Origin of the sequence: Arthrobacter ulcerisalmonis, assembly GCF_900609065.1 — a bacterium.
GTDB classification, from domain to species: domain Bacteria; phylum Actinomycetota; class Actinomycetes; order Actinomycetales; family Micrococcaceae; genus Arthrobacter; species Arthrobacter ulcerisalmonis.
Genome location: NZ_UXAU01000032.1, coordinates 1 through 55,910 on the forward strand (window position 1 = coordinate 1; position 55,910 = coordinate 55,910).

The 55,910-nt window shown below is 64.6% G+C and carries 52 protein-coding genes, 6 tRNA genes, 1 pseudogene and 1 riboswitch; of the genes and pseudogenes, 28 read left to right on the forward strand and 31 right to left on the reverse strand.

What is annotated here, in order from left to right; genetic code table 11:
- The first annotated feature begins 115 nt into the window (after positions 1-115).
- Positions 116-1,474 carry a BCCT family transporter gene (locus PSET11_RS11200; protein ID WP_238989130.1) on the forward strand — a complete coding sequence of 453 codons (1,359 nt, stop codon included), beginning with the start codon at positions 116-118 and terminating at the stop codon, positions 1,472-1,474.
- Here the strand turns inward: PSET11_RS11200 and hisF are convergent.
- The 15 genes from hisF to PSET11_RS11275 form a co-directional block, all read right to left on the reverse strand.
- Entirely contained in the window at positions 1,471-2,247 is a 777-nt protein-coding gene (gene hisF / locus PSET11_RS11205) for an imidazole glycerol phosphate synthase subunit HisF (protein WP_124092328.1), read from the reverse strand. The two genes, PSET11_RS11200 and hisF, sit on opposite strands and share 4 nt — an antisense overlap.
- Before the next feature lie 47 nt (positions 2,248-2,294).
- Complete coding sequence (gene hisG, locus PSET11_RS11210; protein WP_124092330.1) at positions 2,295-3,155, reverse strand: ATP phosphoribosyltransferase; 861 nt, start codon at positions 3,153-3,155, stop codon at positions 2,295-2,297.
- A gap of 77 nt (positions 3,156-3,232) precedes the next feature.
- Positions 3,233-3,496: a phosphoribosyl-ATP diphosphatase gene (locus PSET11_RS11215; protein WP_124092332.1), complete on the reverse strand. Its 264-nt coding sequence runs from the start codon at positions 3,494-3,496 to the stop codon at positions 3,233-3,235.
- Positions 3,497-3,591: 95 nt separating this feature from the next.
- Complete coding sequence (gene ribH / locus PSET11_RS11220; RefSeq protein WP_124092333.1) at positions 3,592-4,071, reverse strand: 6,7-dimethyl-8-ribityllumazine synthase; 480 nt, start codon at positions 4,069-4,071, stop codon at positions 3,592-3,594.
- Positions 4,068-4,781 (reverse strand): GTP cyclohydrolase II, encoded by a 714-nt coding sequence (ribA, locus tag PSET11_RS11225; RefSeq protein WP_124092335.1) that lies wholly within the window; start codon positions 4,779-4,781, stop codon positions 4,068-4,070. Before ribA ends, ribH begins: the two co-directional genes overlap by 4 nt.
- Entirely contained in the window at positions 4,778-5,500 is a 723-nt protein-coding gene (gene ribB, locus PSET11_RS11230) for a 3,4-dihydroxy-2-butanone-4-phosphate synthase (RefSeq protein ID WP_124092337.1), read from the reverse strand. The genes ribA and ribB overlap by 4 nt, the downstream gene beginning before the upstream one ends.
- Entirely contained in the window at positions 5,497-6,141 is a 645-nt protein-coding gene (locus PSET11_RS11235) for a riboflavin synthase (protein ID WP_124092339.1), read from the reverse strand. The genes ribB and PSET11_RS11235 overlap by 4 nt, the downstream gene beginning before the upstream one ends.
- The gene (gene ribD, locus PSET11_RS11240) at positions 6,141-7,250 is read right to left on the reverse strand and encodes a bifunctional diaminohydroxyphosphoribosylaminopyrimidine deaminase/5-amino-6-(5-phosphoribosylamino)uracil reductase RibD (protein ID WP_124092341.1); all 1,110 of its coding nucleotides are present in this window, start codon (positions 7,248-7,250) and stop codon (positions 6,141-6,143) included. The genes PSET11_RS11235 and ribD overlap by 1 nt, the downstream gene beginning before the upstream one ends.
- The gene (pnuC, locus tag PSET11_RS11245) at positions 7,250-7,963 is read right to left on the reverse strand and encodes a nicotinamide riboside transporter PnuC (RefSeq protein ID WP_124092343.1); all 714 of its coding nucleotides are present in this window, start codon (positions 7,961-7,963) and stop codon (positions 7,250-7,252) included. The genes ribD and pnuC overlap by 1 nt, the downstream gene beginning before the upstream one ends.
- A 96-nt stretch (positions 7,964-8,059) precedes the next feature.
- Positions 8,060-8,208: riboswitch (FMN riboswitch) on the reverse strand.
- Between the two features lie 34 nt (positions 8,209-8,242).
- Positions 8,243-8,926 (reverse strand): ribulose-phosphate 3-epimerase, encoded by a 684-nt coding sequence (gene rpe, locus PSET11_RS11250; protein ID WP_124092345.1) that lies wholly within the window; start codon positions 8,924-8,926, stop codon positions 8,243-8,245.
- A gap of 56 nt (positions 8,927-8,982) precedes the next feature.
- The gene (locus PSET11_RS11255) at positions 8,983-10,587 is read right to left on the reverse strand and encodes an RsmB/NOP family class I SAM-dependent RNA methyltransferase (protein ID WP_124092347.1); all 1,605 of its coding nucleotides are present in this window, start codon (positions 10,585-10,587) and stop codon (positions 8,983-8,985) included.
- Positions 10,584-11,504, reverse strand: a complete 921-nt coding sequence (fmt, locus tag PSET11_RS11260) for a methionyl-tRNA formyltransferase (protein ID WP_124092349.1) — start codon at positions 11,502-11,504, stop codon at positions 10,584-10,586. The genes PSET11_RS11255 and fmt overlap by 4 nt, the downstream gene beginning before the upstream one ends.
- On the reverse strand, positions 11,501-12,088 hold the full coding sequence (def, locus tag PSET11_RS11265; RefSeq protein ID WP_124092351.1) for a peptide deformylase: 588 nt from the start codon (positions 12,086-12,088) through the stop codon (positions 11,501-11,503). Before def ends, fmt begins: the two co-directional genes overlap by 4 nt.
- 63 nt (positions 12,089-12,151) lie before the next feature.
- Complete coding sequence (locus tag PSET11_RS11270) at positions 12,152-13,012, reverse strand: cytochrome (RefSeq protein ID WP_124092353.1); 861 nt, start codon at positions 13,010-13,012, stop codon at positions 12,152-12,154.
- Positions 13,013-13,109: 97 nt separating this feature from the next.
- A tRNA-Val gene (locus PSET11_RS11275) sits at positions 13,110-13,181 on the reverse strand.
- A gap of 251 nt (positions 13,182-13,432) precedes the next feature.
- On the opposite strand from PSET11_RS11275, the gene PSET11_RS11280 reads away from it, so the two are divergent.
- The 6 genes from PSET11_RS11280 (at position 13,433) to PSET11_RS11305 (ending at position 14,471) form a co-directional block, all read left to right on the forward strand.
- Positions 13,433-13,505, forward strand: a tRNA-Gly gene (locus PSET11_RS11280).
- A 47-nt stretch (positions 13,506-13,552) separates the two neighbouring features.
- Positions 13,553-13,623 (forward strand) — tRNA-Cys (locus PSET11_RS11285).
- Positions 13,624-13,665: 42 nt separating this feature from the next.
- Positions 13,666-13,737: transfer RNA gene (locus PSET11_RS11290), tRNA-Val, on the forward strand.
- A 59-nt stretch (positions 13,738-13,796) separates the two neighbouring features.
- Positions 13,797-13,869 (forward strand) — tRNA-Gly (locus PSET11_RS11295).
- A 32-nt stretch (positions 13,870-13,901) separates the two neighbouring features.
- Positions 13,902-13,973, forward strand: a tRNA-Val gene (locus PSET11_RS11300).
- A gap of 258 nt (positions 13,974-14,231) precedes the next feature.
- Positions 14,232-14,471, forward strand: coding sequence for an antitoxin (locus PSET11_RS11305; protein WP_124092355.1), 240 nt, complete (start codon positions 14,232-14,234; stop codon positions 14,469-14,471).
- A gap of 167 nt (positions 14,472-14,638) precedes the next feature.
- On the opposite strand, the gene PSET11_RS11310 is transcribed toward PSET11_RS11305, so the two are convergent.
- The gene (locus PSET11_RS11310; RefSeq protein WP_124092357.1) at positions 14,639-16,165 is read right to left on the reverse strand and encodes a GMC family oxidoreductase; all 1,527 of its coding nucleotides are present in this window, start codon (positions 16,163-16,165) and stop codon (positions 14,639-14,641) included.
- A 174-nt stretch (positions 16,166-16,339) separates the two neighbouring features.
- Between PSET11_RS11310 and PSET11_RS11315 the strand changes: the two genes are divergently transcribed.
- Entirely contained in the window at positions 16,340-17,401 is a 1,062-nt protein-coding gene (locus PSET11_RS11315) for an AraC-like ligand-binding domain-containing protein (protein ID WP_124092359.1), read from the forward strand.
- Here the strand turns inward: PSET11_RS11315 and PSET11_RS11320 are convergent.
- Together PSET11_RS11320 and PSET11_RS11325 are read right to left on the reverse strand one after the other, a co-directional pair.
- Positions 17,391-18,470 carry a TerC family protein gene (locus PSET11_RS11320; RefSeq protein WP_124092361.1) on the reverse strand — a complete coding sequence of 360 codons (1,080 nt, stop codon included), beginning with the start codon at positions 18,468-18,470 and terminating at the stop codon, positions 17,391-17,393. The two genes, PSET11_RS11315 and PSET11_RS11320, sit on opposite strands and share 11 nt — an antisense overlap.
- Positions 18,471-18,688: 218 nt before the next feature.
- Complete coding sequence (locus PSET11_RS11325) at positions 18,689-19,711, reverse strand: DUF808 domain-containing protein (RefSeq protein WP_124092363.1); 1,023 nt, start codon at positions 19,709-19,711, stop codon at positions 18,689-18,691.
- Between the two features lie 134 nt (positions 19,712-19,845).
- Between PSET11_RS11325 and PSET11_RS11330 the strand changes: the two genes are divergently transcribed.
- The gene (locus tag PSET11_RS11330; protein WP_124092364.1) at positions 19,846-21,057 is read left to right on the forward strand and encodes a benzoate/H(+) symporter BenE family transporter; all 1,212 of its coding nucleotides are present in this window, start codon (positions 19,846-19,848) and stop codon (positions 21,055-21,057) included.
- Here the strand turns inward: PSET11_RS11330 and zapE are convergent.
- The 3 genes from zapE to PSET11_RS11345 form a co-directional block, all read right to left on the reverse strand.
- The gene (gene zapE, locus PSET11_RS11335) at positions 21,054-22,097 is read right to left on the reverse strand and encodes a cell division protein ZapE (protein ID WP_124092367.1); all 1,044 of its coding nucleotides are present in this window, start codon (positions 22,095-22,097) and stop codon (positions 21,054-21,056) included. The genes PSET11_RS11330 and zapE overlap by 4 nt on opposite strands.
- A gap of 81 nt (positions 22,098-22,178) precedes the next feature.
- Positions 22,179-23,165 carry an aldo/keto reductase gene (locus tag PSET11_RS11340; protein ID WP_124092369.1) on the reverse strand — a complete coding sequence of 329 codons (987 nt, stop codon included), beginning with the start codon at positions 23,163-23,165 and terminating at the stop codon, positions 22,179-22,181.
- Positions 23,166-23,167: 2 nt separating this feature from the next.
- Entirely contained in the window at positions 23,168-24,052 is an 885-nt protein-coding gene (locus PSET11_RS11345) for a helix-turn-helix transcriptional regulator (protein ID WP_124092371.1), read from the reverse strand.
- 155 nt (positions 24,053-24,207) lie between these two features.
- Between PSET11_RS11345 and PSET11_RS11350 the strand changes: the two genes are divergently transcribed.
- From PSET11_RS11350 to ybaK, 4 genes are all read left to right on the forward strand, one after another.
- The gene (locus PSET11_RS11350) at positions 24,208-24,543 is read left to right on the forward strand and encodes a carboxymuconolactone decarboxylase family protein (protein ID WP_124092373.1); all 336 of its coding nucleotides are present in this window, start codon (positions 24,208-24,210) and stop codon (positions 24,541-24,543) included.
- 129 nt (positions 24,544-24,672) lie between these two features.
- Positions 24,673-25,584: a sulfurtransferase gene (locus PSET11_RS11355; protein ID WP_124092375.1), complete on the forward strand. Its 912-nt coding sequence runs from the start codon at positions 24,673-24,675 to the stop codon at positions 25,582-25,584.
- A gap of 48 nt (positions 25,585-25,632) precedes the next feature.
- Positions 25,633-26,091 (forward strand): SufE family protein, encoded by a 459-nt coding sequence (locus PSET11_RS11360; protein WP_203415961.1) that lies wholly within the window; start codon positions 25,633-25,635, stop codon positions 26,089-26,091.
- Between the two features lie 12 nt (positions 26,092-26,103).
- Positions 26,104-26,595, forward strand: coding sequence for a Cys-tRNA(Pro) deacylase (ybaK, locus tag PSET11_RS11365; RefSeq protein WP_124092377.1), 492 nt, complete (start codon positions 26,104-26,106; stop codon positions 26,593-26,595).
- Between the two features lie 112 nt (positions 26,596-26,707).
- Here ybaK and PSET11_RS11370 read toward each other — a convergent pair whose 3' ends face one another.
- Positions 26,708-27,067: a hypothetical protein gene (locus tag PSET11_RS11370; protein ID WP_124092379.1), complete on the reverse strand. Its 360-nt coding sequence runs from the start codon at positions 27,065-27,067 to the stop codon at positions 26,708-26,710.
- A gap of 162 nt (positions 27,068-27,229) precedes the next feature.
- On the opposite strand from PSET11_RS11370, the gene PSET11_RS11375 reads away from it, so the two are divergent.
- On the forward strand, positions 27,230-27,754 hold the full coding sequence (locus PSET11_RS11375) for a hypothetical protein (RefSeq protein WP_124092381.1): 525 nt from the start codon (positions 27,230-27,232) through the stop codon (positions 27,752-27,754).
- A gap of 34 nt (positions 27,755-27,788) precedes the next feature.
- On the opposite strand, the gene PSET11_RS11380 is transcribed toward PSET11_RS11375, so the two are convergent.
- Positions 27,789-29,072 (reverse strand): alpha/beta hydrolase family protein, encoded by a 1,284-nt coding sequence (locus tag PSET11_RS11380; protein ID WP_124092383.1) that lies wholly within the window; start codon positions 29,070-29,072, stop codon positions 27,789-27,791.
- 125 nt (positions 29,073-29,197) lie between these two features.
- Entirely contained in the window at positions 29,198-29,329 is a 132-nt protein-coding gene (locus PSET11_RS17005; RefSeq protein WP_282432694.1) for a hypothetical protein, read from the reverse strand.
- Positions 29,330-30,327: 998 nt separating this feature from the next.
- Between PSET11_RS17005 and PSET11_RS11385 the strand changes: the two genes are divergently transcribed.
- The 11 genes from PSET11_RS11385 to PSET11_RS11435 all read left to right on the forward strand — a co-directional run bounded on the left by PSET11_RS11385 (position 30,328) and on the right by PSET11_RS11435 (position 42,971).
- A complete protein-coding gene (locus PSET11_RS11385) occupies positions 30,328-31,227 on the forward strand; it encodes a MerR family transcriptional regulator (RefSeq protein ID WP_124092385.1) in 900 nt (299 codons plus the stop codon).
- A gap of 66 nt (positions 31,228-31,293) precedes the next feature.
- Positions 31,294-31,785 (forward strand): hypothetical protein, encoded by a 492-nt coding sequence (locus PSET11_RS11390; protein WP_124092387.1) that lies wholly within the window; start codon positions 31,294-31,296, stop codon positions 31,783-31,785.
- Between the two features lie 14 nt (positions 31,786-31,799).
- On the forward strand, positions 31,800-32,327 hold the full coding sequence (msrB, locus tag PSET11_RS11395; RefSeq protein ID WP_124092389.1) for a peptide-methionine (R)-S-oxide reductase MsrB: 528 nt from the start codon (positions 31,800-31,802) through the stop codon (positions 32,325-32,327).
- 158 nt (positions 32,328-32,485) lie between these two features.
- Positions 32,486-33,853, forward strand: a complete 1,368-nt coding sequence (locus PSET11_RS11400; RefSeq protein WP_124092391.1) for a DUF6421 family protein — start codon at positions 32,486-32,488, stop codon at positions 33,851-33,853.
- A gap of 32 nt (positions 33,854-33,885) precedes the next feature.
- Complete coding sequence (locus tag PSET11_RS11405) at positions 33,886-34,605, forward strand: SDR family NAD(P)-dependent oxidoreductase (RefSeq protein WP_124092393.1); 720 nt, start codon at positions 33,886-33,888, stop codon at positions 34,603-34,605.
- A gap of 47 nt (positions 34,606-34,652) precedes the next feature.
- The gene (locus PSET11_RS11410; protein ID WP_124092423.1) at positions 34,653-35,741 is read left to right on the forward strand and encodes a threonine aldolase family protein; all 1,089 of its coding nucleotides are present in this window, start codon (positions 34,653-34,655) and stop codon (positions 35,739-35,741) included.
- A 57-nt stretch (positions 35,742-35,798) separates the two neighbouring features.
- Positions 35,799-36,443 carry a DUF3000 domain-containing protein gene (locus PSET11_RS11415; RefSeq protein ID WP_124092396.1) on the forward strand — a complete coding sequence of 215 codons (645 nt, stop codon included), beginning with the start codon at positions 35,799-35,801 and terminating at the stop codon, positions 36,441-36,443.
- 65 nt (positions 36,444-36,508) lie between these two features.
- Positions 36,509-37,837 (forward strand): HRDC domain-containing protein, encoded by a 1,329-nt coding sequence (locus PSET11_RS11420; protein ID WP_124092397.1) that lies wholly within the window; start codon positions 36,509-36,511, stop codon positions 37,835-37,837.
- A 121-nt stretch (positions 37,838-37,958) separates the two neighbouring features.
- On the forward strand, positions 37,959-39,272 hold the full coding sequence (locus tag PSET11_RS11425) for a thiolase family protein (RefSeq protein ID WP_203415962.1): 1,314 nt from the start codon (positions 37,959-37,961) through the stop codon (positions 39,270-39,272).
- Entirely contained in the window at positions 39,269-41,431 is a 2,163-nt protein-coding gene (locus tag PSET11_RS11430) for a 3-hydroxyacyl-CoA dehydrogenase NAD-binding domain-containing protein (protein WP_124092401.1), read from the forward strand. Before PSET11_RS11425 ends, PSET11_RS11430 begins: the two co-directional genes overlap by 4 nt.
- 115 nt (positions 41,432-41,546) lie before the next feature.
- Positions 41,547-42,971 carry a mycothione reductase gene (locus PSET11_RS11435; protein WP_124092403.1) on the forward strand — a complete coding sequence of 475 codons (1,425 nt, stop codon included), beginning with the start codon at positions 41,547-41,549 and terminating at the stop codon, positions 42,969-42,971.
- Positions 42,972-42,987: 16 nt separating this feature from the next.
- Here the strand turns inward: PSET11_RS11435 and PSET11_RS11440 are convergent, their stop codons facing one another.
- The 7 genes from PSET11_RS11440 to PSET11_RS11470 all read right to left on the reverse strand — a co-directional run bounded on the left by PSET11_RS11440 (position 42,988) and on the right by PSET11_RS11470 (position 53,631).
- Positions 42,988-43,965 carry an aldo/keto reductase gene (locus PSET11_RS11440; protein WP_124092405.1) on the reverse strand — a complete coding sequence of 326 codons (978 nt, stop codon included), beginning with the start codon at positions 43,963-43,965 and terminating at the stop codon, positions 42,988-42,990.
- 9 nt (positions 43,966-43,974) lie between these two features.
- Positions 43,975-44,535: a hypothetical protein gene (locus tag PSET11_RS11445; protein WP_124092407.1), complete on the reverse strand. Its 561-nt coding sequence runs from the start codon at positions 44,533-44,535 to the stop codon at positions 43,975-43,977.
- Complete coding sequence (locus PSET11_RS11450; protein ID WP_124092425.1) at positions 44,532-45,116, reverse strand: DUF402 domain-containing protein; 585 nt, start codon at positions 45,114-45,116, stop codon at positions 44,532-44,534. Before PSET11_RS11450 ends, PSET11_RS11445 begins: the two co-directional genes overlap by 4 nt.
- 29 nt (positions 45,117-45,145) lie before the next feature.
- Positions 45,146-47,119, reverse strand: a complete 1,974-nt coding sequence (gene dxs / locus PSET11_RS11455; protein WP_124092409.1) for a 1-deoxy-D-xylulose-5-phosphate synthase — start codon at positions 47,117-47,119, stop codon at positions 45,146-45,148.
- A 187-nt stretch (positions 47,120-47,306) separates the two neighbouring features.
- Positions 47,307-50,117: an aconitate hydratase AcnA gene (gene acnA, locus PSET11_RS11460; RefSeq protein ID WP_124092411.1), complete on the reverse strand. Its 2,811-nt coding sequence runs from the start codon at positions 50,115-50,117 to the stop codon at positions 47,307-47,309.
- A 152-nt stretch (positions 50,118-50,269) separates the two neighbouring features.
- On the reverse strand, positions 50,270-51,658 hold the full coding sequence (locus PSET11_RS11465) for a class I SAM-dependent RNA methyltransferase (protein WP_124092413.1): 1,389 nt from the start codon (positions 51,656-51,658) through the stop codon (positions 50,270-50,272).
- Positions 51,655-53,631, reverse strand: coding sequence for an APC family permease (locus PSET11_RS11470; protein ID WP_124092415.1), 1,977 nt, complete (start codon positions 53,629-53,631; stop codon positions 51,655-51,657). Before PSET11_RS11470 ends, PSET11_RS11465 begins: the two co-directional genes overlap by 4 nt.
- 119 nt (positions 53,632-53,750) lie before the next feature.
- On the opposite strand from PSET11_RS11470, the gene PSET11_RS11475 reads away from it, so the two are divergent.
- The 3 genes and pseudogenes from PSET11_RS11475 to PSET11_RS11485 all read left to right on the forward strand — a co-directional run.
- Entirely contained in the window at positions 53,751-54,425 is a 675-nt protein-coding gene (locus PSET11_RS11475) for a potassium channel family protein (protein ID WP_124092417.1), read from the forward strand.
- Positions 54,422-55,156 (forward strand): potassium channel family protein, encoded by a 735-nt coding sequence (locus PSET11_RS11480; RefSeq protein WP_124092419.1) that lies wholly within the window; start codon positions 54,422-54,424, stop codon positions 55,154-55,156. The genes PSET11_RS11475 and PSET11_RS11480 overlap by 4 nt, the downstream gene beginning before the upstream one ends.
- A gap of 76 nt (positions 55,157-55,232) precedes the next feature.
- A pseudogene (locus PSET11_RS11485) lies at positions 55,233-55,910 on the forward strand (HNH endonuclease); the annotation flags it as partial.

A 55,910-nucleotide genomic window follows, 5' to 3' on the forward strand; every position in this document is an offset into this window, starting at 1 on the left:
TGAAGACCTCTTAGTCGTTCGGTGTGTGTGGTAACCACCAACCTAAGAGGTCTTCACCCTTTTACGATGTAACCAACGTCCTGGCCGAGTACACCTAGCCCTGCAGATCGCCTTGGTGATTGTCGCCGTCGTCCTTACCATTGCCGCGTGCACCTCCGGCGTGGACAAGGGCATCCGCTGGATCTCCGAGCTGAACATCTGGAGCGCGGCGGCCATGCTGCTCTACATCCTGGTGACGGGCCAGACCTCCTTCCTGCTGAATGCCATGGTGGAGAACATCGGCCGGTTCATCTTCACCCTCCCGGACCGCACCCTGCAGACCTTCGCCTACGAAAGCGGCGGTTCGGAATGGATGGCGAGCTGGACGCTCTTCTTCTGGGCATTCTGGTTGGCCTGGGGTCCGTTTGTAGGACTGTTCTTGGCCCGCATTTCCCGCGGCCGCACCCTGCGGGAATTCGTCATCGCAGCCATTACCGCCCCGGTGTTGTGCGACTTCCTGATTGTCAGCATCTTCGGTAACAGCGCCATGCATGAGGTCCTGAACGGCAACACAGCCTTTGCGGAGCTGGCCACCACCAGCCCGGAAGAAGGCTGGTACGCGCTCCTGAACATGTTCCCCGGCGCCACGTTCTTGATCGGCTTGGGCACGCTTTCCGGCATGCTGTTCTACCTCACCAGCGCCAACTCGGGCGCCATGGTGATGTCCAACTTCTCCTCCACCATCCCGGACCCCTCCCAGGACGGCGCCAAGTGGCTCCGCATTTTCTGGGCCATCCTCACCGCAGTGCTGACCATAGCCATGCTGATTGCGGGCGGCGTGACCACCATGGAATATGCCACCCTCATCTTCGCGCTGCCGGTCACCGTCATCGCGTGGCTGGTGATGGCCTCCTTCTCCAAGGCCCTGCGGATGGAACGCGCGGAACGTGAGGGCCACGTCATGCGGCGGCAGTCGACGGCGGCCCACGGCGGCATGGTGCCGGACCGGACCTGGCGGCAACGGCTAGCCGGCATGCGCTCCTACCCGTCGAAAAAGCAGGTGGCCCTCTTCATGGAGCGCACCGGCCAACCGGCCCTGGCCGACGTCGCCAAGGAGTTCACGGCCCAGAACTACGAGGCGACCCTTGACGTGAACACCAACGAGGAGGTGGGCATCTCCAGCCACAGCCTGGTGGTCACCATCCCCGAACACCGCGACTTCCACTACGAGATCCGTGCGGTGGAGGCACCTGTACCCATGTTTGGTGGCAGGATGTCCCGCCAGACAGACGTCTACTACCGGGTTGAGGTCTTTGCGCAGACCGGTTCGGAAGGCTACGACATCATGGGCCTGTCCCAGCAGCAGGTCATCGACGATGTCCTGGACCGCTACGAGGCACACCTGGGCTTCCTGACGTACTCCACCCTGCACGACTACAAGTCGGTACTGACTCCACCCACCGGGACTGTCCCCGTGGTGAAGGACGAGTCCTAGCGAACAGCGAAGCCCGCGGCCCGGATGGCGTCCTTGACCTGGGACATCATGTCATCCGGGCCCCAGTGGAAGATTGACGCGGCCAGCACTGCATCGGCTCCGGCGGCCACGGCCGGCGGGAAATGCGACGGCTCGCCGGCTCCGCCGGAGGCAATGATGGGCACGTTGACGGCCGCACGGACCAGCTTGATCAACTCAAGATCGAAGCCGTCCTTGGTGCCGTCGGCGTCAATGGAGTTGAGCAGGATCTCGCCCACGCCTCGGTCTGCCGCTTCGCGTGCCCACGCGATAGCGTCGATCCCGGTCCCTGTCCGGCCGCCGTGGGTGGTCACTTCAAAGCCCGACGCCGTTGGAACTGACCCGGGGCGTGTCCGGCGGGCGTCCACGGACAGGACCAAGACCTGGGAACCGAAGTGCCGGGTGATCTCGTCGATGACGTCCGGCCGCGCGACCGCTGCGGTGTTGATGGAGGCCTTGTCGGCGCCAAAGCGTAGCAACTTGTCCACCTCGGCTACGCCACGGACACCGCCGCCCACGCAGAGCGGGATGAAGACTTCCTCTGCGGTGCGGCGGACCACGTCGAACGTGGTTTCGCGGTTGCCGGAGGAGGCGGTGACGTCGAGGAAGGTCAGTTCGTCGGCGCCGGCATTGTCGTAGCGATGGGCCAACTCCACAGGATCTCCGGCGTCACGGAGGCCCTCAAAGTTGATCCCCTTCACCACCCGTCCGGCGTCAACGTCGAGGCAGGGAATGACACGTACGGCTACTGCCATGGGAGGCTCCTGGGGTTTAGCTGAGGCGAACGGCTACGCGGGACGGATCAGATCCGGCAGGCGTGGATGCTGCTGACCAGGATGGCGCGGGCGCCCAGGTCATAGAGCTCGTCCATGATCCGGTTGGTCTGCTTCTTGGGGACCATGGACCTGACGGCTACCCATTCCGAATCCCGCAGGGGTGAGACCGTGGGAGATTCCAGGCCGGGCGTCAGCGCAGCGGCGGCCTCCACCAGTTCCTTGCGGATGTCGTAATCCATCAGGACATACTGACGAGCCACCAGCACGCCCTGCAGGCGGCGAATGAGTACTTCGATTTCCTTGGTGGTGCCGTTCGCCGCACCACCGTCGCCGGTGCGGCGGATGAGCACGGCTTCGGACTTCAGGATCGGATCGCCGAAGATTTCCATCCCGGCGGCCTTGAGGGTGTTGCCTGTCTCCACCACATCGGCGATGGCGTCGGCCACGCCCAACCGGACGGAAGATTCCACCGCACCGTCAAGCCTGACCACTTTGGCGTTGATACCGCGTTCGGCGAGGTAGGTGCGCAGCAAGCCGTCGTAGCTGGTGGCAAGCCGCTTGTTTTCCAGTTGCTCAGCGGCGGCAAAGTGTCCCACGGGACCTGCGAACCGGAACGTCGACGCGGCGAAACCCAAGGCGAGCAGTTCTTCGGCTTCCACCTCGGCGTCCAGGAGCAGGTCGCGGCCGGTGATGCCGACGTCGAGCGTTCCGCGGCCCACATACACGGCGATGTCGCGGGGCCGGAGGAAGAAGAACTCAATGTCGTTGTCCGGGTCCATCATGACCAGTTCGCGGGTGTCGCGGCGCTGGCGGTAGCCGGCCTCGGACAGCATGGCCGAGGCCGCTTCGGACAGGGAACCTTTATTGGGGACAGCTACGCGCAGCATGGGAAACTTTCTGGATGGGGGTCTGGTGAACAGGCAAAGCAGGCCACGGAGTGGCGCCGAGGCGCCGGGTCCGGTGCCTACAGATGCTTGTAGACGTCTTCCAGGGTCAGTCCTTTGGCGAGCATCAGGACCTGCAGGTGATACAGCAGCTGGGAGATTTCCTCGGCTGCGGCCTCGTCGGATTCATACTCCGCAGCCATCCACACTTCGGCGGCTTCCTCGACAACCTTCTTGCCGATTCCGTGTACTCCGGAGTCCAATTCAACGACGGTACGGGAGCCTTCCGGGCGGGTGGCTGCCTTTTCGCTGAGCTCAGCAAACAGTGTCTCGAAATTCTTCACGCCACAAGCCTACTTGCTGCGACCCGAACGGCAGGTCTTGGCGTCAAGCATGACGGGCGCGATGTGATGGAACACACGTCGCGCCCGTCAGGGGCTCAGGCGTACGGCTTCAGGAGCGCAGCGGTGGCCAGGGCCGCCGTGACGGCCTCGTGGCCCTTGTCCTCCTTGGAGCCGGCGAGCCCTGCCCGGTCGAGGCCTTGCTGTTCGTCGTCGCACGTCAGCACGCCAAAGCCCACCGGCACACCGGTGGCGACGCTGACGTCGGTGAGTCCCGCCGTCGCGGCCTGGCAGACGTACTCAAAGTGCGGGGTGCCGCCCCTGATGACGACGCCCAAGGCCACCACGGCGTCAAAGTGTGGTGCCAGCCGGGCGGCGGCTACGGGCAGTTCAAAGGCGCCTGGGACGCGAAGCACCGTGGGATTGCTGATGCCGGCATCTGCAGCGCCGCGGAGGGCACCGTTGAGGAGGCCGTCCATGATTTCGGTGTGCCAGCTCGCGGCCACGATGGCCAGCCTGAGCTGCGAGGTGTCTGGGTTCTGGGTCAGGTCGATGACGGGCGCGCCGTGTCCGCTCATAGTGCTTTTCCGTTCAGCGAGGGGGTTTCAGTTGACGTGTCAGGGGTGGTCACCGGCAAGGGTGCGGCGGGATCGTCGAGCAGCAGGCGGTGCTCCATCCGATCCTTCTTGGTGCGCAGGTAGCGGATGTTTTCGACCCGGGAGGGGACCTCGGTGGGTACCATTTCCACCACGCTCACGCCGGCGTCCGCCAGCCTGTTCTGCTTGTCCGGGTTGTTGCTGAGCAGCCGGACCTTGACCAGTCCCATTTCGGCGAGGATCTGGGCGGCAGCGTTGTAGCAGCGGGCATCCACCGGCAAGCCCAATTGCTCATTGGCCTCCACGGTGTCGAAGCCGGCCTCCTGCAGCGCGTACGCCTTGATCTTGTTGGCCAGGCCGATGCCACGGCCTTCCTGGCCACGGAGGTAGAGCAGGGTGCCGCCCTCTTCATGGATCAGCTCCAACGCGTAGGCGAGCTGTTCGCCACAGTCGCAGCGGAAGGAGCCAAACACGTCGCCGGTGAGGCACTCGGAGTGCAGCCGGACCAGGGGGGCCTTGCCGTCGCGGGGTGGGTTGGGGGAACTGACAGCCAAATGCTCAATCCCGGTGTCCAAGTCGATCCACGCCTGCGCCACGAAATCTCCGTACGCTGTGGGCAATTGCACCACCGGCCCACCGCTGACCGGATGGGCCATGCCGCTGGTATCAGTACTCACTACCGAAGCCGTCATTGTGTCTCCTTTAGTCCGTCCGAGGTTTCCCGGACGCCGACGCCACCGCGCCTATCCTCTTCTTCAACATATGCCACCAGATCAGCAATGGAGACCAACAGGCACCCGTGCTCAGCAGCAAAAGTACGCAGCCCGTCCAGGCGCATCATTTCGCCGTCGTCATAAACAACCTCCGCAATCACGCCGACCTTTTCCAGGCCGGCAAGACGGCAGAACTCGACGGCGGCTTCGGTGTGGCCGGGGCGTTCGCGCACACCTCCATCAACGGCCCGGAGCGGAAATAAATGCCCGGGCCGGGTAACCGCCGTTGGTCCCGCTGCCGGATCGGCGAGCACGCGCGCGGTCAGTGCGCGATCGGTGGCAGAAATTCCGGTGCTGACCCCGATCGCAGCGTCGCACGACACCGTGTAGGCAGTCCCTTTAGCGTCCTGGTTCTCGCTCACCATGGGCGGCAACTCCAACGCGTCAGCCCGTTCGCCGGACAGCGGCGTGCAGATCACCCCGGAGCTGTAGCGGATGGTCCACCCCATCAGTGCTGGCGTGGCAAACTGGGCCGCGAAAATGATGTCACCCTCGTTTTCGCGGTCCTCATCGTCCACCACCAGGATGGCCTTGCCGGCTGCGAAGGCCCTGATGGCGTCGGCGATGCTATCCAGGGGTTGCGGGTGCGCATCGCGGGTGGGCGGTTCGGCCGGGTTGACGTGGACGACGGCGTTCACAGGGTTTCTCCCGCGGCGGCACCGGAGTCGGTGGTCCGGAAGGCGAGCAGACGCTCGGTGTACTTGGCCAGCACGTCAACCTCGAGGTTGACCGGGCTGCCCACCTGTTTGGCGCCCAAGCCAGTCTCGGCCAAGGTGGTGGGGATCAGGCCCACCTCAAACCACGGTTCCGGGTGGCCGGCATCGCTCACTGCTGTCACCGTGAGGGAGACTCCGTCGATGGCGATGGACCCTTTTTCGGCGATGTAGCGGGCCAGGTTGGCCGGCACGTCGAAACGGAGCCGTTCCCAGTTGCCCAGTGCCTCGCGTTCGCGGAGGCTGCCAACCCCGTCCACGTGGCCCTGGACCACATGGCCGTCAAGCCTGCCACCTGCGGGAACACAGCGTTCCAGGTTGACGGCGTCCCCTGCCACCAGCGCGCCAATGGTGCTGCGGATGAGGGTCTCCCCCATCACGTCGACGCTGAAGTCCTTGCCATCAATCTGGGTGGCCGTCAGGCACACCCCGTTGACGGCGATGGAACCACCGAGCGTGAGGCCTTCGGTGGTTCCGGGCGCATGGAGGCGCACCGTGGCGCTGACGTCGCCATCGCGCTCCACGGAGAGGACGTGGCCTTGTTCAGCAATAATTCCGGTAAACATCAGGAGCCTTTCTGGGCTGGTTCCGCGGCGTTGCGGGGATCGGAGGAAAGCGGGTGCTGGGGTTGCAGGTGGAGGCGCAGGTCTGCGCCCAGGCTGCGGACGGAGCCACCGTCCGCGGCATCCCATTCCCACCGTTGGGCGTCGGCGAGGGTACCGATACCCAGGCCGTTGAGCGCCGACGTTCCAGAGCCAAGCAGTGTCGGCGCCAGGTAGACGATCAGTTCGTCAACAAGGCCTGCCGTGAGGAAGGCGCTGAGGATCCGGGAGCCGCCTTCCACCATCACGTGCCGGGTGCCCGCTTCATACAGCGCGGCCAGCGCTTCTTTGGGCTCACGGGTGGGGAGGTGATGGGCCAGTCCGTCGTCACCGCGGATGGCAGCGTTAGCTGGAATGCCGCGCAGTCCCATAACGGCCCGGACCGGTTGCGCAGAACTGGGGGTGCCGTCAGGTTCGCGGGCGCTCAGCCGCGGGTTGTCCACCATGACGGTTTCCGTGCCCACCAGGATGGCGTCGATACGGCGTCGGATGGCGTGATTGTCTGCCAGGGATTCCGGGCTCGAAATCCATTGGCTGGTGCCGTCCTCGGCCGCGATACGGCTGTCGAGGGTCTGGGCAATGTGGAGGGTGACGAAGGGTCGGAGCGCTGCGACGGCGGCAAACCAGCGCCGGTTGAGCTCCAGTGCTTTTTCGGCGGCCAATCCACTTCGCACCTGGACTCCGGCCGCCCGCAGGGTGCGCGCACCGCCGGCAGCGGGATCGTGCGGGTCATCAACGGCGTACACCACGCTGGTGATGCCTGCGTCGATGATGGCTTCCGTGCACGGGCCGGTCCGGCCCACGTGGTTGCAGGGTTCCAGGGTGACCAGCATGGTGCAACCACTGAGGTCGGCACCGGCCTCCTGGGCTTGGGCGATCGCGTCCGCTTCGGCATGAGGCGTGCCTGCGCCGCGGTGATGGCCGGTGAAGAGCGATGTACCTTCTGGGCTGAGAATCGTGGCACCGACCAGGGGATTCGCGCCGCGTGGGCCTTGCAGGGCTGCTGCCAGTGCTACGTCCATGGCGGCAGCTTCGCCGTCGGTGAAGTCCGTGGCTGGCGTTGCGCTGGCCATCAGAGCTTCACCCTGGGGTCCGGGAAGGCTGTCTCTACGGCGCCAGCCGGTCCCGTGGAGTCAGTGCCCCTGGCGCGGCGGGACGCGTTCCACCAGACGAAGAAACCAATCAAGGTGAAGACGCCGTAGAAGAGGTACATGAAGGCGCTGGCGTAGTAGCCTGCGCTGAACAGGAGGGGTACCCCAACAATGTCCACCGCCACCCAGATGAGCCAGAATTCGGTCCAGCCGCGGGCCATGCCGTAGGTGGCCAGCAACGATCCCACGAAGGTCCAGGAATCAGCCCAGACGGGTGGGTAGGAGCCCAACGTATCGAAGAGGGGCGTGAGCGCCAGGGTTCCGGCCACCAGGGCGAGCACCAGGATCACGCGGGTGGGGTTGCTCGCCCATTGGGGCACGACGGCGGTGTTCCCGGCTTCGGCGCGGCTCTGCCGCCACCGATGCCAGCCGTAGGCGGCAACAATAATGAACATCACCTGGCGACCGGCCTGGCCCCACAAGGTGGCTGGCGAGGCCGAGCCGAAGACATTTCCCAGGAAGACCGTGAGGAGCAGCGCGTTGCCGATGATGCCTACCGGCCAGGCCCACACTTTGCGGCGCATGCCGCCAAAAGCGCTTGCCAAGCCGAAGATGTTACCTAGTACTTCTCTCAGTATCAGGACAGATCCGCCAATGGGGATCTGAGCTTCAAAGAGCCATCGCAGGAGGTCCATGTGTGTGTCGTTCCTTCCCTTTCAGAACCGCGATGGCTCCGGGGGTATACGACAGGCAGACCTCTGGCACCGCAAAGGGGCACCAAAGTACAGCTGTACGTGCTTCTCTCATCCAGACTTTAACTGTCGGTATCGGAATTTCACCGATTCAACCGGTCGTTGGCACCCTTCCGAAAAAGGGTTCCGACTTGCGGGTCGCGGACTATCACCGCCGGTTCGGACTTACACCGACCCCGGAGCACGTTGTGTTTTGCTATTGTGCCATAACCTGCACAGGCCTCAATTTATTCCGGTGGCACTGCGTAACATCCGGTTGCCCTCTTCGCGGAGCCTGGTGATGGCTGCCGCTGGATCGTCGGCACCGTAGACGGCAGAGCCCGCCACGAAGACGGTGGCCCCGGCCTCGGCTGCCCGGAGGATGGTTTCTTCCGTAATTCCGCCGTCGACCTGGATGGCCACTCCAACACCCGAACCGTCGATCGCTGCTTTGGCTCGGCGGATCTTCGGCAGTGTCAGGTCGAGGAACGCCTGGCCGCCGAACCCTGGCTCTACTGTCATGATCAGCAGCATGTCCAGTTCGGGCAACATGTCCAGGTAGGGCTCCACCGGCGTTGCCGGGCGCAGGGCCATCCCTGCCTTGGCCCCGCGCTGGCGGAGTTCCCGGGCGAGTTTCACCGGCGCGATGGACGCTTCGGCGTGGAAGGTGACAGATGCCAGGCCTGCGTCAGCGAACCCTGGTGCCCAACGGTCGGCGTCGGCGATCATCAGGTGCGCATCCAAGGGGATGGGGCTGACCGCCTGAATCCTCTGGACGACAGGCAATCCCAAGGTCAAATTGGGAACGAAGTGGTTGTCCATAACGTCCACGTGGACAGCGTCAGCAGTGCTGATGCGCTGCAACTCCGCCTCCAGGTTCACGAAATCTGCGGACAGGATACTGGGATTGATGCAGCACGACTTCACGAATGGCGCCTTTCAGGGGCTGGAGGAGATGGCGGCAACTGCCGGGCAGGGTATGACTAGGCCTTCTTGCGGATGAGGGCCAGGAACATGGCGTCGGTGCCGTGGATGTGCGGCCAGAGCTGGGCGGTGGACTCGTGGCCTGCCTCCAGATTTCCGGTGAGGCTTACGTCATCCAGGACGGAGCCGGCGTCAAGCAGTTCCAGGTCTTCGCGCTTACGCATGGCGTCAGCCACCACGGCGGTGGTCTCAGCGGGGTGGGGTGAGCAGGTCACATAGGCCACCACACCACCGGGGCGGGTGGCAGCAAGCGCAGACGCAAGCAGCTCGCGCTGCAGCGGGCCAAGATCCGCCAGGTCCTTGGGAGTGCGCCGCCAACGGGACTCGGGCCGCCGGCGCAGGGCGCCCAAACCACTGCACGGAACGTCCACCAGGACGCGATCAAAGGACTCCGGAGTTTCGGTTCCCACGTCGCGGCCATCGCCGGTCCGCACCTGCCACGTCTCCCCCGGTACTGCCGCCAAGGCCTGGCTGACCAGCTTGGCACGGTGTGGCAGTGGTTCGTTGGCCAGCAACGTTGCGCCTTGCTGCCGGGCGAGGGCTGCCAGCAGTGCTGCCTTGCCGCCGGGGCCGGCACAGAGGTCCAGCCACTCTTCTCCGCCAGCGGGCTGCTCGGACGTCGTGGACCCGGGCTTCGGGCCAAGATCGACGGCGGCCAAGGCACGCGCCACCAGCTGCGAACCCACGTCCTGGACCCGGGTGGTCCCTGCGCGGACCGAGGCGAGCCGGCCAAGGTCACCACCGCTGGACAGTGCCGAACCCTCCACCAATTCACCGGGCGCCGCACCGCCGTCGAGCGCCTCCGCCAGGCTGCCCAGGCCGGGGAGCGCCACCAGGTTCACCACGGGAGCGGCGTTGTCAGCGATCAGCAGGTCGGTGATCTCGCTTGCAGGCCTGCCGTGGGCCACCAGCGATTGCCGCATGGCCCGCACGATCCACTCCGGGTGGGCGTGCCGGAGCGAGGAGATCTTCGTTTCGTCCGTTTCGCCAGAGACCAGGAGATCCAGCCATTCGTCCAGGGTGTTTGCTGTGACTTTTCGGAGCACAGCGTTGATGAGGGCCGAGGGGCCTGCGCCGATCACGGCGCGGGCCAAGCCCACCGTCTGGTCGAGCGCCGCATGGGCGGGGACCCGCATGGCCAGGAGTTGGTGCACGCCGAGCCGGAGCGCATCCAGGATCGCAGGATCCAACTGGTCCAGCGGACGATCCACGCAGCGCGAAAGGATGGCGTCATAGGTGCCCCTGCTGCGGAGCGCGCCGTAGCTCAACTCGGTGGCGAAGCCGGCATCACGTTTGTCCAGTCCGTGGTGCCGGATGCGGGCCGGCAGGACCAGGTTGGCATAGGCATCTTCAGCGGCTACAGCGCGGAGCACCTCGAACGCCACCAGGCGGGCTGGGTCGGCGCGACGCGTCCGTTGCGCGGGCGCGCTGTCGGTGAAGTTGCGCTGCGGGCCCCTGTTGCGCTCGCGGCCTTGGGCGTTACGCCGGCTGTCATCACGGGGTCCACCGTTTCCGCGGCCGCCACGGTTCCCGCCCGGGCCCGCGTTGCGTCCGCCGTGGCCGGAGTTCCCGCCACCGCCTGCATTACCGCCGGAGCCGCTCATTCGAATACCACGCTTTCAAGGGAAGCCACACCGCGTGCCCAGTCGGCAGCGGCCATCATTTTCTTGCCCGCAGGCTGGATCTGGGTCAGCTCCACTGCATGGGACCCGGTGCCCACCAGGACGCTCTTGCCGTGCAGTTCCACGGTTCCGGGTCCCAGCCCGGTGACGTCGGGCCGCAGGGCAGGGGGTGCAAGCTTGATTCGCTGTCCGGCCAGGAGCGTCCAGGCGCCGGGTTCTGGGCTCACTCCCCTGGCTCGCCGGCCAATGGCCAAGGCCGGTTGACGCCAGTCCAGCTGCCCATCCTCGAGGGTCAGCTTGGGTGCCAGTGAGATCTCGCCAGACTGTGCCTGCGGCGCTGCGCGACCGGCGTCGATCGCGGACAGCGTCTGCGCCAGCAGCACCGCACCGCTGTGCGAAAGCCGGGCCAACAACTCACCGGACGTGTCTGCTGCGCCAACCGTTTCCGTGAGCGTGCCGAAGATGGGACCCGTATCCAGGCCAGCCTCCAACTGGAAGGTCACAGCACCGGTGATGTCATCGCCAGCGATGATCGAGCGCTGGACCGGAGCCGCCCCACGCCAAGCGGGCAGCAGCGAAAAGTGCAGGTTGACCCAGCCGAATCGGGGCACGGTGAGTGCTGACGGCGGGACAATGCCGCCGTACGCCACGATTCCTGCGATGTCCGGCTGGACTGCCTCGATGCTGGCGATCGCGGCGGCATCGAGTCGGGCGGCACGGATCACGGGCAACCCCAGCTCGGCGGCCCGAACGGCGACGGGCGACGGCGTCAGGACGCGCTTGCGGCCGAGGGGCGCGTCAGGGCGGGTGAGGACTGCGACGACGTCGAAGCCAGCTGCCACCAGCGCGTCAAGGGAGGGAACAGCAACGACGGGCGTCCCGGCAAACAGGACCCTCATCGGCTGGTGCCCGAGGCGCCGGCACCAAAACTGGCACCACCAAAACTTGAGCCCACCGTTTTGGCGCGCTTTGAGGTGGTCTGCGCGGCAACGGCGTCGTAATTTGCGTTGCGGATGGACCGCAGCGCCGCCTTTCGGTCATCCCCTTCCAACCGGTCCGTATAAAGGATGCCGTCCAGGTGGTCGTTTTCGTGCTGGAAGCAGCGGGCCACCATGTCTTCAGCCTCGATGGTGACCGGGTTGCCGTCCTGGTCCACGCCCGTGAGGCGGGTGGTCCTGAAACGGCGTACTGGGAAGCCCAGACCGGGGATGGATAGGCACCCTTCTACCTGGTCCTCTTGGAAGTCATCGCTGTTCTGCAGGACCGGGTTGATGATGTGACCGGCAACGCCGTGGACCCGGTAGGTGAAGACCCGCTTGCTGATACCCACCTGCGGGGCGGCCAGGCCAGCGCCCTCCACGTCTTCCATGGTTTCGGTCATGTCTGCGACCAGTTTGGCCAGCTCCGGCCCGAAATCCGTCACGGGATCTGCGACTGTGCGGAGCACAGGATCCCCGATGATCCGGATATTCAGAATTGCCATGAGCTGTTTTTCCTTACGTCGAGCTGCACTGGGACCAGTCCAGTTTAGGTGCTGTGGTGCGGTTCAGGCGGTGCGAGCCTGAACCAGGGGCGGCGGTGCAATGGGGAGCAACGCACTGCCGGCGCTCTCCGTGTCTGCATTGAGTTCCCACACGCGGCGCAGCGCGCAGAATTTCCACCAGTGGTGTTTCAGGACATCCGGGTTGGCGCGGACCGGGCGGACCTCTGTTTCGCCAATGGCAACGGCCAGCAGAATCGGATCCTTGCCGTGCTGCCAGGGTTCCCAGGTTCCGGCCTGGCCGTCCAGCAGGGACTCCTCCGCCTTCATTCCAGCTACCAACTGCATGACCACTTTGTCATCGAGTGGCTTCACCTGGCCGTCGCGGGTGGTGCCCTTGGTCTTGTAGTCGATCAAGCAGGTCCGGCCGTTGATCTTGGCTACCAGGTCCAGTGTGCCGGCGTACCCCACCGCGTGGTTCCAGACCGTGATCTCAGGGGCAATGGGCTCCACCTGGTACAGCTCCCACCACTCATCGAAGCGGACGGCAAAGGATTCTTCACCGTTGGCGGCCAGCGCCTCCCGTGTTTCTTTCATAGCGTGCGGGCGGCCCAGAGTCCTGAGGGCCACCTGCTCGCAGTAGTTGTGCACCCGATCGCCACGGCGTGCGGCGTCGTCCCGGTAGGTTTCGGCCGCCTTTGCTGCCCGATTGACGGCCTGCCGGATCTTTGCCGGGCTCCCCAAGCTGTCCGCCAGCAACGGGTCTTTGGCCAGGCTGCTCGCTCCCATGAAACCAAACCAGCCGTCCAGGCCGTGAGGCTGCTGGCCAATCACCGTGGTGATCGATGGAACGGAGAACTCCGCCGAGGTGGAGCGGGCGTACATCCGGCCATATTCAGTGGCGTGGGCGAGAAGCGGGGCTGTCATGGAAAAGACTCTTTCACAGGGGGACGACATTGGCTGCGGGCGCTAAACAAGAAAGGTCCGTTCCCCCTCAAGTGAGCGGGAACGGACCTCCATGCTGTGGGCGATACTGGGTTCGAACCAGTGACCTCTTCGGTGTGAACGAAGCGCGCTACCACTGCGCCAATCGCCCCGGTGCCCTTGAATGCTAGCCGACACCAGGGCCAATTCAAAAATCGAGCGGCAGGCCGGGCATGTGCCTGCCGCACCGGCGTCGCGAATTACATGGTTGTAAGTTCCAAAATCCGCGCCAATACTGGGAAGGAAGCGCGGCGGCGCGACGCAAATCGCTCCGATTTGGAGAATCCCAGAACCTCCGATATTGTTTTTACTCGTTGGAACGCGAGGAATTGCCCACTGCGGTCAAGGAATTACCACCAACATGCGGACGTAGCTCAGCTGGTAGAGCACCACCTTGCCAAGGTGGATGTCGCGAGTTCGAATCTCGTCGTCCGCTCGCAGGACACTGTCACAGTGGGTTTTCTTCGGAAGAACTGCTAACACGGTGGGTTGGCCGAGAGGCGAGGCAGCGGCCTGCAAAGCCGTATACACGGGTTCGAATCCCGTACCCACCTCGGTGAAAACCATGGTTTCCGGTCCACAAGACTGGTTGCAATGGGCGATTGGCGCAGCGGTAGCGCGCTTCCCTGACACGGAAGAGGTCACTGGTTCGATCCCAGTATCGCCCACTAGGCAAGGTAACTTGCCACCACGCAGTTGATACGGCCCACCAGCCGAAGACCTGCACGCGGACGTAGCTCAGCTGGTAGAGCACCACCTTGCCAAGGTGGATGTCGCGAGTTCGAATCTCGTCGTCCGCTCTCTACACCCCATTGGCCGGTCCCCCGGTTTCGGGCGATTGGCGCAGCGGTAGCGCGCTTCCCTGACACGGAAGAGGTCACTGGTTCGATCCCAGTATCGCCCACACACTAAGCAGTCCATTTATGGGCTGCTTTTTCTGTTTCCCCCACCAAACCTAAGCTTGTTCGCAGAACCTAAGCTTCAAGGCTCCGATCTGCGAACAAGCTTAGGAGTGGCCGTCCGGAAGCTTCAGCACGGCTCGTCTGGTGCATCCGCTGCCAGCGAACAGATTTTGGCTGTTGTTTCCTTGGCAGCCCCAGTTCGTCGGGTTAGGATCGAAAACGGAGGAGCGACCTGGCTCCGCGATTGAAGGGAGGTGCTCGTGGGACTGATTGACGATCTGAAGGGCAAGGCTCAGGGTCTCATCCATGGGAACGAGCAGGCCATCAAGGACGGCATCACCAAAGCCGGCGATTTTGTCGATTCCAAGACCGGCGGCAAGTACGCCGACAAGGTGGACAAGATCCAAGATGGCGCTACCAACCTCGTTGACAAGAGCGGAACGGATCAGGGTCCTGCTGGAGAGCAGACCCCGCCTGCGCCGGTTACGCCGGCTCCGTAAAAAGGATTTGGCCAGGGCCTTGCCCTAGCACGTCAAGGGGGCGCGAGTCCCGCCGAGAGGCGGCACTCGCGCCCTTTGTGTTTAAGCGCTGCGATGCTCAGCGCTCCAGTTTGATGCGTGTACTGCCGGAGTGACCGCTCCGCCGATCATCGCGTGGGGTGCTCCCCTCAGGCGCCGAGGATCAGGTCGGCTGCTTTCTCGCCGATCATGATGCTGGGTGCGTTGGTGTTGCCGCTGGGAACGGACGGCATGATGGAGGCATCCGCGATGCGCAGCCCTTCGAGACCGCGAACCCTCAGCTGGGGGTCCACCACCGACAGGTCATCGACACCCATGCGGCAGGTCCCCACCTGATGGTGGTATGTTCCTGCGACCTGGCGGACGAATTCCCGCAGTTCGTCCCTGGAGCTGAGGTCGTGCGGCGTGTGTTCACTCTTGCGGAATGGGGCGAACGCTTCCTGCTGGCCGATCTCGCGGCACATGATGACCGCATCGACCAGGGCTTCGACGTCGTATTCTGCGGCGAGGATGTTGGGGTCCACGAGAGGGGCCACGGACGGATCCGCTGATGCCAGCCGCAATGTGCCGCGGGACTGCGGACGCACCAGGCCGGCTGCGATGGTGTATCCATTTTCCGGCGCCGCGCCGCCGTCAGTGGGGTAGGGCAGATGCAGGAACAAGGGCTGCAGGTCCGGGGCTTCGTCCTGTGATTGCCCACTGTGGGCGAAGAGTTGACTCTCGAGAAGGTTGTGCCGCCCTGCAGTCAGCGGTTCCCTGGCCTCATAGATGTTGCCGGCGAGGAGGTGATCATGCAGGTTCTCCCCCACCCCGGGCAAGTCCACCACGGTGTCGATGCCAACGTCGCGGAGGTGTGCCGCCGGCCCAATTCCTGAGAGCAGCAGGAGTTTGGGTGAACCGATGGCACCAGCAGCAAGAATCACCTCCGCAGAAGCGGTTGCTTGATGCTGCTCGCCCTTGAGGGTATAAGCAACCCCGGTGACCCTCCCGCCGTCGACAGTCAGACGGGTGACTTCCGCACCGACAGTGACACGCAGCAGTGGGCTGTCCTGAACCGGGACCACAAAGCTCTGCCAGGCGCTGGCTCGTTTGCCGTTGCGGGTGGTGGTGTAGTTGAAGCCGACGCCCTCCATCAACTCACCGTTGAAGTCTTCTGTTTCCTTATGCCCTAGATGCTTGGCTGCATCGACAAAAGCCTGGGCGGTAGGGTGCCGGTGCTCGATTCTCTCGACAGACAAGGGTCCGCTGTCGCCGTGGAATTCATTGGCGCCATCGGCGTGGTGTTCGGAGCGCTTGAAGAGCGGCAGGACGTCATCCCATCCCCAGCCTTCGGCGCCGGCAGCCGCCCAGGAGTCGTAGTCGCTGCGGTGTCCACGGATGTAGATCATGCCGTTGAGGGAGCTGCTCCCGCCCAAGACCTTACCGCGGGGCCAGTAGAGGCTCCGGTTGTTGGCGTGGACTTGCGGGGTTGTCATCACGGCCCAGTCGTTGGGACCGGTTAACAACAAGGGCCAGCCCTGCGGACTGTGGATATTGGGGTCGGTATCGATGCTGCCCGCCTCGATGACGTGGACCGATCGGCCGGCATCCAGGAGTCGCCGGGTGACGACGCTGCCTGCCGATCCCGCACCAATGACGATGTAGTCGGGCTGCGTTTTTTCGGGCGTTCGAGTCATGGTTCCTCCTTGAAGCATGGGGCTGTATAGGTACAAATCTGCGCCATGCCCGCAGCGACGTCGTTGGCCTGGTCTGCACTAGCCTGTACGCCAGGCGCCAGGTCGTGAGCCACGTCACCACCGGATGCCGGGGTGTGCTTGAATGCATGAACCAGACTGTTGTGGAGGATAACGGTGTCCAATTCAGTAGTGGCCCATCATCCAAGGTTGGCCGACGGTGCTGTCCTTGCCCCGCGGGATAGGTTCGACGCCTGGCATCAGGCAGTGAGCAGCTCCTTCGTGCCCTTGGACGCCCGGCCCCCAGATATCGACACTTTTCACGGTGACCTGATCAGCCAGTCGCTCGGAGATGTCCTGGTCAGCGAGGTGTCCGGCACGGCTATGCAGGTGAGCCGTACCCGGAGCTCCATCAGGCAGAACGATCCGGGCGTGGTGAAGCTGGGGCTGCAGCTGCGCGGCTACTGCGTAGTAGCCCAGGACGGTCGTGAAGCAGCCCTGACGCCGGGCGATTTTGCCATCTACGACACCACCCGACCCTACGATCTATACTTCGACGACTCGTACCGCATGCTGGTGCTCATGCTGCCGCAGGAATCGTTGTCCCTGGGTCGCGGCCAGCTGGCGCGGATTACGGCCTCGCGCATCTCCGGCCGGCACGGAGTGGGTGCACTGACCTCATCACTGCTGACCACCCTGGACCATCAGCTGACGCAACAGGGAGCAGACCTGGGTTTCGAAGCGACAGACGCGATTGTCCAGTTGATCTCTGCCACCTTCCGCCAGGTGCTGGAAGGTGGCGCACCAGCTCCGTCTCCACGAGAGGTCATCCTGCTGCAGGTGAAGCAGTACATCCAGGATCGGCTGGGCGAATACACGCTGAGTGTGGCTGAGATCGCCGCGGCCAACCATGTGCCGGTCCGCTACCTGCAAAAGATCTTCGCCGACAGCGGTGAATCGGTCAGCCACTGGATTCGGCAGCAGCGGCTCAACCACTGCCGCCAGGAACTGGCAGATCCGTTGTTGGTGACCCGGCCCATTTCCACCGTGGGCCTTCGCTGGGGTTTCAGCGACGCAGCCAGCTTTGCCCGGACCTTCAAGAGTGTCTACGGCTACACCCCTGGTGAGTTCCGCTATTCCTATAATCCGCAGCTTTCGGGGAGCAAGGAAAGTCTTTCCCTGACAGCAGGGTTGCAACCCGTTTCCGAGTCGCAACCCTGCAGCGTGCCTACTTCCTAGCGTCCAGCTTCGAATCGATACCGTCGGCCTGCACAGGCGTCTGGTCCGCATTACTTTCGGCGGCAACCACGGGATCGCCGTGGACTGAGCCGCGGTCGTTCTTCTGCGTGTCACCGCGGGTCTTGAGCAGGCTGGCCACCGTGGCCACCGTGATCGTGGCACCGATGAACAGCAGCGAGAACCAGATGGGGATTTCCGGAACCCAGAGCAGCGGCTGGCCACCGTTGATGAAGCTCAGCTCGTTGACGTGCAGGGCGTGGAAGACGAGCTTGACGCCGATGAACGCGAGGATGACAGCCAGGCCCTGGGCCAGGTAAACCAGACGTTCCAGGAGTCCGCCGATGAGGAAGAACAGCTGACGGAGGCCCATCAGCGCAAAAGCGTTGGCCGTGAACACGATGTATGCCTCGTTGGTGAGACCGTAGATCGCGGGGATGGAGTCGACCGCAAAGATCAGGTCAACGAAGCCGATGGCGATGATGGTCAGCAGCATGGGCGTAACGAAGCGCGTGCCACCCTTCTTTACGGTGAGCTTGTCCTCGTGGTACTCGTCGGTGACGGGCAGGATCCGGCGGACCAGCTGCATGAACTTTCCATCAGCGGGGTTGGAATCGTGGCCACCGAACGCTTGCTTGTAGGCCAAGAACAGGAGCAGCGCGCCGAAGATGTAGAAGATCCAGGAGAAGTTCTCGATCAGTCCGGCGCCGATGGCGATGAAGCCGCCGCGGAGGATGAGGGCAATGATAATGCCCACCATCAAGACTTTCTGCTGGTACATCTTGGGTACCGCGAACCCGGTCATGACGATCAGGAAGACGAAGAGGTTGTCGATCGACAGTGCCTTCTCCGTCAGGTACCCGGCAAAGTATTCACTGCCGAAGTTCCAGCCGGACACCGTGCCGATGCCCACTCCGAACAGGAGCGCCAGGCCAATATAGAACGCTGACCAACGGGCCGATTCGGCGATGGTTGGTTCGTGCGGTTTGCGGACGTGCGCAAAGAATTCGTAGACGAAGAACAGGATGGTCACGGCAATCGTGATGATCCAGATCATGGGCGTGATCTGCATGATGGCTCCCAAAGGGTAGGCGTGTAGTAGGACGCCAAGGTCTCCTCCGCCCGGACAGAACCGGAACCGACGGGCCCGGGATGCGCCACTGCATCCGTACTGACGGGCCGATCACAGACGGGAGTACTCCCCTTGATGCTTCAATCATAACCCAGGTCAGGCGGCTGGCGCCACGCAGGCGCCAGCCAGCTGAACGCACCCAGGCCAGCTGAACGCACCTAGGCCGGCGGGTGCGCCTCATCCTTGGCTTGCCGGTAACCGCCGACGACGGCGCGCAGGTCGCCTTCCTCGTGGCCACCTTTGGCTTTGCCGAACGGCAGCGCCTTCAGCACCGGATGCAGGATCACCATGACGGCAAACCCCCAGACGGTTCCGATAATGGCGGAGCAGATGGTGTTGACCAGCCACCCCAGCGGCCCGCCCACCACTGACAGTTCGGCTACGGGAGCTTCAAGGGCGTGGATGATGTCGTAGGGGCCATGCCAGCCGAGATCGTGCGCACCCTGGACCATAATGTGGCCACCCACCCAGAGCATGGCGATGGTGCCCACCAGCGTGATGGTGCCCAGGACCGCCGGCATGCCACGGACCAGCAGTTCGCCAACCCGTTTGGCACCTGCGGAATCCTTGCCCGCAAGGTGCAGGCCGACGTCGTCCATCTTGACGATCAGCGCCACCACGCCGTAGACGCCGATGGTGATGATGATGGCCACCACGACCAAGATGCCGGCCCGGACCCAGATGGAGGCGTCGGCGACTTCGTTCATGGAGATGACCATGATTTCGCAGGACAGGATGAAGTCGGTGGTGATGGCGCCCTTGACCACTTTGCCTTCGGCATCGGGGCCGCGTTCAACTGCTGGCGCATGCGCAGTTGCGGAATGGCCGCGGAACTTGTGCCAGACCTTCTCCGCGCCCTCATAGCAGAGGTACGTGCCGCCGAGCATGAGGATGAAGGGGATGATCCAGGGGATGAAGGCGCTGATCAGCAGCAGTGCCGGCAGGATGATCAGCAGTTTGTTGCGGAGCGAACCCCAGAAGATCTTCTTGATCATGGGCAGTTCCCGCGACGGGTCAGCGCCGGACACATATTGGGGTGTCACGGCGGCGTCATCGATGACCACTCCAGCGGCCTTGGCACTGGCCTTGGCTGCTCCCGCGGCGATGTCATCGACAGACGCAGCGGCGATCCGGGCCAAGGCCGCAATGTCGTCCAGCAGCGCAACCAGGCCGCCGCTCATCGGGTACCCCTGACAGGGAACGGGCGGGGCTGGTGTCGATTCGGGCTGGCGGCCGGACGCAGTATGTGCATGTTGGGAGTATATGGCCAGCCGCGGATTCCCGGCGGACGGTTCCTGACCGGTAGCCTGCCACTATGGCACGAGCAACCGCAGCAGATCAGGATCACAGGCAGCCGGCCAGGAACCGGGATTCGCGCCCCATCGTGGCTGGCATTGTGACCGCCCTGGTCGGTTTCACCTCCTCCTTCGCCGTGGTGTTGGCTGGCCTGCGCGCGGTGGGCGCCAGTCCGGACCAAGCCGCCTCCGGCCTGCTTGCCGTGACGCTTTGCGTGGGGCTTGGGGTGCTGCTGCTGGCGTTCCGGTCCAAGGTCCCGGTCACGCTTGCGTGGTCAACTCCCGGCGCTGCCTTGCTGGCGACGTCCGGAGCGGTCGACGGCGGCTGGCCGGCCGCCGTCGGCGCCTTCCTGGTGGCAGGGGTGCTGATCGCCATGACCGGCCTGGTGCCGGCGCTGGGACGGTTGATGACGAGGATTCCGACGGCCTTGGCGCAGGCCATGCTGGCGGGGGTGCTGCTGCAGCTGTGCCTGGCACCCTTCCAGGCGTTGGGCAGCGTCCCGCTTTTTGTGGCGCCGGTGATCGTGTGTTGGCTGGTCATGACGAAGTTCGCCCCACGCTGGTCCGTGCCGGCCGCGTTGGTGGTGGCCCTGGCGGTCATCGGTTACTCCCTTGCATCGAGCGGGACCACCCTGGACGGCGCCCTGCTGCCCACCTTGGTCTGGACTCCCCCAACGTTTACCCTGCAGGCCTTGGCGGGCATCGCGCTGCCACTGTTCGTGGTGACCATGGCCTCCCAGAACGTCCCCGGCGTCGCGGTGCTGCGATCCTTCGGGTACGAGACACCGTGGCGGCCGTCCATGTTGGTGACCGGGGCCGGGACCATGCTGGGAGCACCGTTTGGCGGTCATGCCATCAACTTGGCTGCCCTCAGCGCCGCACTGGCCGCCGGCGAGGAGGCCGGCAGCAACCGTGACCGGCGCTGGGTGGCCGCGTTCACCTCAGGCTTTGCCTACCTGGTGCTGGCAGCCTTTTCCACAGCGCTGGTCACCCTGGTCAGTGCCGCGCCGGCCGGCATGCTCGAGGCAGTAGCGGGACTGGCCCTCCTGGGGACACTGGCATCAGCCATCTCGTCCGCGTTGGCAGACCCCAGCGACAGGATCGCACCAGCCATCACGTTCCTGCTCGCCGCGTCAGGCCTGGCGTTTGCCGGGATCGGCTCCGCGTTCTGGGCCTTGCTGGCGGGCCTGGCAGTGCGTGCCCTGCTGAGCCCGCGTAAAGTACGCGGCTAGGACTGGGTTTCGCGGTCCTGGCCTTCGCGTGCCAACGCCGTGAGCCGGGAAACGGCACGGAAGTACTTCTTCATGTAGCCGCCGGTCATCATCTCTTCGGTGAAGAGTTTGTCGAACGGCACGCCGCTGGCCAGGATGGGCACGTCCTTGTCATACAACCGGTCAGCCAGCACCACAAAGCGCAACGCCACCGATTGCTCGGTGATGGTCTCCACGTTGCGCCAGACCACCCCGTCGATTCCGTTGATCAGCTGCCGGTAGCGGCTAGGGTGGACGCCGGCTAAGTGCGCAACCAAGGCGCCAAAGTCGTCGTCTGCAACCGTTTTGCCATCGAAGTCGGTCTTGATCCTGGCGGACAGGTCGCTGTTACGCAGCGGGGCCGGCGCTGCAGGGAGCCCCCGGTGCCGGAAGTCCTCGCCGTCAATCCGCAGCACATCGAACTGGTCGGCAAGCACCTGGATCTCACGTTGGAAGTCGACGGCGGCAAACCGGCCATCACCCAGGGAACCAGGCAGGGTGTTGGACGTCGCTGCCAGCTTCACGCCGGCGTCGGCCAATTCACGCATCAGGCGTGACATCAGCACGGTGTCCCCTGGATCATCCAGTTCGAATTCATCGATGCAGACCAGCTGGTAGCTGCTCAGCGCTTCCACCGTCTTCCTGAAGGACAGTGCGCCCACCAAGTTGGTGTACTCGACGAACGTCCCGAAAGCCTTGGGGCCGGGGGCAAGGTGCCAGAGCGAGGCAAGCAAGTGGGTCTTGCCCACGCCGAAGCCACCGTCGAGGTAGATGCCGGCCCTGCCCTCCACCTTCTTCTTGCTGAAAAGCTTCGAGAGCAGGCCACCACCGGTGGCAGCCCCCACGCCCTGGCCGAATTCCTGGAGTGCCCGGACCGCGGCAGCCTGGCTGGGCTGGTTAGGGTCTGGACGGTAGCTCTCAAAGGACACCTGGCCGAACCGAGGCGACGGGTAGAAGCCCTTGAGGAGTTCTTCCACCGACACCGCCGGTGTGCGGGCGGCGAGCTGTTCGATCTGTACCAAGGTGGTCCGTTCTGCTGGTGGGGGTCCCCGAAAATGATACCGGCAAAACGGACCCACCTTGGTGTGCGGCCAGCGGGCCGGCTAGCCGTTGACCATCTTGAGGTTTGTCTCGTTGTAGCGCTCACCGTGCACGCCGATGCGGCTGGCTACGGTGTTGAGATCGGCGAGCTCGTCAGCTGACAGGCCAACACCCGCAACCCCAGCGTTTTCCTGGATCCGGGCGGTGCGTCGCGTCCCCGGTATGGGGACGATCCACGGCTGCTGAGCCAACAGCCAAGCCAATGCGACTTGGCCCGACGTGAAGCCCTTAGCTTCGGCGAGGGCGCCCACATGGTGCACTAAAGCTTGGTTGGCTGCCAGGTTGTCCTGTTCAAACCGCGGGACCCTGTTCCGAATATCGCCGTCGTCAAAGGTGGTGGCTGGGGTAACCGTACCTGTCAAGAAGCCCTTGCCGAGCGGGCTGAAGGGCACAAAACCGATGCCCAGTTCGGCGAGCGTGGGCAGCACCTCGGCTTCCGGGTCCCTGGTCCACAACGAGTATTCACTCTGCAGCGCTGTCACGGGTTGCACAGCGTGCGCGCGCCGAATGGTGCTGGCCGAAGCTTCGGAGAGTCCAAAGTGCCTGACTTTTCCGGCAGTGATCAATTCCCCCACGGTGCCTGCAACCTCTTCAATAGGTACGTTCGGGTCCACCCGGTGCTGATAGAACAGGTCGATCACGTCTGTGCCGAGCCGGGCCAGTGACTCGTTGGCCACTTTGCGGATTTGCTCGGGCCGACTGTTCAAGCCCACGCTCTTTCCGCCCTGGATGTCCCAGCCAAATTTCGTGGCGATGACAACCTGGCCGCGGATCGGGGCCAAGGCCTCGCCCACGAGTTCCTCGTTGACGTATGGACCGTAAACTTCTGCGGTGTCGAAGAAGTTCACGCCGTGCTCGAGCGCGGAGCGGAGCACGGTAATCATGTCTGCCCGTGGTCCAGGATTCGGACCGTAGCTCTGGGACATGCCCATGGCGCCGAGCCCGACAGCTGAAACTTCGAGGCCTTGGCCCAGTGTTCTCACATGCATTGTCAATCCTCCGAGATCGTTGTGGTTTCCGTGCGCGGGGTGGGGCTGGTCGCAGCCCAGCTGGCCAGCAGCTGAAGCCGCTCTTCACTGGCCGAGCCTGGCTCGGCCGTGTAGATCAGGAGCGAGAGGCCGGGTTCGGCAGTGAGTTCGAGCCCCTCGTAGGTCAGGGTGATGTCACCCACCACGTGGTGGGTGAAATGCTTGGTGCCGGATCCGTGCCGGCGGACATTGTGGGCACCCCACCTGGTCCGGAAGGCGTCACTGAGGGTGCTCAGCTCCCCCACCAGATCCTGCAGGTTCCTGTCGTGCGGATCGTGTCCGGCGGCCGACCGGAGGATCGCGGCGGTCACGTCTGCTGCAGCCTCCCAGTCGGGGTAGAACTCCCGGGAACGTTCGTCCAGGAAAGCAAAGCGGGCCAGGTTGCCGCGCCCCGGACCGTCAAATACGCAGTCGTAGAAGGCTCGGCCCAGCGCATTCGTGGCCAGCACATCCATGCGGCCGTTCCGCACAAATGCCGGTCCAGTGGTAATGGCCGCGAGCGCGCGCGTAAGACTTTCGCGTGCTTCCCAGGTTTTGGGTTTCCGGATCCGGACCGGTGCGACGGAACCATTGGCAGCCCTGGACAGATCGAACAAATGCTCCCGCTCGGCGTCGTCAAGCTGCAACGCCCGGGCCAGCGCATCCAGCACGGAGTCCGAGACGCCAACCAGCGCACCGCGTTCGATTTTTGCGTAGTACTCAATGCTGACGTCAGCCAACATGGCGACTTCGCCGCGACGCAGGCCGGCGACCCGCCGTTGCCCAGAGGTGGGCACGCCCACCTGCTCCGGCGTAACCTTCGCCCGCCGCGACATCAAGAATTGCCGTGATTCGTTCCGATTGTCCACACCGGCAACGCTACGCCGCGGCGCGGACGGCTGGGAGGTACCAGCTGTACACCTCTGGGTGGGGACTCCCCTGGCCATCCCGGTTGGGTTTGACTGAACACGGAAGGACACACTGTCCAACAGGGGAGGTAGTCCCGCGTAGAAAGAGGAGAGTCATGGCAACGGAATCCACGGCAGGGTGGAATGGCGGCCACAAGGCGTTTGGCGACTTCGCCCCCGGAATGGTCCACTACACGGACCGCGTGCTTTTTGACGAGGTCTGGGAACGTCCGGGGCTGTCGAAACGGGATCGCAGCCTGATCACGGTTGCCGCGCTCACTGCCATGGGTAAGTCCGAGCAACTGAACTTCCACCTCGGCTTCGCCCGGCAGAACGGCGTGAGCGAAGAGGAACTCAAGGAAGCCATCCTGCAGCTCTCCTTCTACGCAGGCTGGCCCAACGGCATGAGTGCCATGGGGGTGGCCAAGAAAGTGTTCACGGCGGAAGGCTAGGTCCGCCAGTTCGGGCAGATGTCGTCCTGTTAACGGAATACCGACATCGTTCCGGGCGCTGACTAGGGTGGAGACGGGCCTACTTCCCGGCCCAGCACCCCCCAGCGTCCTCGACGAAAGGCCAACGCCATGCCCTACCCGGTTGATCAGAATGAGAAGTTTGCTGCCTACGCTCACCCCGAACGGCTGGTCTCAACTGAATGGCTGGCCGCGGCGATCGCCGACGGCGCGGTGGCCCGGGGCGAGCTGGTGGTAGTGGAGTCTGACGAGGACGTCCTGCTGTACGAGACCGGCCATATCCCGGGTGCCGTGAAGATCGACTGGCACACAGACCTCAACGACGACGTGACCCGCGACTACGTGGACGGCGCAGCGTTCGCTGCCTTGGCGGCGTCGAAGGGTATCTCCCGCGAGAGCACCGTGGTGATCTACGGCGACAAATCCAACTGGTGGGCCGCCTATGCGCTGTGGGTCTTCACCCTCTTCGGCCACCAGGATGTCCGGCTGCTCGACGGCGGACGGGATAAGTGGGTGGCCGAGGAACGCGAACTGACGCGGGAAAAGAGCACCCCCGCGGCTGGAACGTACCCCGAGGTGGAACGCGATGATGCCCCGATCCGCGCCTTCAAGGACGACGTCCTGGCGCACCTGGGCAACCCGTTGATCGATGTCCGCTCGCCGGAAGAATACACAGGCCAGCGCACCCACATGCCTGCATACCCGGAGGAAGGCGCTCTGCGCGGAGGACACATTCCCACGGCCGCCTCCATCCCGTGGGCCCGCGCAGCCGCTCCGGACGGCACCTTCCGGAACCGCGAGGAACTGACGGACCTCTACCTTGGCGAGGCTGGCCTGAAGGAAGGCGACGACGTCGTGGCCTACTGCCGGATCGGTGAGCGTTCCAGCCACACGTGGTTCGCCCTGAAGTACCTCCTGGGGTTCGAGTCCGTGCGGAACTACGACGGCTCCTGGACGGAGTGGGGCAACGCTGTGCGGGTCCCGATTGTCAAGGGTGAAGAACGCGGCTCGGTTCCTGCGTAGCGGCCTGCCGCACTGATGGGCGGGGCAGGGCTGAGTAGACTTGGACCGATGACTACTCCAGCCCTGCCCGCCGCCATCGCGGCCATTGTCGAAGACTTCCAGGCCCTCACTGAACCAGAGCGGCTCCAGCTCTTGCTCGAATTCTCTGAAGGATTGCCGGCACTGCCGGATCGACTCCAAGACCACCCAGAACTCCTGGAGCAGGTGGTCGAGTGCCAGTCGCCACTGTTCCTCACCATCGAGACAGACAAGCCAGCAGGTCCAGCAAGCCCGGTCAGGCTTTTCTTCAAGGCGCCACCGGAAGCCCCCACCACCCGGGGCTTCGCTGGCGTGTTGCACGAAGGGCTGGATGGCTTGACGGCCGCAGAAATCCTGGCAGTGCCGGATGACATGCCCGAACTGCTCGGCCTGACACGCGCCATCACTCCCCTGCGAATGCGCGGAATGACGGCCATGCTGGGCAGGATCAAGCGCAAAATCGCTGCAACGTCCGGCCTCAGCCGGTAACCAGCACCACCGATGGCGCGCAAAGATTCCCAAGGTACCCCCGCCACCGCTGCCTTGGCTGCCGCAGGCGTTCGGTTTGTCCTACACCCCTATGAGCATGACCCCGGCGCGGAGAGTTACGGCACTGAAGCCGCCGAAGTCCTAGGCGTCGACCCGGCACGGGTCTTTAAGACCCTCGTGGTGGACGTTGAGGGCAAGTTGGCCGTGGGCATTGTCCCCGTCAGCGGAACACTAGACCTGAAGGCTTTGGCCGCGGTGTTGGGGGCGAAGAAAGCCAAAATGGCAGATCCTGCAGCGGCCCAGCGCCGGACGGGCTACGTTCTGGGCGGCATCTCCCCACTCGGCCAGCGGCTGCCCTCCCCTACCGTCCTGGACAGCAGCGCCCTGGCGTTCGACACCGTATTGGTGTCCGGAGGTAAGCGGGGCCTGGACATTGAAGTGGCGCCTGCCGATCTGGTGCGTCTCACCAACGCCATCACCGCGGCCATCGGTTCCCGCGGCTAGCTGCGCCTCAGCAGCCGTCTCCCTCCAACGCGGCAGACACGCGGCGGGTGATCTCTTTCAACTCCTGCGTCTCGGCCTCGAGAAACGGCGGCATTCAGCCGATTGGGCCTGTTCAAGAGGAGATACTTCCCCAATTGAGATCCGGCGGGAGGGCAGGAGCTTGGGCACTGCCCAATCCAACCCATGAAATTCCCCAGTTATCCGTGAACACATGCGCTCTGCCCAGAGGTTCGACAATATTCTGAGCCAAGGCGTCTGCCGTTGAAGCAGGATCACCTTCTACTACGTGCGGGGAAAATTCAACACGCCGCCCCAACACCCCGTCTTTGACGAGGGGACGCTCATAGAGCACGCAGGCGCTGTAGGCAGTATCTGCCCAAACTGCATGAATCACGACTTTCCTATCGTTCATCTGATCCATTGCCATTTGGAAAGCTGCCATTACACGTTCGACTTCGCTTTGCTCATCCACGGTTGGTCCTGATCAACTTACATCTGGTCTATCTGCCACGAAGAGGCTGCTCATGAACTAGGGTAGCGCTCTCGCTAGGGCCACCCTGTTTGGCGCACAGCGATCCTGGGAGTCCATGGTTTGATATTTCCATGGGGACTTCAGGGACGGACTGCGTGGGCAATGACGGATGAATCGACGAGGCGGGAAGGGCCCGCGCACCCTCACCCTGGGCACCAGGTTCCTCCTGCCGACGACGACGGACCGTACCGGGTAGTCCTGGATTCTTACGCGTTCCTCAAGGGCTGGTTTATTGCTTCGATGTTGTGGCTGGCGGGGCTAGCCACTGTCATACTTATCTCGGACGCTATCTTCGCGATGGAGACGGGCCGCTCGGACAGCTACATGTCGGGTATTCTCCCCATGATCCTGCTCTACGGTTTCGGGGTGGCCATCTTGGCGGGGATTCCGCTCGGCGCGCTCCTGGCATTCCTGCTGCGGCCTGTCGAAAACCAATGGCTGCACGTGGCGGCCTTTTTCGCCGCACCAACACTGATCTTCTGGCTTCTTGGCGGAATACTGGGCCTGGGATTCGGGTTGGCCCTCCTTGGCCTTTGGTCCACCGTGGGCTTGGCATCCGCGATCGGGCGATTGGCGGTGCGTAGGAACGCGCCGCTCCTACCGCAGCGCGCGCTCCGATCCACCTGAAAACCGTGAGCGGAGCCGGACCTGGCCCGCGCACCTAAGCCTTGGCGGCGGGCATCATCGCAGCATCACCGGGGTTCAGCCGTGGCGCCAATTGTTGCCTCAACCAGGATTTGACCACACGCTCCCATCGGTCGGGGTCGAGGTTCCATTCCTTGGTGTGCCGGGAAAGCGCGAAAGGCTCAAAAGTCACCATCTCCGGGTTCCGCTCCGCTAGGAGCGTGGAGGGCTCGTAGGGCACATATTCGTCGTCGACGCTGTGCAGTATCAAGGTTGGTGTCCGGAGCTCCACGGCCCGGGACACCCAGTCCATGGCCTTCAGGTCCACAGGCGCCGACAGACCCGTCAGCCGGCGTCCCAGCGGATGGCCCAGCATGAGCTGTCCATAACGGCCCACCAACGACGGGATGCGGTTCAGCTGGGCGTGGTGCGCCAGGACGTTGATCCAGTCGATGACCGGCGCGTCAAGGACCATGGCCCGGATGAGGTGCCGGTAGCGGGACTGGTCGGCGGCTTGCAAGCAGATAGCGCCGCCCATGGACCAGCCAAACAAGACCACTTCCTCCGCGCCCTGCCCCAAGGCGAACGCGATGGCAGCTTCGACATCGCGCCATTCGGTGGACCCCAGGCCATAGCGGCCGTCATCAGTTGCAGGTGCCTGGCCGTCGTTGCGGTAGCTGATCACCAACGACGTGAGGCCCAATTCAAGGGCTGAAGGCACCGCCCGCAGGGCTTCCTGCCGGGTAGCACCCCGGCCGTGGACCATGATCGCCCAGGTCCGGGCAGGGCCGTCCGCCCGGATCAGCCATGCCGGCGCAGGCCCGGCATCCTGGTCGATCAGGACGTCCTCGGCGGCGAGCCCGACGGCGGCGGGATCAGGGTAGAGCGCACCGCTCCACCAGCCCCAACGGGCAGTGCGGAGGTCGCCGGAGTAAACCGCCTGCACCTCCCGCTGAACCGTCCGCTCCCCTGGCGAGTAGGAAACGATGCGGCCTATCCGCGCATGTCCCTTCCCGCCATCGAAAAAGAAACCGTAGGTGCCGTCAACGGTGGTCTCATCTGTTGCAGCGAAAATGACTTGCTGCTGGCCGGCGTCGCCAATGACCGCAAGGACTTCCTGGTCTGCTGCGCGCTGCCGTGCGGGAGTGATCACCCGACGGGCAAAGTAGACGGCCAGCGCGGAGGAGCCCATAGCAAGGAGACCGGCCGCCGCTCCGCCGCCGATCGCTCCGCCAATGGCCCATTTGGCACGGAGCGACAACTTTCCGGATTCGGTGTCGTTCAAGGTGGCTACGGACTGTCTGTGTTGCGAGGAACCCATGCCACTATTCTGACTGGTTGCCGGACCGATGCCGGTATTGCTGCCGGACCGGAAAGGTCCAGCCCGAGCACGCCAGCAAACTCAACGCAAAATAGTGGCCTTCGTGAGGTGGTGGCCGCGGGCAATCAGGGTTTGTGCGGAGCGGACGGTTTGTCTGCTTGGTCGTGTTCTTCTTCAACTTCGACGCGGTGGATGCGTTTTGAAGCGTTCGCCAGGTCTGCGGGGACGGGGGGATCTTTTTCTTCGTCAGATGCCATGCTGCTCATCGTAGGTGACGGTTGACGGAGTTTGGTCCAGCCGGCGACCTAGGGCGTAGCGGTCGCTATAGGGCGAGGCGTTGACCCTGGAACAATCCTTAATTAGTCTACCGAAATGATGAAACTGAAGAGGAAGCTCGCGTCCGCTGCTGTTGCCACATCAATGCTCGTTGGGGGAGGAATCGCTCTTGCTTTGCCGGCTCAGGCTTCTGAGCGGCACGTTTACTGGAACGGTACGAAAGCTTTGTGCGAGTCCCGTTTAGATGCTGCCCGTCCCGGTTTCGGCTCGTACGTGCGTCTGGTTGAAGGCTGCGTCCCGAACGGAAACGGCTATGCCTATACGGTCGTTTGGCGCTCTTAGCTGCTGCGCTGTACCCAGGGGAGGCCAGTGTTGGCGTTACAACGGTGGTCCGCCGGTGGTGACAAGGCTGGGTGCTGCCTCCTGGCGAGGCGGACCGCCCGCGTTTTCACAGGTTCCGTACCCTGCTCCCCGGCCCGGTCTGACCTAGGATTCCTCCCGTTCGTTGCCGGTAAAAGAGTTCAGCAAGAAATCCCGGGGCCCAGATACTTGTCCTATCTGGCTCCGGGGTTTTCTATGCCACGGCAGGTGTTACTTGCCGCTGTCGATGATGATCTTTTCAGTCTCCGAAGCGACGGGTGATCCGGCTCAAACACTCCGGCCCGTATCCCCGAGTCAACAGAAACCGGGGCAATTCCTGCCATCCAACGGCGCCGGTAACCCGATCCTCCTATGGAGCGTCCCGGCCTACGTCTCCACAGAACACGCCACTCCAGCCAAGGGAGCATGGACCAGGCGACAGTACTCGAGCTGCAACCTCGCTGGAACGAGGCGAAGACTAGACCCGTCAGCAGCTCAGAGCAGTCACCCGAGCAGCTACCGCCCTCGCGGTGGAGTGGGTGTATTGCGTTAGATCGGTTGCACCTGCCGCAGCGTTATGTGGTGTGCTGGAAGCACATCCCGCTCCGAGAGGTCCGCCATGCAACCGTTTCCGACCCCGCCCCGAGAGGTCCTAATCGGCGAAGCCGCGGCGTTCGTCGGCGTCACTCCACGGGCGATCCGCCACTACCACCACGTTGGCCTGTTGCCCGAGCGAGAGCGGGGCGGCGACGGTCGCCGCCGGTACGGCTCCGCGGAGATCATCCGGCTCCTCTGGATCCGCCGCATGGCCGACGCCGGGATCCCCCTCGATGACATCCGCGACGCCTTCAGCGGCGCCGCACCGAGCGGCGTCGACGACGAGGACCAGATCGTAGGCGTCCTCGCTCGACTGGAAGGCACCCTCGCCACACAGGAAGCCGAGCTGCAGAGGAAGCGGGCCTCGGTGCAGCGCATGCGGACCCTCGGCAGCCGGCTGGGACTGCTCGATGATTTCGTCTCCAATCGCCTTGCGGGCGTGCCCAGGGGCTCACTGCGCCAGGACGACCTGGATACCCTGCTGGTCACAGCACGGATCTTCGGTCCACTCGGTGCCGCCGTCCAAGCGGGCCGTTTCCTTGCCTTGGCCCTCGATCCGGCACTGCGAGCGGAGTCCGACCGCGTCGACGCCGCCGAGGAGGCCTTGGACGACACAGTTGCTGTCAACGACCCCCTGGTGGCGCAGGTGGCGGCCGAGCGGCACGCCTTCGAGACCGCGCTGATGCGCGTCATCGAGGAGTCCGTTCAGCTGGAGCAGGACGATGCCCTCTTCGCCGCCTGGGACGAGCTGCACCCGCCCAATGACGCTGACCCGGCGCCCGACCCCGATCGGGAGCCGACAGACGGCTCCCGCGTGAGGAATGCGGCGGAGACCATCCGGAGCATGCCCTACGACTTCTCCCCGGCCCGTCTGCGCTGCATGGAGCTGGCGGTGCAGCTCGATGCGGAGATGGTGCGGTAAGGAACGCCCGGGGCGTGCCGTGGCAGCAGGTGTGCGACGGTGGGTGCGCGGGACTAGGCTGGGGCCATGAGTGATCCCATCGTCATTTTGACCGAAGAGCCCCTTGGGGCGGACGACCGCCGCAACATCGAAAGCCTGGTAGACGGGGCCCAGACCCGACTTGAGGTCCTGGTGCCAGCCAACACGGAACGGCACCTGCTGGTTGATTTCCTGGAGAACCTTTCCCTCCTGGACATCGCCAAGGCTTTCCGTGAGCTGACGTCCCAACACCCCAGCCCTGAGACCGAACGCGCCCAGGCCGACGAGACCCTGGCCGTTTCGCTCCAAGCCCTGGCTGGACTGGGATCCGGGATCACCGGAGAGGTCGTGTCGGGCCACGCCGTCGACGCATTGGTAGCCAAGGTCAAAGAGTCCGGCGCCATGCAGGCAGTGGTCATCACCCGTCCGCACGCCGTCTCCGATACCCTCCACACGGACTGGGCCACCAAGGCACAGGACCAGCTGGGCATGCCCGTCCTGCACCTGTACGCAGGCTCGGGATTTATCGGCGACTCCTGAGCGTTGCACTGACTATGAGTATCTTCGGCAACAGCATTTTCGGGAACAAAGCCACCAACGCATTACCCGTCGCAACGGACGAAACTACTGCGGCACCCTCCGTAGAGAAATCCGACGCCCAATGGAGGGAAGAGCTCACGCCGGCCGAGTACCAGGTGCTGCGCAAGGCAGGGACCGAGCGGCCGTTCACAGGCGAATACTGGGACACCCACACGGCGGGCGTCTACCAGTGTCGTGCCTGTGGCGCGGAGCTCTTCACCAGCAACGAGAAGTTCGATTCGCACTGCGGCTGGCCGTCGTTCTTCGCGCCACTCGCAGACGGTACGGTCCGTTACATCCACGACCGCACCTTGGGCATGGAACGGATTGAGGTTCGCTGCACCGCCTGCGATTCACACCTGGGCCACGTGTTTGAAGGCGAAGGCTATGACACGCCTACGGATCAACGCTTCTGCATTAACTCGGTGTCCTTACGCCTCGTCGAAACCGACGCAACCCCGGCCGGTGGAGCAAAAACAGAAGGCGACGAAACCCCCGCCTGATGCTCAGCCCAGCGCTGAACAGCTCCACCGTAGTCTCGAGCTCTCCGACAGCCACATGAGGAAAACAGTTGCTTACGCTAAGGTGCTTTTCTAATTAGAAACTCTGGGTGCTTGCTACGCTTTTTTCAGATAGCAAGCACCCAGAGAGGCAGTCCACGATGACCGAAACCAGCACCACCGCCGTCGCCGGCATTTCCGCGGACAACCACGACTGGATCCAGCTCAAGACCGCTGCCAGCGCCCTGCAGGTTCTGCAGGCCAAGGACGGCTCCGTCCCCGAGTCCACCGACCACACGGCAGCTGCCATGTGGGTGGAACAGATTACAGCCGCCCTCGCCAACCTCGCCCCGGCCTTCCCGCACGACGCCGATTACCTCACCGCCGTCCGCGGCGACTTCCGCGCCTGGGCAGACGGCGGTTTCAAGACCCCTGACTTCCTCTCCTCGCTGCTGGCCTTCCAGCCCCAGGAGCAGCGCGTGGATGGCCTGCAGCACCTGGTCATTTTCCCGATGTACACCCAGAACGGCAGCAGCAACCGCCTGGTCGAAGCAGTCCTCATCGAGGTCATCTGGCCGGAATTTATCGCCGGCCTGGAGGCTGGCGACTATTCAAACCGGCTCTTCGTCCCCATCCGATTCATCGACTTCACCGCGGGCTACGACACCAACTCTGCGGTCCTGTTTCCCGAGACGGTTGCCGTCAGCACCACCCCCACCTTCACCTGGGGCGCCATCTTCGCGGACCGCGAGGCCGCCCGGTTCCGCCGCGTCCTCAAGGCTGCAGCCGAGATCACCAGCCTGGAACTCCCTGCCGGCGCCGAGGAACTGCTCGCCGACCAGGATCTGACCGAGGCCACCTTTGTCATGTGGGACCTCATCCATGACCGCACGCACATGCGCGGCGACTTGCCGTTCGACCCCTTCATGATCAAGCAGCGCATGCCGTTCTTCCTCTACTCGCTCGAAGAACTCCGCTGCGACCTCACCGCCTTCCGCGAATCGGTCCGGATCGAGAAGGATCACGACGCCGACCCCGCCGCGCGCAGGCACGCCAAGCTGGTGCAGTACGCCATCATCTTTGACCGGATCTTCCGCTTCGCCATCACCGGCACCCGCGTGCGCAACTACGACGGCCTGGGCGGCCAACTTCTCTTCGCATGGCTGCACCAGCACCACGTCCTGCACTGGACCGACACTCGCCTCAGCATCGACTGGGACAACGTAGCTGACGCCGTCATCGCCCTCGGCGAAAGCATCGACGATCTCTACTGGCGCTCCATCGACCGCCCCAAGACCGCGCACTGGCTTGCCGCCTACCAGCTCGTTTCGGGTACCGTCACACCCAACCCCGCCTCGATCTGGGCCAAGGGCCCCGATGCCCTGCCCTTGGCCGGCCCGCCACGCGGGCTGACCGACCAGGTCCTGGACGACGAATTCCCGCTGTCCATGTTCTACGAAGCACTGGAGAAGAAAATGCGCCCCGTCATCGAATCCACCGCCGGCCTGACCGGACGTTCCCAACTGTGAACAACGGCCACGCCCCGGACAGCAACTCCGCCATGCCCGCAGGGACCGTCCTGGTGACCGGTGGCAGCGGTGCGTCTGGAGTGGCCGTTGCCGCTGCCCTGCATGCGGCGGGCTTCCGCGTCTGCACCGTGGGGTCGGATCAGGACCGCATCGCCGCCGCCGCTGCCCAGGCAGGCTCCGGCGTCACCCCCTTCACCGCTGACCTGGCAACGTACGACGACGTGGTGCGGCTCCGTGCCGACGTCACCGCCAGCGCGGGCCCCGTGGACGCCGTGATCCACTTGGTGGGCGGCTGGCGGGGCGCCAAGGGACTCGAAGACCAGACCGACGCCGACTGGGACTTCCTGGAACGCGGCGCCGTCACCACCCTGCGGAACGTCAGCAGGGTCTTCTATGCTGACATCGCACGGTCTCCGCGGGGCCGGTTTGCCATGGTGTCCTCGACGGCGGTGCAACGGCCGACGGCTGCCACGGCCAGCTACGTGGCGGCAAAGGCCGCCGCTGAGGCCTGGACCATGGCCATGGCCGACGGATTCAAGCGGGACACGGCCGCCAGCCAGCCAGCAGCGGGTGACCCAGCCGCCGTCGTGCTCGTAGTGAAGGCGCTGGTAGACGCGGACCTGCGGCAGAAACATCCCGAACGCACCTTCCCCGGCGCCACCGACGTAAACGACCTGGCGGCCGCCGTCGTCCGCCTCTTTGCCGAACCGGCAGAGGCACTCAACGGCACCCGGCTGGTCCTGGCACCCTGAAACGGCCGCGTGCCAGCACTCCCTAGACTGAAAGCGTGAACAAAGCGATGACCACAGTAGAGGCACCCGCCGCAGCGCGGCTGCACAATTCCGAGATCCGCGGCTTCGCCTCGGACAACTATTCGGGCGTCCACCCCGAGGTGCTGGCAGCCCTGGCCGCAGCCAACGAAGGCCATCAGGTCTCCTACGGCGAAGACGACTACACCGCGCGGCTGCACGAACTACTGACCGAACACTTCGGCGCCGGCATCGAATCCTTCCCGGTCTTCAACGGCACCGGCGCCAACGTTTTGGCCCTGCAATCCCTCCTCCCACGGTGGGGCGCCGTAGTGTGCGCGTCCACGGCGCACATCAACATGGACGAAAACGGCGCACCGGAACGTATCGGCGGCATCAAGCTCCTGCACGTGCCCACCCCCGACGGCAAGCTCACCCCGGAACTGATTGACCGGGAGGCCTGGGGCTGGGGCGACGAGCACCGCGCCCAGCCGCTGGCCGTTTCCATCACCCAGACCACCGAACTGGGGACCTGCTACACCCCCGCGGAAGTCCGGGCTATTGCCGATCACGCGCACGCCAAAGGGATGAAGCTCCACATGGACGGGGCTCGCCTCGCCAATGCCGCTGCATACCTGAATGTGCCCTTGCGAGCGTTCACCACCGACGCCGGCGTGGACATCCTGTCCTTCGGCGGAACGAAGAACGGCCTGCTTTTCGGCGAGGTGGTGGTGGCGCTCAATCCTGAGGCCGCCTCCGGGCTGGTGTACCTCCGCAAGATGAACATGCAGCTGGCATCCAAGATGCGGTTCCTTTCGGCCCAGTTCATCGCTTTGCTCTCTGACGGGCTGTGGCTGCGGAGCGCAGCGCACGCCAACGCGATGGCCGCCCGGCTGCGGGCAGCGGTGGAAACGATCGACGGCGTCCAGCCCACCCAGGCCACCCAGTCCAACGGCGTCTTTGCTGTGCTGCCCGAAGGTGTTGCGGACAGGCTCCGTACCCAGTTCCGCTTCTACGACTGGAACGAGGCAGCGCGGGAAGTGCGCTGGATGTGTTCTTTCGACACCACGGAAGCCGACATTGACGCCTTCGTGGCGGCCATCCGGCATGAGCTGCGCGGACACTCAGACGTCCGGTAAGGCCACCCACCGGCGAGCCTGCCGGGCCTCACCTGCGCCGTTGCGTAATCTGCGAGGGTGAACGCACTCGACCAGGTTCCCCCGGAGTTTGTCCGGGCGTTGGGAACACTCCGCAGCGCTCAGTGCCGTAAGGAACTGCGCCTCGCCGAAATTCCTGCGCCCGCACGGCTGGCGCCCTACGCGGTGGCGTTGGGCGCCGAGGTCCTGGCACCTGGCAGTAATGCGGGAACTCCCGTTCACGGTCCAGCGGCCATGGCCCTGGCAGCAGCCAGCGGCAGCGACGAAGACGCCGTGGAACTTGCCACCGGCCGCTTCATCCTGCTCCACGACCCGGACGGCTCCGCCGTGTGGGATGGCGAGTTCAGGATTGTGACATACATCCGGGCGGAGCTTGAAGCCGAGATGGGCAACGATGAAATGCTGGGTACCGTGGCCTGGACCTGGCTGGTCGAGGCCCTGGAGAACCACAAGGCGGACTACCGGGCGGCCGGCGGAACAGCTACCCGAGTCCTCTCCGAAAGCTTCGGCACCCTCTCCGAACGCCCCGGCACCATCGACATCGAACTCCGAGCGTCATGGACGCCAGCGTCATCGGACGTCTCTGCGCACCTGGAAGCGTGGTCCGACATGGTCTGCACCTTCGCGGGCCTGCCGCCCCTGCCGGACGGCGTCACCGCTCTGACGAACCGCCGCCGGAACTAGGCGCCCGCACCCATGCAGACCCGCCTGAAACGCACTCCAATGCAGCCCGGTAAACTGGGAGCATCATGACCGAAAACATTCCGGAAAACACCACGGCCGGCGTCCCGGCTGCTGACACCGCACCCCACATCACCGTTGAGGGCTTTGAGAGTCCCATCCCCGAAGTCATTGAACTTGATTCGCCCCGCGAGGGCGTGCCGTTGGTCATTGAAACCTTGACCGGGCTGCAGCGCTGCGCCGCTGCCTTGGCAGCCGGCAGTGGGCCGGCCGGCGTCGACGCCGAGCGGGCTTCCGGCTTCCGCTACGGCCAACGCGCCTTCCTGGTCCAGATCCGCCGCGAGGGCGCCGGAACGTGGCTGATCGACCCTGAACCGTTCGAGAACCTGGACATCATCAACGATGCCCTGGCCGGCGTCGAATGGATCTTGCATGCCGCCAGCCAGGACCTGCCCTGCCTCTCCGAGCTGGGCATGTGGCCGGACAAACTCTTCGACACTGAGCTGGCCGCCCGGTTGGCTGGCCTCCCCCGCGTGGGACTCGCCGCCGTCATTGAGCAACTGCTGGGATTCGGGCTCGCCAAGGAACACTCGGCAGCTGACTGGTCCACCCGCCCGCTCCCTGAACCGTGGCTGCGCTACGCCGCGCTGGACGTTGAAGTCCTCGCCGAGCTCCGCGAAGAACTGATCGAGCTCCTGGCAGCGGACGGAAAACTGAAATTTGCCGAACAGGAATTCGCGGCCATCCTTGCCGCTGGCATCGCCCCACCCCGGGTTGACCCCTGGCGGAAGACCTCCGGCCTGCACCAGATCCGTGATCGGCGCCAACTTGCTGCCGTCCGGGAACTGTGGATCGAGCGGGACTCCTTGGCACAAAAGCGCGATGTGGCGCCAGGGCGCCTGATCCCCGATTCGTCCCTAGTGGCTGCGGCCAAGGCGATGCCCAGCACCGTGCCGCAGCTCCTCGGCACCAAGGGTTTCCACGGCCGCGCAGCCCAGCGCGAAGCACCGCGCTGGCTGCGCTGCATCGCTACCGCGCGCGCTCTTGATGACCTGCCGCCCCTGCACCTGCCAACCAACGCACCGCCGCCACCTCGGGTCTGGGCTGAGCGAGATCCGGCTGCCGCTGCCCGGTTGGGCACCGCGCGGCCGGCGCTCCAGGCCAAGGCGGAGGAACTCAACCTGCCGCTCGAAAACCTCCTCACCCCGGACACGTTGCGGCGCGTCGCGTGGCGACCGCCCGCAGAGCTGACCGAGGCCGCCGTCGCGGCTGAACTGTCAGAGCTCGGTGCCAGGGGGTGGCAGGTGAGCGTCACGGCGCCGTTGATCCTTGCGGCCTTCCTTGACCCGCAGCCGTTGCCGCCTAAGGAGCCCCGGGCCGTCGTCGCGCCCGCCTGACAACCACGCCTCCCCTCCCCCTTGCCAGCTATGTTACTGGCAAGTAACATCGTGGTACCGACGTTTGGTCATGCCGTATTGCGGCATGCGCCCAACGCAACGTCTCGATGAGGAGTACTACGTGAGCCAGCCCGGAACCGGCGCCGCCCAGCGCGCAGTCCGCGACGTCGTCTTTGTTGACGGTGTCCGCACCCCCTTTGGCCGCGCCGGCGAGAAAGGGATCTACGCTGGAACGCGCGCAGATGACCTGATCGTGAAATGCATCAGGGAATTGATGCGGCGCAATCCGAGCCTCCCGCCGGAGCGTATCGACGAGGTTGCGATTGCTGCCACCACCCAGGTTGGCGACCAGGGCCTGACCCTTGGCCGGACCGCTGCACTCCTGGCTGGGCTCCCCCGCACCGTCCCAGGCTTCGCCATCGACCGGATGTGCGCGGGCGCCATGACAGCCGTGACGGCCACCGCCGGCGGCATTGGCTTTGGCGCCTATGACGTGGTGATTGCTGGCGGCGTGGAGCACATGGGCAACCATCCGATGGGCGCCAACGCCGACCCGAACCCCCGGTTCATGTCCGAGCGGCTGGTTGATCCCGCCGCCCTGAACATGGGCAACACCGCGGAAAACTTGCACGACCGCTTCCCCGCCATCACCAAAGAGCGCACCGATGCCTACGCGGTCGCCTCCCAGGACAAGCTGGCCGCAGCCTACTCGGACGGCGTCATCCAACCGGACCTGGTCCCCGTGGCCACCATGAAGGCCGGACAGGGCTGGACCGTCAACACCGTTGACGAGGCACCCCGCCCTGGAACCAGCATGGCTGACCTGGCGGGCCTGAAGACGCCGTTCCGTGCCCACGGCCGCGTGACGGCAGGGAACGCCTCCGGCCTCAACGATGGCGCCACCGCGGCTCTGCTGGCGTCCTCCGACGCCGCCGCCGAACTGGGCTTGCCCGTCAAGATGCGGATGGTCAGTTTCGCCTACGCAGGCGTGGCGCCTGAGGTCATGGGCATCGGCCCGGTTCCTGCCACCGAGAAAGCCCTGCGCAACGCCGGCCTGGACATCGCCGACATCGGCCTGTTCGAAATCAATGAGGCCTTCGCCGTCCAGGTTCTCAGCTTCCTGGATCACTTTGGCATCGCTGACAACGATCCCCGGGTCAACCGCTACGGCGGTGCCATCGCCGTAGGACACCCGCTCGCCTCCTCGGGCGTGCGTCTGATGACCCAACTGGCACGCCAGTTTGAGGCTGACCCCTCCGTGCGGTACGGCCTCACCACCATGTGCATCGGCCTGGGCATGGGCGCCACCGTCATCTGGGAAAACCCCCATCACCCGGACTACAGCGGGCACGCCGGAAGTTCGGCAGCCACTGATGTGCCGGCAACCACTGCCGTATCGGAAACCGCCTACAGCATCGAAGGAGCCATGGCATGAGCGCCGCAGACTTTAGCCAGTTCGCTGACCTGTTCCCCGACGAAACGGTCACCCACTCCTATGTGCAGGACATCGCCTTGCCCGGCACTTCGGGAAAATCAAGCCCCGGCACGTTTGCCCTGCTCACGCTGGATAACGGCCTGGACCACTCCAAGCCCACCACCTTGGGCCCTAAGACTCTCCTAGAGCTTGGCCAGACCCTCGAGGGCCTCCGGGACCGTGCTGCCCGCGGCGAAATCGTTGGCGTGGGCGTGACCGGCAAACCGTACTACCTGGTGGCCGGCGCAGACCTGTCCGCGGTCAAATCCTTGGAGGAGCGCGATCACGGCCTGTGGATGGCGCAGCTGGGGCACGATGTCTATGCAACCCTGGCCAACCTGGGCGTCCCCAGCTTCGCTTTCATCAACGGCGCGGCATTGGGCGGCGGGCTGGAAATCGCCCTGCAGTCCACCTACCGCACCGTCTCCACTGGCGCCGGCGCGCTGGCCTTGCCCGAAGCCTTCATCGGCCTGGTCCCGGGATGGGGCGGCGTATACATCCTGCCGCGCCTGATCGGACCGGAAAACGCCATCAAGGTCATGATCGAAAACCCGCTCAGCAACAATCGGACGCTGAGCGGACCCCAGGCCTTTGACCTGGGGGTGGCAGATGCCATCTTCGAACCGGCCGACTTCGTTGAGCAGTCGGTCGCCTGGGCGGCCAGCGTCATCGCCGCTGAAGTCACCCCGGCCCGTGTCAACGCCGTCGACGCCACCGCTCCCGACGTGGCCGAGCGCTGGGAGGCCGCGATCACCGCCGGCCGGAAACTGATCGAGGCCAAAAACTCCAACGCCGCACCGGCGCCAGGCAAGGTCCTTGACGTCATGGCCGCCAACCGCACCATGACACAGCAGGAATCAGCCACGCTCGAATGCGAGACACTGGCTGATCTGATGCAGACCGACGAGTTCCGCTCCACCGTCTACGCCTTCCTGGACCTGGTACAGAAACGTTCCAAGCGCCCTGCGGGCGCCCCGGACCGAAAACTGGCCCGCCCGGTGACCAAGGTGGGTGTGGTGGGCGCTGGCCTCATGGCAGGCCAGCTGGCTCTCCTGTTTGCCCGCCAGCTGAAGGTTCCAGTGGTGCTCACAGACATCGACCAGGCCCGGGTGGACAAAGGCGTCAGCTACGTCCATGCCGAGGTCGACAAGCTCCTGGCCAAGAAACGCATCAGCCAGGACGCCGCCAACCGTACCAAGGCGCTGGTCACCGGATCGGTGGACAAGGCAGCATTCGCGGACGCCGACTTTGTGATCGAGGCTGTCTTCGAAGAGCTCGCCATCAAGAAGCAGGTGTTTGCCGAACTCGAAGCAATTGTCAGCCCGGAGTGCATCCTGGCCACCAACACCTCGTCCCTCTCCGTGACCGCCATGGCCGCAGACCTGCAGCACCCGGAACGGTTGGTGGGCTTCCACTTCTTCAACCCGGTGGCAGTGATGCCACTGCTGGAGATTGTGCGTGCGCCCCGAACGGACGACGCCGTGCTGGCCACCGCATTCGAGCTCGCCAAAGGCCTGAAGAAGACGGGCGTGCTGGTCAAGGACGCAGCCGCCTTCGTGGTGAACCGCATCCTGCTCCGGCTCATGGGTGAGGTGACCGCAGCGTTTGACGAAGGCACACCTGCCCACGTTGCCGACTCGGCGCTGCGGCCGATGGGCCTGCCCATGACGCCGTTCACGCTCCTGGCCATGGTGGGACTGCCGGTGGCGCAGCACGTCCAGGAGTCGCTGCATGCGGCCTTCGGCGACCGCTTTGCCGTGTCGGCCAACCTGCAGAAATTGATCGACAACGGCGTCAAGGGCCTGTGGGCTGCCGATGGCGCGGGAACGCCGCAGATCCCCGCCGCGACCCTGGACCTGATGTCCTTTGGCCAGGCTCCTTCCACGGCAGAAGAAGTGCTGCACCGCACCCAGGATGCCTTGGCCGAGGAGATCGGTTTGATGTTGGCGGAGGGCGTAGTGGCAGGTCCGGAAGACATTGACCTGTGCATGATCCTCGGCGCCGGCTGGCCCATGTTCCTGGGTGGCATCACACCGTACCTTGACCGGGTTGGCGCCTCGGAACGGGTCAACGGCAAACGGTTCCTGCCCGCAGGGGTGGCGTCCGGCGTCGCTGCCTAGCATCTTCTCAACCTTGGCAGCCCTGCACGATTACCCGTAACCATGCAGGGCTGCCATAAACTGCCGGAGAAGGCTTGGCGGACCACCGCCAGCTCCTGCAGTGAAAGATGGAATCATGCCCCACTACGACCTCGCAATCATTGGCTCCGGCTCTGGTAACTCGCTGGTGACGCCGTACTGGGATGACAAGCGGGTGGCCATCATCGACGGTGGCGTTTTCGGTGGGACATGCTTGAACGTCGGCTGCATTCCCACCAAAATGTACGTCTACCCCGCAGCCCTGGCAGCAGCACCCAAGGAAGCCGCTAAGCTCGGCGTCGACTTGAGCCGGGATGCCGTGCACTGGAACGACATCCGGGACCGGATCTTCGGCCGGATCGACGCGATCTCCGCAGCTGGCAAGGCCTACCGCGCCGACGAACTGGACAACGTTGACCTGTACCAGGAGTACGCCACGTTCAGCAGCCCCCGCACCCTGGTGACGGAATCCGGCGTCGAAATTTCCGCCGACCGAGTGGTCATTGCGGCCGGTTCACGCGCCGTCCTGCCCGAGGTTCCCGGGGTGGACCTGCCCCAGGTCCACACCTCCGACACCGTCATGCGCCTTGATGGGCTCCCGGCCCGGGTGGTTGTGGTGGGCGGCGGGTACATTGCCGCCGAGTTCGCGTCCATCTTCCACGGCTTCGGCTCCCAGGTCACGCAGGTGAACCGGTCGGAGCGCCTGCTGCGAGGCATCGATGCCGAGATCGCCGAACGCTTTGCCACTGCAGCAGCCAGCCGCTGGAAGCTCACCCTGGGCCACTCGCTGCAGTCCGTGGAGGACAACGGGGACGGGTCGGTCACCGTGGTCTTTACCGACAATGCCGGCGCTGAACTTCGATTGCCTGCCGACGTGGTGCTGATGGCCACCGGCCGGGTACCCAACGCAGACCGCCTGGATGCTGGCGCAGCGGGCTTCGACCTTACCGACGCCGGCACCATCGCCGTGGACCAGTACCTGCAGGTGCGCTCAGGCGGAGCCCCGGTTGCCGGCGTGTACGCCTTGGGGGACGTCGCCAACGAATATCAGCTCAAGCACGTAGCCAACCGGGAAGCCCGCGTGGTGAGCCACAACCTGGAACACCCCGACCAGCCGCGCAGCATCGACTACACGGCCGTCCCGTTCGCCGTATTCGCCAACCCGCAGGTGGCGTCCGTGGGGCTGTCCGAGACGGACGCCCGGTCCAGTGCGGCGCCGGGCACGGAGATTACGACGGCGGTCCAGGACTACGGCAGCACCGCCTACGGTTGGGCGATGTCGGACGAGGAAGGCGTGGTCAAGCTGATCGCCGAGAAGGCCACCGGCAAGCTGTTGGGTGCGCACGTGATAGGCCACGAGGCGTCCCTGCTCATCCAGCCGCTGGTGCAGGCGATGAACATGGGCACCACGGTGTCGCAGCTGGCGCGCGGCCCGTACTGGATCCACCCGGCTTTGATGGAAGTGGTCGAGAACGCGCTGCTGTCCCTGGACGTGGACGCACCAGCCGACGCGCCCCTGTAGGGACGCGCCGGAGGCGTCAGAAGAGGGCCACCTTGGGGACGGCAGGGAAGATGCTGTCCAGTTCGGCCAGGTCCGCCGGTGTGGGCTGCCAATCGGCGGCTGCCGAGTTTTGCCGGACCTGTTCGGGCTGGGTGGCACCGGCGATGACGCTGGCGACGGATGGCTGCGCGGCGAGCCAGGAGAACGCCACTTCGATTTCGGTGCGGCCCCGTTCTTTAGCGAAGCTGCTGAAGGCTCCCAACTGGTCCCAGTCGGCGTCGTCCACCATGGTGGTGCGGGTGTGGCTGAGGCGGGAACCGGCCGGCGCGAAACCGGGCGAATACTTGCCGGTGAGGAGGCCGTTGGCCAGCGGGAAGTACGGCAACACACCCAAGCCAAATTCCTCGGCAGACGGCGTCACTTCCTGCTCAGCACGCCGGTCCAGCAGGTTGTAGTGGTTCTGCGTGGAGATGAAGCGGGCGCCGCCGAGTTCCCGGGCGACGTACTCGGCCTGCGCGATCTGCCAGCCGGACCGGTTGGAGTGGCCGATGTAGCGCACCTTGCCGCTGCGCACCAGGTCATCCAGCGCTGAGATCGTCTCGTCGATGGGTGTCAGGGGGTCCGGGGTGTGGAACTGGTACAGGTCGATCCAGTCCGTTCCGAGCCTCCGCAGTGAGGCTTCCACAGCCTGGATGATGTAGCGGCGGGAGCCGCGGGCCGCGAAGTCGGGTCCGCTGGCGCCCTTCATGTCCATCCCGAATTTCGTGGCGACCACTGCGCCGTCGCGACGCCCGGCCAGGGCCTTGCCCAACATCACTTCGCTGAGCCCGGGTTCGCTCCCGTAAGCGTCAGCGACGTCGAAAAGGGTGATGCCGGCGTCGAGCGCTGCATGGACGACGGCGTTGGTGCCGTCCTGCGTCTCGGTGGCCGTATTGGCCCGGCCCAGGTTGTTGCAGCCGAGCCCTACTGTTGAAACGCTGAGGCCAGATCGGCCAACGCGACGGTACCTGGTCATGGTTCTCTCCTAGAGGCTGAAGCCGGTGGCGGGTTTGGCCGAGTGCTTGAGTTTGAAGGCGTTCGGTTCGCCGAAGGTGGCAGCGCCGATGCTCAGCTTGGTGAAGTCCAGGTCCTCGCCGCGGGCGCAGATCTTGACCGCGTTGACGGCCTTGTTGGCGTCGGGGACCAGGCAGAAGATGTTGAGTTTATAGTCGGTGAATTCGGAGCGTTCAACGGTCCCCAAGCCGCGCCACGCCAGGTGGCTGATGAGGGCGTCGGTGGCCTTCTCCTCAAGGTAGCGGTCCCGCTCGGTACCTTCGCGGGTTTTCAGCGCGAACTGGGCCACCACCCAGAACTGCTCCGCTTCCGGGATTTCGGTGTAGCCGTCTTCTGCGCACTGGGCTGCGAAAGCATCAAGCAGTCCGTTGGCTTCGTCTTCGCCCGGCACGTCCGTTTCCTCGGTTTTGCTCTGGTGGCCCACCACGCCGTAGTTCATGACGAACTGGCTGTAATCGGTGTCGAACCACGCCTCCCTGAAGTGCAGAACGTTTTCGGTGTCGCGTTTGTAAACCCTGACAATGTCGCTCATGTGCGTCCCTTGCTGAACCATGCGGCGTCGGTGCCATCAAACGGCGCCTGCTGCGCTGTGACGGCCTGAAAAAGGTGGGCTGCGCTGTCCTGCAGCGAGGCGGCGAGGTCGTCGGGATAGGCCATGGCCACCCGATGCTCGGCAAATTCGTCTTCGTCATCGATAAACACGCCGCGGTCCCGGGTGTTGATGACATCGAGGTCCATGTCGATGACGTGGAACTCGCAGACGTTGTTCCTGATGGGATTCCACTGATGCGCTAGGGCAAGGTCAATGTAGACGTGCATGCCGCCTGGATGGGCACCGTCGTAGAAGGTGGCTACCCAGTCGCCGGTGCGCGGAACCAGGAGGACAGCGTCGGACTGGGTGTAGAACGCCAGGCCGGGGCGGGAGCAGAACTCGTGGGTGCCCTGGAAGATCCACCAGCCGTGCTCGTCTTCGCCCAGGTAGCGGCCGGGCACCACCCAGTGCGCTTTACCGTTCCACTTGCGGTTACGTGCCACCACCAGCTGCCCAGGTTTCAGGGCAGGCGGGACGCGTGCCACCTCGGGGTCTACGGCGGCGACGGAGCCGCCCAGCATTCCGGGGTAGGTGTGAAGTTGTTGGGCCGTCACAGGATCGGCAGGCTGCCGGTGGTAGGGTGCTGCTGACCTGGCAGCGGCCTGGCGAACGGAACCTTGGTCCCCAAAACTTGGGCGACGACGTCGTGCGTGATCTGTTGAGCCGTCACGCCGACGCGTTCCAGGACCTGGCTGCGGGTGCCGTGATCGAGGAACTCGACGGGCAGGCCCACCTCGTTCAGGGCAGTATCCACGCCGGCCGCCCGCATTTCCTGGCGGATCCGGGAACCTACGCCGCCGGCACGGACGCCGTCCTCGATGCAGATGACCAGCCGGTGGTGCGAGGCCAGCGCAATGATGGATTGGCGTACCGGCAGTACCCACCTAGGGTCCACCACCGTGGTGGAAATCCCTTGCGCGCCGAGCCGGTTGGCGACGTCCAGGGACAGTTCGGACATGGCACCGACGCTGACGATCAAGACGTCGTTACCGGTGGAACCGGCAGGCCGGCGGGCCAAAACGTCGACGCCGTCACTCAACCGTTCGATCGCCTCAATTTCGGCTCCCACGGAACCCTTGGAGAACCGCACCACGCTGGGCGCATCACTGATGGCCACTGCCTCGCGCAACTCCTCGCGCAGCCTGCTGGCATCGCGCGGGGCTGCCAGGTGCAGGCCGGGAACAATCTGGACCATTGCCATGTCCCACATGCCGTGGTGGCTGGCGCCGTCCGGACCCGTGACACCAGCCCGGTCCAGGACGATCGTCACGCCAGCCTTGTGCAGTGCCACATCCATCAACAGCTGGTCAAAGGCTCGGTTCAGGAACGTGGCGTAGAGGGCCACCACCGGGTGCAGGCCACCAAACGCCATCCCGGCTGCGGACGTGAGGGCGTGCTGCTCGGCGATGCCGACGTCGATCACGCGGTCCGGGTGCTTGGCGGCGAACTTGTGCAGGCCCACCGGGATGAGCATGGCGCCGGTAATCCCCACGACGTCGGCACGCTCGTCAGCGATGGCAGCAATCTCGTCGGCAAAGACGGACGTCCACGATTGTGCGCCGGCGCTGCCTGTGGGCTCACCGGTCTCCGGGTCGATGATGCCAACGGCGTGAAACTGATCAGCCTCGTTGGCGCGGGCCGGAGCGTAGCCGTGACCCTTTTCAGTCATCGCGTGCACAATCACCGGGCCGGCAAAGTTCTTGGCCGTGGACAGGGCGTTTTCCATGGCTTGCAGGTCATGGCCGTCCACCGGGCCGATGTACTTCATGCCCAGGTCCTCGAACATGCCCTGCGGCGCCCACCAGTCCTTGATGCCCTTCTTGGTGGCATGCAGGCTCTTGTAGGTCAGTTGGCCGGCCGGGCCTGCCTTGAGGAGTTGGCGCTTGCACCAGTCCAGGGCACCCTCGTAGGCCGGGGCGGCACGGAAGGAGTCGATGGTGGGCCGCAGGGATGCCAGGTGGTCGGCCAAGCCGCCGACAGTGGGTGCGTAGGAGCGGCCGTTGTCATTGACCACGATCACCACGCGCCGCCGCTTGTCTGCAGCGATGTTGTTGATGGCTTCCCAGGCCATGCCGCCGGTGAGGGCACCGTCGCCCACCACAGCAACGACGTAGCGATCGCCGTCGCCTGTCAGTTGCCGGGCCCGGGAGATGCCATCCGCCCAGGACAGCGACGACGAGGCGTGGGAGCTCTCCACGATGTCATGCTCGGATTCTGCCCGGGACGGGTAGCCGGACATGCCGCCTTCCTGCCGGAGTGTGCTGAAATCCTGGCGGCCGGTCAGCAACTTGTGGACGTACGACTGGTGCCCGGTGTCGAAAATAATGCTGTCGCGGGGTGACTCGAAGATCCGGTGGACGGCAAGCGTCAACTCCACCACGCCCAGGTTGGGGCCCAAGTGTCCGCCGGTCTGGGAAACATTGGTGATCAGGAAATCCCTGATCTCCGAGGTCAGCGTTGTCAGCTGTTCCTCGGTCAAGTTGCTCAGGTCCTGCGGTGTCCGGATGGTGTCCAGGATTCCCAAATGGCCCCTCCTTCGGGTGGTAGACGTGCGGCTTAACTCTAACTCCTCAGCCCACCGCACGGACTCCAGCGGCGCGGACCGTGCTGTGCCCGGTACCAAGCCGGGCACCAGGATGAGACAGCCGAAGCCCCGGCTGGTCGGTGACCGGCCGGGGCTTCAGTTGGTGCAGCGTTGCGAGCGGGCTCCGCTAGCTGGCTGCGATTTGCCGCAGCACGTACTGCAGGATGCCGCCGTTGCGGTAGTAATCCGCTTCGCCCGGGGTATCGATGCGCAGTACGGCGTCAAACGAGGTGACCTTGCCGTCCTCGGCGGTTGCCGTGACCTTGAGGGTCTTGGGCGTGGTGCCGTCGTTCAGGGCGGTGACGCCTTCAACGGAGAACGTTTCGGTGCCCACCAGGCCCAGGGTGGCAGCAGACTCGCCGGCCGGGTACTGCAGCGGGAGGACGCCCATGCCGATGAGGTTGGAGCGGTGGATCCGCTCGTAGCTCTCTGCGACGACGGCCTTGACGCCCAAGAGCGCTGTTCCCTTGGCAGCCCAGTCACGCGATGAACCGGAGCCGTACTCCTTGCCGGCCAGGATCACCAGCGGGGTGCCGGCTGCCTGGTAGTTCTGCGCGGCGTCGTAGACATAGGCCTGCGGGCCGTCAGCCTGGGTGAAGTCGCGGGTGAAGCCACCCTCAACGTTGTCCAGGATCTGGTTCCGGATCCGGATGTTCGCGAAGGTACCGCGGATCATCACTTCGTGGTTTCCACGGCGTGAGCCGTAGGAGTTGAAGTCCTTGCGCTCCACACCGTGGGCCAGCAGGTACTGCCCAGCGGGGGTGTCCGACTTGAACGAACCTGCCGGGGAGATGTGGTCGGTGGTGACCGAATCGCCCAGCTTGAGCAGCACACGGGCAGCGGAGATGTCCGTGACCGGCGTCGGCTCGGCCGACATGTTCTCGAAGTACGGGGGCTTCCGGACGTACGTGGAGTTCGGATCCCAGGCGAAGGTGTCGCCGGCGGGGGTATCGAGCGCCTTCCAGCGGTCGTCGCCGTCGAACACGCCAGCGTAGCCGCGGGCAAACATGTCGCTGTCGATCGACCGGTCCATGACTTCCTGGACCTCTACCGGGTTGGGCCAGATGTCCTTCAGGAAGACATCGTTGCCGGCTTCGTCCTGGCCGAGGGCGTCGGTGTCGAAGTCGAAGTCCATGGAACCGGCCAGGGCGTACGCGATGACCAGGGGCGGTGAGGCCAGGTAGTTCATCTTGACGTCCGGGTTGATCCGGCCTTCGAAGTTGCGGTTACCGGAGAGGACGGCGGTGACAGAGAGATCGTTGGCCTGGATGGCCTCGGAGATCTCGGTATCCAACGGACCGGAGTTGCCGATGCAGGTAGCGCAGCCGTAGCCCACGGTGTAGAAGCCAAGCTTCTCCAAGTAAGGCGTCAGACCTGACTTTTCGTAGTAGTCGGTGACAACCTTGGAGCCCGGTGCCACAGAGGTCTTGACCCACGGCTTGGAGGTCAGGCCCTTTTCGACAGCCTTGCGAGCCAGCAGCGCAGCAGCCAACATCACCGAAGGGTTCGAGGTGTTGGTGCAGGAGGTGATGGACGCGATGGAGACTGCGCCGTGATCGAGCTCGAACGCGCGGCCATCCTGGGTGCTGACGTGCACCGGGTTGGAGGGTCGACCCAAGGCGCCGTTGGCTGCCGAAGCAACTCGGTTGGTCTCGGTGACGTGCGAGTCAGGCTGGGTGAAAGACGGCGAATCCGAGGCCGGGAAGGACTCGTCCAACGCTTCGTCAACGCTGCCGTCTTCGATGGCCACGTAGTTGTGGATGTCCTTGCGGAACTGCTCCTTGGCATCCGAGAGCTCGATGCGGTCCTGCGGACGCTTGGGACCGGAGATGGAGGGAACCACGGTAGACAGGTCCAGCTCGAGGTACTCGGAGAACTTGATCTCGCGTGAGGGATCGTGCCAGAGGCCCTGTTCCTTGGCGTAAGCCTCAACCAGGGCAACGTTCTGATCCGGACGGCCGGTCAGGCGCAGGTAGTCCAGTGTGACGTCATCGATGGGGAACATTGCAGCCGTGGAACCGAATTCCGGGCTCATGTTGCCGATCGTTGCACGGTTGGCCAGCGGCACAGCCGCAACGCCTTCACCGTAGAACTCCACGAACTTGCCGACAACGCCGTGCTTGCGGAGCTGCTCGGTGATGGTCAGGACCACGTCGGTGGCGGTAGCGCCAGCCGGGATGGAACCGGTCAGCTTGAAGCCGACCACGCGCGGGATCAGCATGGAAACGGGCTGACCCAGCATGGCAGCCTCGGCTTCGATGCCGCCAACGCCCCAGCCGAGCACACCCATGCCGTTGACCATGGTGGTGTGCGAGTCGGTGCCAACGCAGGTGTCCGGGTAGGCCCGGAGTGCGCCGCCAACTTCGCGGGTCATGACGGTGCGTGCCAGGTACTCGATGTTGACCTGGTGCACGATGCCGGTTCCCGGCGGAACGACCTTGAAGTCATCGAAGGCTGTCTGGCCCCACCGCAGGAACTGGTAACGCTCGCCGTTGCGCTGGTATTCGATCTCCATGTTGCGCTCCAGTGCGCCGGAGTTACCGAAGGCATCGATCTGGACGGAGTGGTCGATGACCAGCTCCGCAGGAGCCAAGGGGTTCACCCGCGTGGGGTCACCGCCCATCTCCTTGACCGCTTCACGCATGGTCGCCAGATCCACCACGCAGGGGACGCCGGTGAAGTCCTGCATGATCACGCGGGCAGGCGTGAACTGGATCTCTGTATCGGGCTGGGCGTTGGGATCCCAACCCGCCAGGGCACGAACGTGTCCGGCCGTGATGTTGGCGCCGTCCTCAGTCCGCAACAGGTTTTCAAGCAGTACCTTGAGGCTGAACGGAAGGTTTTCTGAACCTTCAACGGAGTTCAACCGGAAAATTTCGTATTCGGTTCCGGCTACATTAAGTTTGCCTTTTGAACCGAAGCTGTCCACAGTGCTCATCGCAGACTCCTCTCGCAACAGTTTCATCTTTGTCGCGCGGTTGTCCGCAAACTAGTTAGGAAGCCCTAATTAGTGGTGGGCCCGGAAATTGCACAGGGTCCTCCGGTCAGATACAGCGCGACGCGGGATTTCTCAGCCCCATGATAGTGGGTTCAGGACCGGGGCGTCAGCAAAGCCACAGTCTCTAGATGGTGGGTATGGGGGTAAAGGTCAAAGGCCCGCAAGCCCGTGACGTCCCAGCCCGCCTGATGGAAGTAACCCAGGTCACGGGCGAACGACGCCGGATCACACGAGACGTACGCGATGCCTCGCGGCTGGGCGGCAACGAGTTGGCCCACCACGGTTTTGCCGGCACCGGCCCGGGGCGGATCGAGGACGATCGCGTCCAGGGACCGGGGCTTCTCCCGCAGGACCCGTTCAACCCGGCCCTGGACAATCTCCACCTGTGGAGCGGCATGCAGGTTCTTGCGCGCATCCCGGCTGGTTCCGGGCGCGCCTTCGACCGAAAGGACTGAGCCGGACTCCCCCACCTCGTCGGCGAGGACAGCGGTGAACAGTCCGGCGCCAGCATAGAGGTCGGCCACTGACGATCCCGGCGCGAGGAACCCACCACCCTGGAGGAAGTCCCGGACGGCCCCGGTCAGCGTTGCCGGGGCATGGCGATGGATCTGCCAGAAGCCGGCACCGCTGACGCGGTAGTCGTGCCCGGCAGCTGACTCCTGGACCCACGCACGGCCGCGCAACTGCTGAACCTCACCCGTTTCCGGATCAAGGGCAGCAACGGAAACGTCCGCGGGCAACTGGGCGGCAACGCCGGCCAACCGCTTGGGGGTGGTTCCGGCCGACGGCACCAGGAGCACCAATACCCGAGACCCGTTGGCAGGTGCTGCAACTTCAACCCGGTCGATCCCCTGCAGGTCGATGTCCCAGAGCTGGAGCGCGTTGATGGCATCGAGGGCCAACGGCATCTCGCGGACCGCCACGATGTGGTGTGAACGGTGCGCGTGCATGCCCAGTTTGCCGCCCTTGGTGACCGAGAAGCTGGCGCGAGTGCGCCACCCCAGTCCCGGGCCGCCGTCGTCCGCGTTGTCCACCGCCTCTACGGTGCCGGACCAGCCAGCCAGGGGAAGTTCGACGCCGGCGAGCCGGGACAGCTGCTCGGCCAGCACCGCCGCTTTCAGCTCGCGCTGCCGTGGCAGCGCGATGTGCCCGAACTCGGCACCGCCCACCGGCGGGTGGCCGTGCTCCCAGGCCCGCCGGGAGTCGGCGAGCCGCCAGAAATGCTCCACCCGATCCGGGGACGCGTCCAGCACCGCCACAACATCCGCGCGCCAGAATTTCGCCGACTCACCGGCGTCGGTCAGCCTGGCCTTCACCTTCTCGCCGGGGATCGCGTGCCGGACGAAGATCACCCGGCCATCGTGGCGGGCCACGCAATGCCCGCCATGGGCGACTGGACCGACGTCGAGGACGACCTCCTCACCGGCGCGGGAACCCAGGTCTTCGGTCTGGGCGGCGGGGCGGGTGGTCTTGGAAGTCATTGCACGTCCTGGAAGTTCTTTGCGTCAACGGATGATTTGAGCTGCCATGGGACGCTGGCCACCATGACGCCTGGTTCAAAGTGCAGGCGGGTCTTGATGCGGAGCGCCGTCTGGTTGTGCACCAACTGCTCCCACCACTTACCCACCACATATTCGGGGATATAGACCACCACGAGGTCCCGCGGCGAGTCGATCCGCATCTGCTTCACGTAATCCATGATGGGCGTCACGGTTTCGCGGTACGGGCTGGCGAGGACTGTCAGGGGGACCGGGATTTCGAGCTTCTCCCAGTCGGCCACGGTGCGCGCGGTGTCGTCGGGGTCAATGTCCACAGTAATCGCATCCAGCTGCGAGGGCCGGGACGCCCGGGCGTAGGCGAGGGCGCGCAGGACGGGTTTGCGGACGTGCGAGACGAGCAGGACCGCGTGCACCCGGGTGGGCAGGGCCCGCGGCGAGGAGTCCTCGTCCACGGCCAGCTCCTTGGCCACATTGTCGTAGTGCGCCCGGATGCTCCACATGATCAGGAACAAGACGAACATGGCCAGCAACGCGATCCAGGCGCCCTGCTCGAACTTGGTGATCAGCACGATCACCAGGACCAGGGCTGTCATGCAGAAGCCCATGGTGTTGATGGCGCGGGACTTGGCCATCCGGCGTCGGACGGCCTTGTCCTTAGCGAGTTTCAGCTCCCGGCCCCAGTGCCGGATCATGCCCAACTGGCTGGCCGTGAAGGAGATAAAGACGCCCACAATGTAGAGCTGGATGAGTTTGGTGACATCGGCGTTGAAGGCAATGATCAGGACCAGCGCGCCTGCCGCGAGGGCCAGGACGCCGTTGCTGAAGGCGAGGCGGTCGCCGCGGGTGCGGAGCTGGCGGGGCAGGTAGCCGTCCTGGGCGAGGATGGAGCCGAGGACCGGGAACCCGTTAAAGGCGGTGTTGGAGGCGAAAACTAGGATGATGCCGGTGGCGGCCACCACGATGTAGAACGGGATGGAGCCTGCACCGAAAATGGTCTGCGCGATCTGGCTGATGGCCGGGTTTTGGATGTAATTCTCCGGCAGGGGCAGGCCGTTGAGGAGAAACTCGGTGGCCGGGTCCAAGACGATATGGACCTTGGTCGCCTGCGCGAGGAACATGATGCCCGCCAGCATGGAGGCGCCAATCACGCCGAGCAGCAGCAGCGTGGTGGCGGCGTTCTTGCTCTTGGGCTTCTTAAAGTTGGGGACGCCGTTGCTGATGGCTTCGACACCGGTCAAGGCGGCAGCGCCGGAGGAGAAGGCGCGCAGCAGCAGGAACGCACCGGCCAGGCCCACCAGTCCCTCATCGAACCCTTGCGCGGGAACGATCGTGAACGCGGCGGACGGCGCCTCCCCCAAGGTTCCGGTGGCCATTTTGTAGACGCCAACCGCCGTCATGCCCAGGATGGACGCCATGAAAATGTAGGTGGGCACGGCAAAGACGCTGCCCGCTTCCTTGATGCCGCGCAGGTTAACCAACGCAAGGATGACGACGCCGATGGTGGCGATGAGGGCCTGTTGCCCATGCAGGGCAGGCACGGCCGTGGTCAAGTAGGCGGCGGCAGAGGACATGGACACGGCGACCGTCAGCACGTAGTCCACCAGCAGAGCCGACGCCACGGTCAAGCCCGCATATTTGCCGAGGTTCTCGTTGGCGATCTCATAGTCGCCGCCACCGGAAGGGTAGGCGTGGACGTTTTGCCGGTAGGACGCGACGACGGTCAGCAGCACCACCATCACGGCCAGGCCAACCCACGGCGAGAAGGCGACGGCGCTGACACCGGCCAGTGCCAGGGTGAGCAGAATTTCGTCGGGCGCGTACGCCACGGAGGACAGCGCGTCCGAGGCGAAGACCGGGAGTGCAATCCGTTTGGGAAGCAGGGTGTGGGCGAGCCGATCGTTCCGGAAAGGGCGGCCCACCAACACGCGTTTGACGGCGTTCAATATTGTCAGCACTCCACAAAGCTAGTCTGATTCCGGGGCTGTGTCATGACGGCCCCTGGACAGCTCGAAGGGGTGGGCTGGCGGTAGAGTTCTAGCTGCATGGCTTGTCAGGTGAATATAGAGGAGAATCGGTGGCGCATTTCGTGATCATGGGATGTGGCAGGGTGGGGGCAACGCTGGCGCACACGCTGGAGGATGCTGGCCACTACGTTGCAATCATCGACCAGGACGACAGGGCATTTCGTCGCCTGCGGCCAAGCTTTACCGGCCGGAAAGTCACCGGCGTCGGTTTCGACCGGGACACCCTGAAGCAGGCCGGCGTCGATGAGGCCTACGCCTTCGCCGCGGTTTCCAGTGGCGACAATTCCAACATCCTGGCCACCCGTGTCGCCAGGGAAACCTTCCACGTTCCGCACGTGGTTGCGCGCATCTACGATCCAGGCCGCGCTGAAATCTACCAGCGGCTCGGCATCCCCACCGTGGCGGCCGTGCGCTGGAGCGCGGACCAGGTGCTGCGGCGGATCCTGCCCGAACAGCACCTGGCCGGCGATTTCCGCGAACCGTCCGGCCGGCTGGTCCTGGCAGAACTTGATATCGATGCCGGCTGGGTGGGTCACCGCATCAGCACCATCGAGGAAGCCGCCGGAGTTCGGGTGGCGTACCTGACCCGGTTCGGCGAAGGGCAGTTGCCCGGCAGCGAAACCCTGTACCAGGACGGCGACACCGTGCACGCCATGTTGGCCGTCGCCAACAGTTCCCAGGTCATGCAAATCCTGGCCAAGGGCCCCGGCAAGGAGTTCCAGTGAAGGTAGTTATTGTTGGCGCTGGCAGTGTGGGATCGTCCATTGCCCGCGAACTCCTCTCCCACAAACACGATGTCTTGCTGATCGACCTCAAGCCCGAGGTTATTGGCCGCAGCGGCCTGCGCGGGGCGCGGTGGCTGGTGGGTGATGCGTGCGAGCTGAGTACCCTGCAGGGCGCGAAAGTGGACGAGGCCGATGTAGTGGTGTCCGCCACCGGAGATGACAAGGTCAACCTGGTGGTCTCCCTGCTGGCCAAAACCGAATTCGGGGTGGGCCGGACCGTAGGACGGGTCAATAACCCCAAGAACGACTGGATGTTCAACGATTCCTGGGGTGTTGACGTGGCGGTCAATACTCCGCAGCTGATGACCGCACTCGTGGAAGAGGCAGTGGAGATCGGTGACCTGGTCCGGCTCCTGACGCTTCAGACGGGTGTTTCCGCGATCGTCGAGTTCACTGTCCCGCACGACTCGCACGTGATCGGCCAAACTGTCGGTGCCATCGACTGGCCGGAGGACTCAACGCTTGTGGCGATCCTGCGCGACCACGCTCCCATCACGCCGAGCCGGGACGACGTGATCGACGGCGGGGACGAACTCTTCTTCGTCACCACCATTGCTGCCGAAGACGACCTCAGGGCTTTGTTGTCCTCCGCCACCGACGAGGACGTTGATGGCGATTCCGGTGAAGATAACGCCAAACACGCGCCGGAGGATGACGGCTTCGACGGGTAGGAGCAACGGCACCAGACTTATCCACATAGCACCGAAGCCTCGAGTGTACGGCGGTGATGTCTAGGAAAATTGAGAGATGGCAAAGGTAGTGGATTTCCAGACCCTGGTCGCTGACCGGGTCGGCGGCTCTCAGTCCTCCGCGGTCCTGGAACCCGCTGCCTTGGAACCTGCCGCCACCCTGCCCAGGGACGCAGCCGGCGCCACCTTCGACAACCACACCCCCAACACGTTGCGTTCATTGACTGCATGGACGCCAGCAACCGTCCCGGATTTACTGGTGGCGGTGGCAGGGGTTCGGCCCGCTGCGGATGCTGCTGGGTTGATTGATCAACTCCGCGGCCTCGAAGATCTGAAGTCCGCGGCCGCTGGCCTCCAAGCCCGGCTGGCCGTCGCGTTCGACACCCTCGAACGCACAGCCCAAGCCGCGGCCGGGGTGCCCGCCGCCGAGCGAGGCCACGGCGTCAGTGCCCAAATAGCATTGGCCCGGCGTGAATCCCCCAGCCGCGGCGGCCGGCTCCTTGGCCTCGCCCGAGCCCTCGTCACCGAAATGCCCCACACCCTCACCGCCCTCAACACCGGGGACCTCAACGAATGGCGCGCCACACTCCTCGTCCGGGAAACAGCCTGCCTCAGCGCCGAAGACCGGACCGCCGTGGACGCTGAACTCGCCGCCGACACCGGCACGTTCACCGGCACAGGAGACCGGGCCCTGATCGCCGCGGCCAGGACCGCCGCGTACCGCCATGACCCACGC

Coding starts and splice junctions, on each gene's coding strand:
- PSET11_RS11400 (WP_124092391.1), top strand. CDS start 32,486: ATGACCGAAACCAGCACCACCGCCGTCGCCGGCATTTCCGCGGACAAC.
- PSET11_RS11355 (WP_124092375.1), top strand. CDS start 24,673: ATGCCCTACCCGGTTGATCAGAATGAGAAGTTTGCTGCCTACGCTCAC.
- ribA (WP_124092335.1), bottom strand. CDS start 4,781: ATGACGGCTTCGGTAGTGAGTACTGATACCAGCGGCATGGCCCATCCG.
- hisG (WP_124092330.1), bottom strand. CDS start 3,155: ATGCTGCGCGTAGCTGTCCCCAATAAAGGTTCCCTGTCCGAAGCGGCC.
- ybaK (WP_124092377.1), top strand. CDS start 26,104: ATGGCGCGCAAAGATTCCCAAGGTACCCCCGCCACCGCTGCCTTGGCT.
- PSET11_RS11235 (WP_124092339.1), bottom strand. CDS start 6,141: ATGTTTACCGGAATTATTGCTGAACAAGGCCACGTCCTCTCCGTGGAG.
- PSET11_RS11430 (WP_124092401.1), top strand. CDS start 39,269: ATGAGCGCCGCAGACTTTAGCCAGTTCGCTGACCTGTTCCCCGACGAA.
- PSET11_RS11390 (WP_124092387.1), top strand. CDS start 31,294: ATGAGTGATCCCATCGTCATTTTGACCGAAGAGCCCCTTGGGGCGGAC.
- PSET11_RS17005 (WP_282432694.1), bottom strand. CDS start 29,329: ATGGCATCTGACGAAGAAAAAGATCCCCCCGTCCCCGCAGACCTGGCG.
- msrB (WP_124092389.1), top strand. CDS start 31,800: ATGAGTATCTTCGGCAACAGCATTTTCGGGAACAAAGCCACCAACGCA.
- PSET11_RS11465 (WP_124092413.1), bottom strand. CDS start 51,658: ATGACTTCCAAGACCACCCGCCCCGCCGCCCAGACCGAAGACCTGGGT.
- PSET11_RS11410 (WP_124092423.1), top strand. CDS start 34,653: ATGACCACAGTAGAGGCACCCGCCGCAGCGCGGCTGCACAATTCCGAG.
- pnuC (WP_124092343.1), bottom strand. CDS start 7,963: ATGGACCTCCTGCGATGGCTCTTTGAAGCTCAGATCCCCATTGGCGGA.
- PSET11_RS11255 (WP_124092347.1), bottom strand. CDS start 10,587: ATGAGCGGCTCCGGCGGTAATGCAGGCGGTGGCGGGAACTCCGGCCAC.
- PSET11_RS11360 (WP_203415961.1), top strand. CDS start 25,633: ATGACTACTCCAGCCCTGCCCGCCGCCATCGCGGCCATTGTCGAAGAC.
- def (WP_124092351.1), bottom strand. CDS start 12,088: ATGGCAATTCTGAATATCCGGATCATCGGGGATCCTGTGCTCCGCACA.
- hisF (WP_124092328.1), bottom strand. CDS start 2,247: ATGGCAGTAGCCGTACGTGTCATTCCCTGCCTCGACGTTGACGCCGGA.
- PSET11_RS11420 (WP_124092397.1), top strand. CDS start 36,509: ATGACCGAAAACATTCCGGAAAACACCACGGCCGGCGTCCCGGCTGCT.
- PSET11_RS11310 (WP_124092357.1), bottom strand. CDS start 16,165: ATGACTCGAACGCCCGAAAAAACGCAGCCCGACTACATCGTCATTGGT.
- PSET11_RS11330 (WP_124092364.1), top strand. CDS start 19,846: ATGGCACGAGCAACCGCAGCAGATCAGGATCACAGGCAGCCGGCCAGG.
- acnA (WP_124092411.1), bottom strand. CDS start 50,117: ATGAGCACTGTGGACAGCTTCGGTTCAAAAGGCAAACTTAATGTAGCC.
- PSET11_RS11350 (WP_124092373.1), top strand. CDS start 24,208: ATGGCAACGGAATCCACGGCAGGGTGGAATGGCGGCCACAAGGCGTTT.
- PSET11_RS11385 (WP_124092385.1), top strand. CDS start 30,328: ATGCAACCGTTTCCGACCCCGCCCCGAGAGGTCCTAATCGGCGAAGCC.
- fmt (WP_124092349.1), bottom strand. CDS start 11,504: ATGAGGGTCCTGTTTGCCGGGACGCCCGTCGTTGCTGTTCCCTCCCTT.
- PSET11_RS11340 (WP_124092369.1), bottom strand. CDS start 23,165: ATGCATGTGAGAACACTGGGCCAAGGCCTCGAAGTTTCAGCTGTCGGG.
- PSET11_RS11325 (WP_124092363.1), bottom strand. CDS start 19,711: ATGAGCGGCGGCCTGGTTGCGCTGCTGGACGACATTGCGGCCTTGGCC.
- PSET11_RS11375 (WP_124092381.1), top strand. CDS start 27,230: ATGACGGATGAATCGACGAGGCGGGAAGGGCCCGCGCACCCTCACCCT.
- PSET11_RS11405 (WP_124092393.1), top strand. CDS start 33,886: ATGCCCGCAGGGACCGTCCTGGTGACCGGTGGCAGCGGTGCGTCTGGA.
- PSET11_RS11450 (WP_124092425.1), bottom strand. CDS start 45,116: ATGCTGGGCGGCTCCGTCGCCGCCGTAGACCCCGAGGTGGCACGCGTC.
- PSET11_RS11445 (WP_124092407.1), bottom strand. CDS start 44,535: ATGAGCGACATTGTCAGGGTTTACAAACGCGACACCGAAAACGTTCTG.
- PSET11_RS11440 (WP_124092405.1), bottom strand. CDS start 43,965: ATGACCAGGTACCGTCGCGTTGGCCGATCTGGCCTCAGCGTTTCAACA.
- PSET11_RS11320 (WP_124092361.1), bottom strand. CDS start 18,470: ATGCAGATCACGCCCATGATCTGGATCATCACGATTGCCGTGACCATC.
- ribH (WP_124092333.1), bottom strand. CDS start 4,071: ATGAGCGGACACGGCGCGCCCGTCATCGACCTGACCCAGAACCCAGAC.
- ribD (WP_124092341.1), bottom strand. CDS start 7,250: ATGGCCAGCGCAACGCCAGCCACGGACTTCACCGACGGCGAAGCTGCC.
- PSET11_RS11270 (WP_124092353.1), bottom strand. CDS start 13,012: ATGACAGCCCCGCTTCTCGCCCACGCCACTGAATATGGCCGGATGTAC.
- PSET11_RS11380 (WP_124092383.1), bottom strand. CDS start 29,072: ATGGGTTCCTCGCAACACAGACAGTCCGTAGCCACCTTGAACGACACC.
- PSET11_RS11435 (WP_124092403.1), top strand. CDS start 41,547: ATGCCCCACTACGACCTCGCAATCATTGGCTCCGGCTCTGGTAACTCG.